This window comes from Pseudarthrobacter sp. rb, assembly GCF_056389225.1.
Genome location: NZ_JBWJAR010000022.1, coordinates 1 through 55,799 on the forward strand (window position 1 = coordinate 1; position 55,799 = coordinate 55,799).

General features: G+C 67.5%; 51 protein-coding genes. 33 read left to right on the forward strand and 18 right to left on the reverse strand.

What is annotated here, in order from left to right:
• Positions 1–295: phage holin family protein (locus tag ACWRN3_RS20260; RefSeq protein WP_476741339.1), on the reverse strand; the 295-nt coding region annotated here is incomplete at its 3' end.
• The gene (locus ACWRN3_RS20265; protein ID WP_476741702.1) at positions 295–1,263 is read right to left on the reverse strand and encodes a hypothetical protein; all 969 of its coding nucleotides are present in this window, start codon (positions 1,261–1,263) and stop codon (positions 295–297) included. The genes ACWRN3_RS20260 and ACWRN3_RS20265, both read right to left, overlap by 1 nt.
• Before the next feature lie 185 nt (positions 1,264–1,448).
• Here ACWRN3_RS20265 and ccmD point away from each other — a divergent pair, with 185 nt between their 5' ends.
• Positions 1,449–2,246, forward strand: a complete 798-nt coding sequence (gene ccmD, locus ACWRN3_RS20270; RefSeq protein ID WP_476741703.1) for a heme exporter protein CcmD — start codon at positions 1,449–1,451, stop codon at positions 2,244–2,246.
• Positions 2,247–2,308: 62 nt separating this feature from the next.
• Here ccmD and ACWRN3_RS20275 read toward each other — a convergent pair whose 3' ends face one another.
• Positions 2,309–3,349 carry an NAD-dependent epimerase/dehydratase family protein gene (locus ACWRN3_RS20275; RefSeq protein ID WP_476741704.1) on the reverse strand — a complete coding sequence of 347 codons (1,041 nt, stop codon included), beginning with the start codon at positions 3,347–3,349 and terminating at the stop codon, positions 2,309–2,311.
• A 146-nt stretch (positions 3,350–3,495) separates the two neighbouring features.
• Between ACWRN3_RS20275 and ACWRN3_RS20280 the strand changes: the two genes are divergently transcribed.
• From ACWRN3_RS20280 to ACWRN3_RS20330, 11 genes are all read left to right on the forward strand, one after another.
• Positions 3,496–4,455 (forward strand): sigma-70 family RNA polymerase sigma factor, encoded by a 960-nt coding sequence (locus ACWRN3_RS20280; protein ID WP_476741705.1) that lies wholly within the window; start codon positions 3,496–3,498, stop codon positions 4,453–4,455.
• Positions 4,456–4,583: 128 nt separating this feature from the next.
• Entirely contained in the window at positions 4,584–5,120 is a 537-nt protein-coding gene (locus ACWRN3_RS20285) for a D-glycero-alpha-D-manno-heptose-1,7-bisphosphate 7-phosphatase (RefSeq protein WP_255174230.1), read from the forward strand.
• Positions 5,120–6,208, forward strand: a complete 1,089-nt coding sequence (locus ACWRN3_RS20290; RefSeq protein WP_476741706.1) for a glycosyltransferase family 9 protein — start codon at positions 5,120–5,122, stop codon at positions 6,206–6,208. The genes ACWRN3_RS20285 and ACWRN3_RS20290 overlap by 1 nt, the downstream gene beginning before the upstream one ends.
• On the forward strand, positions 6,205–7,239 hold the full coding sequence (locus ACWRN3_RS20295) for a glycosyltransferase (protein WP_476741707.1): 1,035 nt from the start codon (positions 6,205–6,207) through the stop codon (positions 7,237–7,239). Before ACWRN3_RS20290 ends, ACWRN3_RS20295 begins: the two co-directional genes overlap by 4 nt.
• On the forward strand, positions 7,236–8,501 hold the full coding sequence (locus tag ACWRN3_RS20300) for a glycosyltransferase (protein ID WP_476741708.1): 1,266 nt from the start codon (positions 7,236–7,238) through the stop codon (positions 8,499–8,501). Before ACWRN3_RS20295 ends, ACWRN3_RS20300 begins: the two co-directional genes overlap by 4 nt.
• A gap of 86 nt (positions 8,502–8,587) precedes the next feature.
• Complete coding sequence (locus ACWRN3_RS20305) at positions 8,588–9,238, forward strand: D-sedoheptulose-7-phosphate isomerase (protein ID WP_420716264.1); 651 nt, start codon at positions 8,588–8,590, stop codon at positions 9,236–9,238.
• The gene (locus ACWRN3_RS20310) at positions 9,235–10,629 is read left to right on the forward strand and encodes a PfkB family carbohydrate kinase (protein WP_476741709.1); all 1,395 of its coding nucleotides are present in this window, start codon (positions 9,235–9,237) and stop codon (positions 10,627–10,629) included. Before ACWRN3_RS20305 ends, ACWRN3_RS20310 begins: the two co-directional genes overlap by 4 nt.
• A gap of 43 nt (positions 10,630–10,672) precedes the next feature.
• Positions 10,673–11,389, forward strand: coding sequence for an SDR family oxidoreductase (locus ACWRN3_RS20315; RefSeq protein ID WP_324643955.1), 717 nt, complete (start codon positions 10,673–10,675; stop codon positions 11,387–11,389).
• A gap of 81 nt (positions 11,390–11,470) precedes the next feature.
• The gene (locus tag ACWRN3_RS20320) at positions 11,471–12,922 is read left to right on the forward strand and encodes an aldehyde dehydrogenase family protein (protein WP_476741710.1); all 1,452 of its coding nucleotides are present in this window, start codon (positions 11,471–11,473) and stop codon (positions 12,920–12,922) included.
• Positions 12,919–14,454, forward strand: a complete 1,536-nt coding sequence (rfaE2, locus tag ACWRN3_RS20325; RefSeq protein WP_476741711.1) for a D-glycero-beta-D-manno-heptose 1-phosphate adenylyltransferase — start codon at positions 12,919–12,921, stop codon at positions 14,452–14,454. The genes ACWRN3_RS20320 and rfaE2 overlap by 4 nt, the downstream gene beginning before the upstream one ends.
• Positions 14,455–14,528: 74 nt before the next feature.
• Positions 14,529–15,431 (forward strand): spermidine synthase, encoded by a 903-nt coding sequence (locus ACWRN3_RS20330; protein WP_476741712.1) that lies wholly within the window; start codon positions 14,529–14,531, stop codon positions 15,429–15,431.
• Between the two features lie 47 nt (positions 15,432–15,478).
• Here the strand turns inward: ACWRN3_RS20330 and ACWRN3_RS20335 are convergent, their stop codons facing one another.
• A complete protein-coding gene (locus tag ACWRN3_RS20335) occupies positions 15,479–16,375 on the reverse strand; it encodes a LysR family transcriptional regulator (protein WP_476741713.1) in 897 nt (298 codons plus the stop codon).
• A gap of 127 nt (positions 16,376–16,502) precedes the next feature.
• On the opposite strand from ACWRN3_RS20335, the gene ACWRN3_RS20340 reads away from it, so the two are divergent.
• Together ACWRN3_RS20340 and ACWRN3_RS20345 are read left to right on the forward strand one after the other, a co-directional pair.
• On the forward strand, positions 16,503–17,882 hold the full coding sequence (locus tag ACWRN3_RS20340; protein ID WP_476741714.1) for an MFS transporter: 1,380 nt from the start codon (positions 16,503–16,505) through the stop codon (positions 17,880–17,882).
• Between the two features lie 80 nt (positions 17,883–17,962).
• Entirely contained in the window at positions 17,963–18,712 is a 750-nt protein-coding gene (locus ACWRN3_RS20345; protein WP_324643961.1) for a 3-hydroxybutyrate dehydrogenase, read from the forward strand.
• A gap of 4 nt (positions 18,713–18,716) precedes the next feature.
• Here the strand turns inward: ACWRN3_RS20345 and ACWRN3_RS20350 are convergent, their stop codons facing one another.
• Positions 18,717–18,980: a hypothetical protein gene (locus ACWRN3_RS20350; RefSeq protein ID WP_476741715.1), complete on the reverse strand. Its 264-nt coding sequence runs from the start codon at positions 18,978–18,980 to the stop codon at positions 18,717–18,719.
• Between the two features lie 167 nt (positions 18,981–19,147).
• Positions 19,148–19,522: a winged helix-turn-helix transcriptional regulator gene (locus ACWRN3_RS20355; protein WP_255174243.1), complete on the reverse strand. Its 375-nt coding sequence runs from the start codon at positions 19,520–19,522 to the stop codon at positions 19,148–19,150.
• Between the two features lie 121 nt (positions 19,523–19,643).
• Between ACWRN3_RS20355 and ACWRN3_RS20360 the strand changes: the two genes are divergently transcribed.
• Positions 19,644–20,507 carry an SDR family oxidoreductase gene (locus tag ACWRN3_RS20360; protein WP_476741716.1) on the forward strand — a complete coding sequence of 288 codons (864 nt, stop codon included), beginning with the start codon at positions 19,644–19,646 and terminating at the stop codon, positions 20,505–20,507.
• 122 nt (positions 20,508–20,629) lie between these two features.
• Here ACWRN3_RS20360 and ACWRN3_RS20365 read toward each other — a convergent pair whose 3' ends face one another.
• The 3 genes from ACWRN3_RS20365 to ACWRN3_RS20375 form a co-directional block, all read right to left on the reverse strand.
• Positions 20,630–21,706, reverse strand: a complete 1,077-nt coding sequence (locus tag ACWRN3_RS20365; protein ID WP_255174245.1) for an ABC transporter substrate-binding protein — start codon at positions 21,704–21,706, stop codon at positions 20,630–20,632.
• A gap of 65 nt (positions 21,707–21,771) precedes the next feature.
• Positions 21,772–22,638: an ABC transporter permease gene (locus ACWRN3_RS20370; RefSeq protein ID WP_255174246.1), complete on the reverse strand. Its 867-nt coding sequence runs from the start codon at positions 22,636–22,638 to the stop codon at positions 21,772–21,774.
• Complete coding sequence (locus tag ACWRN3_RS20375) at positions 22,635–23,474, reverse strand: ABC transporter ATP-binding protein (protein WP_255174247.1); 840 nt, start codon at positions 23,472–23,474, stop codon at positions 22,635–22,637. The genes ACWRN3_RS20370 and ACWRN3_RS20375 overlap by 4 nt, the downstream gene beginning before the upstream one ends.
• 231 nt (positions 23,475–23,705) lie before the next feature.
• On the opposite strand from ACWRN3_RS20375, the gene ACWRN3_RS20380 reads away from it, so the two are divergent.
• The 3 genes from ACWRN3_RS20380 to ACWRN3_RS20390 all read left to right on the forward strand — a co-directional run bounded on the left by ACWRN3_RS20380 (position 23,706) and on the right by ACWRN3_RS20390 (position 26,875).
• Complete coding sequence (locus ACWRN3_RS20380) at positions 23,706–24,479, forward strand: IclR family transcriptional regulator (RefSeq protein WP_224024622.1); 774 nt, start codon at positions 23,706–23,708, stop codon at positions 24,477–24,479.
• Between the two features lie 141 nt (positions 24,480–24,620).
• Positions 24,621–25,946, forward strand: a complete 1,326-nt coding sequence (locus ACWRN3_RS20385; protein WP_255174248.1) for a CaiB/BaiF CoA transferase family protein — start codon at positions 24,621–24,623, stop codon at positions 25,944–25,946.
• Positions 25,946–26,875: a hydroxymethylglutaryl-CoA lyase gene (locus ACWRN3_RS20390; RefSeq protein WP_255174249.1), complete on the forward strand. Its 930-nt coding sequence runs from the start codon at positions 25,946–25,948 to the stop codon at positions 26,873–26,875. The genes ACWRN3_RS20385 and ACWRN3_RS20390 overlap by 1 nt, the downstream gene beginning before the upstream one ends.
• A 55-nt stretch (positions 26,876–26,930) precedes the next feature.
• Here the strand turns inward: ACWRN3_RS20390 and ACWRN3_RS20395 are convergent, their stop codons facing one another.
• Positions 26,931–28,439, reverse strand: a complete 1,509-nt coding sequence (locus tag ACWRN3_RS20395; RefSeq protein ID WP_324643965.1) for an amino acid permease — start codon at positions 28,437–28,439, stop codon at positions 26,931–26,933.
• Between the two features lie 229 nt (positions 28,440–28,668).
• Between ACWRN3_RS20395 and ACWRN3_RS20400 the strand changes: the two genes are divergently transcribed.
• The 5 genes from ACWRN3_RS20400 (at position 28,669) to ACWRN3_RS20420 (ending at position 35,256) form a co-directional block, all read left to right on the forward strand.
• A complete protein-coding gene (locus ACWRN3_RS20400; RefSeq protein ID WP_255174251.1) occupies positions 28,669–30,312 on the forward strand; it encodes an HNH endonuclease signature motif containing protein in 1,644 nt (547 codons plus the stop codon).
• Between the two features lie 136 nt (positions 30,313–30,448).
• Complete coding sequence (locus ACWRN3_RS20405; RefSeq protein WP_324643967.1) at positions 30,449–31,291, forward strand: IclR family transcriptional regulator; 843 nt, start codon at positions 30,449–30,451, stop codon at positions 31,289–31,291.
• A 156-nt stretch (positions 31,292–31,447) separates the two neighbouring features.
• The gene (gene hutU, locus ACWRN3_RS20410) at positions 31,448–33,157 is read left to right on the forward strand and encodes a urocanate hydratase (RefSeq protein WP_476741717.1); all 1,710 of its coding nucleotides are present in this window, start codon (positions 31,448–31,450) and stop codon (positions 33,155–33,157) included.
• Between the two features lie 98 nt (positions 33,158–33,255).
• Positions 33,256–34,848, forward strand: a complete 1,593-nt coding sequence (gene hutH / locus ACWRN3_RS20415) for a histidine ammonia-lyase (protein WP_476741718.1) — start codon at positions 33,256–33,258, stop codon at positions 34,846–34,848.
• Between the two features lie 162 nt (positions 34,849–35,010).
• Positions 35,011–35,256: a hypothetical protein gene (locus tag ACWRN3_RS20420; protein ID WP_255174255.1), complete on the forward strand. Its 246-nt coding sequence runs from the start codon at positions 35,011–35,013 to the stop codon at positions 35,254–35,256.
• 74 nt (positions 35,257–35,330) lie between these two features.
• Here the strand turns inward: ACWRN3_RS20420 and ACWRN3_RS20425 are convergent, their stop codons facing one another.
• Positions 35,331–35,588 (reverse strand): hypothetical protein, encoded by a 258-nt coding sequence (locus tag ACWRN3_RS20425; protein ID WP_255174256.1) that lies wholly within the window; start codon positions 35,586–35,588, stop codon positions 35,331–35,333.
• Positions 35,589–35,792: 204 nt separating this feature from the next.
• Between ACWRN3_RS20425 and ACWRN3_RS20430 the strand changes: the two genes are divergently transcribed.
• Positions 35,793–36,674 (forward strand): fumarylacetoacetate hydrolase family protein, encoded by an 882-nt coding sequence (locus ACWRN3_RS20430; RefSeq protein ID WP_324643969.1) that lies wholly within the window; start codon positions 35,793–35,795, stop codon positions 36,672–36,674.
• Here the strand turns inward: ACWRN3_RS20430 and ACWRN3_RS20435 are convergent.
• Genes ACWRN3_RS20435 through ACWRN3_RS20450 form a run of 4 tightly spaced genes read right to left on the reverse strand, consistent with a single transcriptional unit; the run spans position 36,671 to position 40,164 of the window.
• Positions 36,671–37,063: a universal stress protein gene (locus ACWRN3_RS20435; RefSeq protein ID WP_324643970.1), complete on the reverse strand. Its 393-nt coding sequence runs from the start codon at positions 37,061–37,063 to the stop codon at positions 36,671–36,673. The genes ACWRN3_RS20430 and ACWRN3_RS20435 overlap by 4 nt on opposite strands.
• Before the next feature lie 51 nt (positions 37,064–37,114).
• A complete protein-coding gene (locus tag ACWRN3_RS20440; RefSeq protein ID WP_324643971.1) occupies positions 37,115–38,653 on the reverse strand; it encodes a tripartite tricarboxylate transporter permease in 1,539 nt (512 codons plus the stop codon).
• Entirely contained in the window at positions 38,654–39,157 is a 504-nt protein-coding gene (locus ACWRN3_RS20445; RefSeq protein ID WP_324643972.1) for a tripartite tricarboxylate transporter TctB family protein, read from the reverse strand.
• Positions 39,154–40,164, reverse strand: a complete 1,011-nt coding sequence (locus tag ACWRN3_RS20450; protein ID WP_255174261.1) for a Bug family tripartite tricarboxylate transporter substrate binding protein — start codon at positions 40,162–40,164, stop codon at positions 39,154–39,156. Before ACWRN3_RS20450 ends, ACWRN3_RS20445 begins: the two co-directional genes overlap by 4 nt.
• Positions 40,165–40,472: 308 nt before the next feature.
• On the opposite strand from ACWRN3_RS20450, the gene ACWRN3_RS20455 reads away from it, so the two are divergent.
• Both ACWRN3_RS20455 and ACWRN3_RS20460 read left to right on the forward strand, forming a co-directional pair.
• Positions 40,473–42,053, forward strand: a complete 1,581-nt coding sequence (locus ACWRN3_RS20455) for a sensor histidine kinase (RefSeq protein ID WP_324645206.1) — start codon at positions 40,473–40,475, stop codon at positions 42,051–42,053.
• Positions 42,050–42,715, forward strand: a complete 666-nt coding sequence (locus tag ACWRN3_RS20460) for a response regulator (RefSeq protein WP_255174262.1) — start codon at positions 42,050–42,052, stop codon at positions 42,713–42,715. Before ACWRN3_RS20455 ends, ACWRN3_RS20460 begins: the two co-directional genes overlap by 4 nt.
• Positions 42,716–42,760: 45 nt before the next feature.
• Here ACWRN3_RS20460 and hutG read toward each other — a convergent pair whose 3' ends face one another.
• Positions 42,761–43,714, reverse strand: coding sequence for a formimidoylglutamase (gene hutG, locus ACWRN3_RS20465; RefSeq protein ID WP_255174263.1), 954 nt, complete (start codon positions 43,712–43,714; stop codon positions 42,761–42,763).
• 196 nt (positions 43,715–43,910) lie between these two features.
• Here hutG and ACWRN3_RS20470 point away from each other — a divergent pair, with 196 nt between their 5' ends.
• The gene (locus ACWRN3_RS20470) at positions 43,911–45,215 is read left to right on the forward strand and encodes a cation:proton antiporter (RefSeq protein ID WP_255174264.1); all 1,305 of its coding nucleotides are present in this window, start codon (positions 43,911–43,913) and stop codon (positions 45,213–45,215) included.
• Positions 45,216–45,295: 80 nt separating this feature from the next.
• On the opposite strand, the gene ACWRN3_RS20475 is transcribed toward ACWRN3_RS20470, so the two are convergent.
• Positions 45,296–46,738 carry an NCS2 family permease gene (locus ACWRN3_RS20475; protein WP_159633691.1) on the reverse strand — a complete coding sequence of 481 codons (1,443 nt, stop codon included), beginning with the start codon at positions 46,736–46,738 and terminating at the stop codon, positions 45,296–45,298.
• Between the two features lie 111 nt (positions 46,739–46,849).
• Between ACWRN3_RS20475 and ACWRN3_RS20480 the strand changes: the two genes are divergently transcribed.
• Positions 46,850–47,503, forward strand: coding sequence for a copper resistance CopC family protein (locus tag ACWRN3_RS20480; RefSeq protein ID WP_324643975.1), 654 nt, complete (start codon positions 46,850–46,852; stop codon positions 47,501–47,503).
• 55 nt (positions 47,504–47,558) lie between these two features.
• Here ACWRN3_RS20480 and ACWRN3_RS20485 read toward each other — a convergent pair whose 3' ends face one another.
• Entirely contained in the window at positions 47,559–48,194 is a 636-nt protein-coding gene (locus ACWRN3_RS20485; RefSeq protein ID WP_255175520.1) for an NAD(P)-binding protein, read from the reverse strand.
• 425 nt (positions 48,195–48,619) lie between these two features.
• Between ACWRN3_RS20485 and ACWRN3_RS20490 the strand changes: the two genes are divergently transcribed.
• The 5 genes from ACWRN3_RS20490 (at position 48,620) to ACWRN3_RS20510 (ending at position 55,781) form a co-directional block, all read left to right on the forward strand.
• Positions 48,620–49,660 carry a universal stress protein gene (locus ACWRN3_RS20490; protein ID WP_255174266.1) on the forward strand — a complete coding sequence of 347 codons (1,041 nt, stop codon included), beginning with the start codon at positions 48,620–48,622 and terminating at the stop codon, positions 49,658–49,660.
• Positions 49,661–49,699: 39 nt separating this feature from the next.
• The gene (locus ACWRN3_RS20495; protein ID WP_476741719.1) at positions 49,700–52,549 is read left to right on the forward strand and encodes a PEP/pyruvate-binding domain-containing protein; all 2,850 of its coding nucleotides are present in this window, start codon (positions 49,700–49,702) and stop codon (positions 52,547–52,549) included.
• 84 nt (positions 52,550–52,633) lie between these two features.
• The gene (locus ACWRN3_RS20500; RefSeq protein WP_476741720.1) at positions 52,634–53,815 is read left to right on the forward strand and encodes a LolA family protein; all 1,182 of its coding nucleotides are present in this window, start codon (positions 52,634–52,636) and stop codon (positions 53,813–53,815) included.
• Between the two features lie 45 nt (positions 53,816–53,860).
• Positions 53,861–54,907, forward strand: a complete 1,047-nt coding sequence (locus ACWRN3_RS20505) for an ABC transporter ATP-binding protein (protein ID WP_476741721.1) — start codon at positions 53,861–53,863, stop codon at positions 54,905–54,907.
• Positions 54,897–55,781, forward strand: coding sequence for an ABC transporter permease (locus tag ACWRN3_RS20510; protein ID WP_255174270.1), 885 nt, complete (start codon positions 54,897–54,899; stop codon positions 55,779–55,781). The genes ACWRN3_RS20505 and ACWRN3_RS20510 overlap by 11 nt, the downstream gene beginning before the upstream one ends.
• The last annotated feature ends 18 nt before the right edge of the window (positions 55,782–55,799 follow it).

Below are 55,799 nucleotides of genomic sequence, written 5' to 3' on the forward strand. Positions count from 1 at the left end.
CGGCGACGATCAGCGCGGACCAGCCCAGGGGCATGATGGCGCCCAGGGCCCACATCAGGGCCAGGGAGAGGAAGAGCAGGACGAAGTGTCCGCCGATCCCGGCGCCGGCGAGCATGCCGGCGCCTTTGCCTGCGCGGGAGGTGGATTGTTTGAGTTCGGCTTTGGCCAGTTCCACTTCCTGGCGCATCAGGGTGGACAGGTCACGGGTTACGTCCCCGAGCAGGTCACCGAGTGAGGCGTTGTCCGCTTTCACATGCGCCGCGCTGGGCGGCGGCTCCGGAATCTGACTACTCATCACAGCCCACCCGTCTGGCCGCCCCGGGTGCGGTCCTGGGTGAGGGGGTCGTTTGCCATGGGATCGTCGGCGAGGGCGCGGTCACGGAGCGGGTCGTCCGAGAGTTGGTTTCCTGACCAGGGCTCTTCCACGAGCTGAGGGCTGTCCAGGCCGCTGGCCGGACCTGCCGCCTCCGGATAGCTGCTGCCCGGTGCGCCCCCGTCGTATCCGGCCGTTGTGGTGGCCGGGGCGGGCAGCTGGACCGGCGGGGGCGGAACCGTCCCGCCCGCAACGGGGTATGACTGGTTGTACTGGTCGCCGTAGGCGGCGCCGGAGTACTGGCCGGACAGGCCCGCTGCACCGGTGCCGGCAGTGGATGTTTCGGGAGGACCTGCGGTGAGGCCGCGGGTGAGGCGTCCGGCGAGGACGCCGGCGCCGGCGGCGAGGAGCAGGAAGGTTCCGGGCCGGTTGCGGGCGAACCGCTGGACCTCGTTCAGGAGGTCACCCGGCTCCCGGTTTTCCAGCCAGGTGGCCATCGAGGAAGTGCGCTCTGCCGCCTGGCGGACCAGGTCGCCGGCCATGCCCTGCTGGTCCGGGGCGCTGGCCATGCTGTGCAGCTGGGTGGAGATGTTGCGGATGCCTTCCGCGGCCTTCTGCTGCTGGGTGCCTGCCTGGCTGGTGAGGCCGGACTTTGCCTGGTGCAGCAGGTCCTGCGCATTGGCCTTCGCCTCATGCGCCACGTTCGCGGCTTCTTCCTTCGCCGTCTGGGCCACATTCTGCGCCGACCCCGCTGCGGTACGGGCAACATCGGCTGCTTCTTCCTTGGCTGCATCCTTGCGGGACGTGCCATAGGAGTCACCAGCCTGGCTGCCGCCGCCAAGGGGAGCGGCGGTTGACGGGAAGGTGGCGGGCTCCCGCTCGCCAGGGATTCCTGTATTGGCCGGCGGAGCCGTGTAGGCGGGATCCTCGGGCCATTGGTTCTCTGTCATCTTCGCTCTCTTTCCAAGAAGGCCGGTTGTTGATCAAGAACCAGCAATACTGGCCGTAAAATGATAAGCATGATTACTAATGAAAGGTAAGTACCCTTGCTAAGCGAGTTATAACCGTTCCAAAAATGTCAGCCGGAATGGCGAGGGCCTGCCCGGTCACAACGAAGTGGAAAGTGGTGGGAAACGTGGATACAGCTCCATGGGTATGGGTGGTAGTTGCCGTTGTTGTGGTGGTACTGATCGTGCTGCTGCTCCTTGCCGGAGGAAGGCGCCGGAAAGCCATGCAGGAGAAGCGGGACCAGGAGCACCGGGAGAAGGCCGCCGAGATCCGGCGTGAAGCCGAGAATATGGAAATTGATGCCCGCGAGCGGGAGGCCAAGGCCATCCGGGCGCGAGCCGACGCCGAGCAGGCGCAGGTTGACGCTGCCCGGCTGCGCCAGGAAGCAGAAAAGCGCAGCCAGGAAGCCCAGTCCCTGCGGGGGGACGTTGCCAGCCGCGCGCGGAAGGCGGACGAACTCGATCCCGACGTGGGAACCGATGGCAGGCGGCAGGAACGCCCCGTAGTGCACGACGCGCGGGACGAGCGCCGCGACGGGTACGACGCCGGGCAGGAACGCCCCGTAGTGCACGATGCCCGGGACGAGCGCCGCGACGGGTACGACGCCCAGCGCATTCAGGACGGCGAGGTCAGCCGTGATGGAAGGGGCCCGGCCCACGCAGGTCCAGCCCGGGACATGGGCGCGGGCATGGGCAGGGATGCAGGGTATGCCGGCGGTGGACACGCGGACACCGGCCACGGCGGCCACTACGACACTCCTGACGCCGGCGGCGGCCTTGCCGGGCCCCATGACGCTCCTGCCGCCAATTCCGGAACCGGAATCCCTGAGGCAGGGCGGAGGCGCCAGGCCGGCGCCAGCGATACTGCCGCCGGGCATGGCCTGCGGGACGGGCGCGGCGAAGACGAGCCGCGAACCGGAATCTGAACGCACGGGCATCTGAAAATGCCGGACGCCGCCCCTTCTGGCGGCGGCGTCCAGCGCTTCCCCTAGTGGCGGCGCGGCTTCAGGACGGGGGAAGGACTGGCTCCTTCCCCCGTTCCCATGCCGGCAAGCACTTCCTTGACGGCATCGATCGATGACACTTTGGGTTCCCAAGCCAAAATGCGTTCCGCGCGGCTGGTGTCCATGATGGGGGCGCCGGCTGCCATCTCCACCCATCCCGAATCGGTGGGCTGCACCCGCGCGCGCCACGTCAGGTCCACGACTGCGTGGAGCAGTCGCATGGGGATGGGGAGGATTCTCCTGGCACCGAGGATGCGTCCCAGTTCCTGCGGCGTGAGGACCGGCTCGGCGGCGATGTTGAAGGCTCCACTGGCACGCTGGTCCACCACCCGCCAATAGGCTTCCGCGACATCGTCCGCATGGACTGCCTGGAAGACCAGGTTGTCCGGGGCCGGCAGTATCGGCAGCCATGGTTGGGGCGGTACCAGGCGGGACAGGACACGGCCCACGAAGTACCTGCCGATTTCAGCCCCTGCTTGTTTTTGGAAGATGAGCGCCGGCCGCAGCCGTGCGACGGCGATGCCCGGGTTTTCGGCCATGAAGCCGTCCAGGAGCTTTTCCTGCTCGGCCTTGTGCCGGCTGTAGTGCGAACCGGCCATTCCTTCTGCCGGCCATGACTCGTCCCTGCGCTGGTCCTTGCCGGACTTGCTGTAGGCGCCCACTGAAGAGGCGCAAACAACCTGTTTGACTCCCGCTTGGGCGGCGGCCTCCAGGACGTTCCCTGTTCCCGTGACGTTGGTCCGGTGCAGCAGGTCCAGATCGCGGTTCGGCTGGATCTGCCACGCCAGGTGGACCACTGCGTCAACTCCGGCGAGCGCTTCTTTCAGCAGTGGCTTGTCCCGCTCCAGGCCCACATCCAGGGTGTGCCACTGCATGCCGGCGTAGGGTTCCCGGGACGTATCGGGAAGCCTGCGGCTGATTCCCACCAGCTCCAGGCTTCCGGGCTTTCTCTTGAGCTGGCCCTGCAGATTGCGCAGCAGTGCTGTTCCCGCATTTCCGCTGGCTCCGGTGATGGCAATGCGCATGACGAGACTCCTTGGCGGGTTGGTCCGGTTGCCGTTTACATTCCGAGCTTATAGCGGAGAAGGATTGTTTTATAAGCAAGCTTATGATTTCCTACTTCTAAGTCTTGCCGCAGGCTTTCGGAACCAGACCGAGGGAAACCACACTCATGCCCGAATCCTTTGCCGCACTAGCCGTGGACGCTGCGCCCGTCCACCATCCACAGCCGGTATCCGTATCCCCGCAAACCCCTCCCGCCGCCTCAGGGCGGCTCCGGGAGACGTTCGAAAACGACCTGGTCCTAAGGTACCTGGACCTCGCAGAAGCTCTCGCTGCGCGCTTTGAAGCCCGTGGCAGGGAGAGGGCTGACCTGAACCAGGTGGCCTATTTGGGCCTGGTGAAGGCAGCGCGTGGTTTCGACCAGGCCAAAGGGGAGAGTTTCCCCGCCTACGCCGCGCCCACCATCACCGGCGAACTCAAGAGGTACCTTCGGGACCGGACGTGGGTTGTCCGTCCGCCGCGCCATATCCAGGACCTGAGGACCCGTCTGTTCCGGGCGGAGCCGGAGTTGACCCAGTCGCTGGGCCGCAACCCCAGCGTTGAGGAACTGGCCGGCGAGCTCGGCAGTGACCCGGCAGAGGTTCAGGAAGCCATCTCGGCGTCCAGCAGCATGCACCCGGATTCCCTCGACGCCGTGAACCCAAACTCGGATGCACCTTCCATTGGCGAGGTGCTGGCGTGCCCGGACACTCCGCTGGAACGGCTTGAAGAACTTGCCTGCCTCCGGGAGGCAATGCAGGACCTGGATGATTCCGACCGCGAGCTTCTGTACCGGCGCTACTTCTGCGAGGAAACCCAGGTGCAGTTGGGAAAGCGGTTGGGAATGTCCCAGATGCAGGTCTCCCGCCGCCTGGCCAAAGTGCTGGTGGAGCTGCAGCGCAGGCTGGAGGAAAGCGCGCAGTTCGGGAGCCCGGATGGAGAAGCCGGCAACGGAACGCCAGGACGCGCTGTGCGGCCAGGCCACGCGGCCGGCCCCGTCGCACCGTTCCACCGGACCGGTAGGGCTGGGCATCCCGGCACTGCCGGCGCTCGGATGGACCGGCGCCACGGCGGTACCGGGACCAGGTAGCAGTCCTGCTGCCCGGCACCGCATCGACCCATATCTTGCCTGTTCAACCGGGTCTTTGTGCGCCGCTGCCGCAAACGGAAAGCCCGCGGCCTTGTTTAGGAGCAACAGCAGGAGGGAACAGGTTGGTTATGGGAAGCTCTGAAATGTCCAAGCTCCGGGCTGTCCTGTTCGACCGGGACGGGACCCTGGTGATCGATGTGCCCTACAACGGGGACCCCGGCAAGGTAAGGCCCGTGGCAGGCGCCAAAGCAGTGCTTGACGGCCTGCGGGCGGATGGAATTGCCACCGGCGTGATCAGCAATCAATCGGGTATTGCCCGCGGCTTGATTACGGCCGACGACGTGGAAAAGGTCAATGCCCGGGTGGAAGAACTCCTGGGCCCGTTTGATGTGTGGGAGGTCTGCCCCCACGCGGAGCAGGACGGCTGCTCCTGCCGCAAGCCCGCTCCCGGCATGGTCCACAGTGCCTGCCGCAAGCTGGGAATCCACGAATCGGAGGCCGCCCTCATCGGGGACATCGGTGCCGACGTCGGCGCCGCAGAGGCTGCCGGCGCCACCGGGGTCCTCGTCCCCACGCCCGTGACCCGTGCCGAGGAGGTGGCCGCGGCGCGGCTGGTCGCCTCCGATTTGGCGTCCGCCGTAAGCCTGCTGCAGGAGACACCCTGATGGGGCGCGTCCTGGTGGCCCGGCTGGACAGCATGGGCGATGTCCTTCTGGCCGGCCCCGCGGTCCGCGCGGTGGCCAACGGCCGCGCCCAGCGCGGCGGCAGTACCAACCATGTGGTGATGCTGTGCGGCCGGCAGGGTGAAGCGGCCGCTGCCATGCTTCCCGGCGTCGCCGAGGTCTACAGCTGGGACAGCCCCTGGATCATGAATCCGGCACCCCGGATGACCGGCCCGCACGCGGACCGGCTGATCGAATACGTCCGCAATTCCCGCATCACCGAAGCCGTTATCCTCACCTCCTTCCACCAATCCCCCCTGCCGCTGGCACTGTTGCTGCGCCTGGCCGGCGTGGAGCGCATCACCGGCGCCTCCACCGATTACGCTGGCTCGCTGCTTGACGTGCGCCTGAAACCGGGGGAGGACTTTCCCGAAGACCAGCCCGAAGCGGAACGGGCGCTGGGCATCGCCGAGGCCGCAGGCTTCCGGCTCCCTCCGGGCGATGACGGAAAGCTGCGCGTTAACTCCGTGGCCGAAGTGGCAGCCCTTGTGGGGACCGAGCCCTACGTCGTGGTCCACCCCGGAGCAGCAGTTCCCGCCAGGGCGTGGCCTCCTCTGCACCATGCGGCCGCCGTCGAACTCCTCCAGGGTGCAGGGTACCGGGTGGTGGTGACCGGCGGTCCCGGCGAGACGTCGCTGACGGCCACGGTGGCGGGCCCCTCCGCCCTGGACCTCGGCGGACGAACCGACCTTGCCACCATGGCAGGCGTCATGGCCGGCGCCGATGCCGTCATCAGTGGCAACACCGGCCCGGCCCACCTGGCAGCCGCGGTGGGAACACCCGTGGCATGCCTGTTTTCGCCCGTGGTCCCGGCCATCCGCTGGGCGCCCTACGGCGTGCCCCTGGAACTCCTCGGGGACCAGAACGCACCCTGCCGCATGTCCCGCGCCCGGGTATGCCCGGTTCCCGGCCATCCGTGCCTCGACTCGGTCTCACCCGAGGAAGTCGTAGCGGCCGTGGAACGCCTGATCAGCGGAGTGAGCTCCTTCAGCACCCACGTCAGCACCCGTAGAAAGGCCCGCAACAGATGAGAATCCTGCTCTGGCATGTCCACGGTTCCTGGACGGACGCTTTTGTCCGCGGCCGTCACGAATACCTGCTTCCCGTCCTGCCCGAAGGCGGGGCCTGGGGACTGGGCCGCGCCGGCAGGGACTGGCCGGAATCAGTGCGGGAGGTGGACCTGGCGGCCCTCGACGGCGACGACGTGGACGCCGTCGTCCTCCAACGGCCCGAAGAAATCGACGAAGTGGCGCGGTCCCTGGGCCGGATCCCCGGCGTCGACCTGCCGGCCGTGTTCGTGGAACACAACACGCCCAAAGGCAACTTCCCGAACATCAGCCATCCGCTCGCGGACCAGACCGTGATCCCGGTTGTCCACGTGACCCATTTCAACCGGCTGGCCTGGGACAACGGTTCTGCCCCCACCACGGTCATCGAGCACGGAATCCCGGACCCGGGACAGCTGTACACGGGCGAGCTCCCCGAGCTGGGCGTCGTGGTCAATGAGCCCGTGCGGCGTGGCCGGGTCACAGGGACGGACCTCCTGCCCGCCTTCGCCTCCGTGGCGCCCCTGCAGGTGTTCGGCATGAAGACCGACGGGCTCGCGGCAGCCACCGGAATCGGGGAGGCGCGGCTGACGTCCCGCGGCGACCTCAAAACGCGGGACCTGCACCGGGAGCTTGCGCGCTGCCGGGTCTACGTCCACCCGATGCGCTGGACCTCGCTGGGGCTGTCCCTGCTGGAAGCCATGCACCTGGGAATGCCCGTGGTGGTGCTTGCCGCCACCGAAGCCCCCAGGGCCGTGCCGCAGGAAGCCGGCGTGGTCTCGGCAGATATGGATGAGCTGCTCCGTTGCGCGGAGCGCCTGGTTGCCAATCCGGAGGAAGCCCGACGGCGGGGACTCGCCGCCCGGGAGGCGGCGCTGGAGCGTTATGGCCTGGGCAAGTTCCAGGACCGCTGGGATGGGCTCCTGACGGACCTGCGCAGCCGGCCCCGGCACTCCGTCAACGAGCGGCCGGACGAGCGGATCCTTGTTCCGGCGCGGGAGAGGAAGACCCCATGAAAATCGCGATGATCTCCGAACACGCCAGTCCCTTGGCGGCACTTGGCGGGGTGGACGCCGGCGGCCAGAACGTTCACGTTGCCGCGCTGTCCGAGGCCCTTGCCAAGCGGGGCCACCACGTCACCGTCTATACCCGCAGGGATGCAACGGAGCTCCCCGAACGCGTCCAGGTGGGGCGCGGCCTCGAGGTGGTCCACGTGGACGCCGGGCCCGCCCGCCACGTGCCCAAGGACGACTTGCTGCCCTACATGGGGGAACTCGCGGACGGGGTGGCCAGGGACTGGGGGCAGCGGCCGCCGGACGTGGTTCACGGCCACTTCTGGATGTCCGGCCTGGCGGCACTGGACGCTGCGAGGCGGCCCGAAACCGGGTACCGCGTCCCCATGCTCCAGACCTTCCACGCCTTGGGTACCGTCAAACGGAGGCACCAGGGCGCCGAGGACACCAGCCCGGAGGAACGCCGCTGGCTGGAACCGGGAGTGGGACGTTCTGCGGACCGGATCATCGCCACCTGTTCCGACGAAGTCTTCGAGCTCAAGGCCATGGGCATCGCCACCGGAAAGATCTCGATCGCGCCCTGCGGCGTGGACCTGAACTTCTTTTCGCCGGAGGGGCCGGTGGCCGCAAGGAAGCGCCGCTACCGCATCCTGTCGGTAGGGCGGCTGGTGCCGCGCAAGGGCGTCGACCTGGTGATCCGCTCGCTCCCGTACCTCAAAGCGGCGGGATTCGAGGACGTCGAACTCCTGATCGTGGGCGGTGGCGGTGACTCGAACGTCATGCACAAAGACCCGGAAATCCGCCGCCTGCTTGACCTTGCCGCCGAGCTTGGTGTGTCCGGACACGTGACGCTGCAGGGACAGGTGTCGCGGGCTGAAATGCCGGGCATCTTCCGCAGCGCCGACGCCGTGGTCTGTGCGCCCTGGTACGAGCCCTTCGGCATCGTGCCGCTGGAGGCCATGGCGTGCGGCGTTCCGGTGGTGGCTGCGGCAGTGGGCGGCCTGCGGGACACCGTGGTGGACCACGCCACCGGCCTGCACGTGCCACCCCGGGATCCCGAAGCCATTGCATCGGCCCTGTCGCTGCTCCTGGAAAACCCCGCCCTCAGGGCAAAGCTCGGCCAGGCCGGAGAGCGGCGTGCCCGCACCCGCTACTCCTGGGACCGGGTGGCCGCGGAAACGGAAAAGGCCTACCAGCTTGCCGTGGCCGGGGCGCCGGCCAGCGCTTCAGCCGGAATCGTACCGATGGAAGGAGCCGCACTGTGACCGCCGAATCGTCCCTGCGTGAATCAACCCTGCGCGAACCAAACCTGCGTGAAGCAGACTTGCGCACCCTGACCGCAGCCCCGGCACTGCCGGCGGTGCTCCCCGGCGCCACGTTCGTTGATCCCGCCAGTGCCGACGCGGTCCGCCTGCACCTGGACAACGTGCTTCCGGCCCTGGACTCGCTGCGCAGCCAGTCCGGCCGGCTCGCCGCCTGGGGCGTGGAGCTGGCACAGCGGCTGCTGCGGGGCCAGCGGCTCCTGGCTGCCGGCAACGGCGGATCTGCCGCCGAGGCGCAGCACCTGACCGCGGAACTGGTGGGCCGGTTCGACAGCGAACGCGTCCCCTTCTCCGCCATCTCCCTGCACGCCGAGTCGTCAGCCGTGACGGCCATCGCCAATGACTACGGCTACGACGACGTCTTTGCCCGGCAGGTGCGTGCGCACGGCCGCTCCGGCGACGTGCTGATACTGCTGTCCACCAGTGGGAAGAGCCCCAACCTGCTGCGGGCCGCGGACGTTGCCGCCCGGCTCAATATGACCACCTGGGCGCTGACCGGCGCCGGTCCCAACCCGTTGGCGGATGCCTGCGATGAGGCAGTCATGATTGACGCCCTGAACGCCAATGCCCAGGAAGGGCACCTGATCGCCCTGCATGCCATCTGCCGCGCCTTCGACCTCGAGGTTGCCCGGCACACGCCGCCCCCCTTCCCCGGGATGGCGAACGGGGGCCGGCCATGAGGATCGTCGTCGTGGGTGACGTCATGCTCGACGTCGACCTCACCGGTGAAGCCACCAGGCTGAGCCCGGACGCCCCCGTCCCCGTCGTGGACATTTCCGGCGTCCGCCGCCGTGCCGGCGGCGCAGGCCTGGTGGCGCGCATGCTGGCCCAGGACGGCTGGCCCGTCACCCTGGTGACAGTGCTGGGGGATGACGACGCCGGCAGCCAGTTGCGCACGCACCTCGCCGGAGTGCAGCTCGTGGCGGGGACCAGCGGCTACCCGTCGCCGGTCAAGACCCGCGTGCGGGCAGGCTCCCATCCGGTGGTCCGCTTTGACCAGGGCTGCGAACGCACTCCAATCCCGGACGTCACCCCGGCCATGCTGCGCGCAGTGGAAAAAGCCGGTGTGGTCATTGTGGCCGACTATGGCAGGGGACTGGCAGCCAACCCGCAGCTGCGCGGGCTGCTGGGCCGCCTGGCCGGTTCAGTGCCCATCGTGTGGGACCCGCACCCCTCAGGCCCGGAGCCGGTGCCGGGGGTTGCCGTGGTGACACCGAACATTTCCGAAGCGACCAAGGCGGTCCAGGCCGCCGGGAACGTCCCCACCTCTGTGGACGGTGTTGCGCAGGTCCTGCTGGAGCGGTGGCGCAGCCAGGCCGTCCTGGTGACCAAAGGCGAGGAAGGGGCGGTCCTGCTGCAGCAGGGGGATGCTTCTTCCCGCGCCGTTCCCGCCCCAAAGGTGGAAGCCGGGGACCCCTGCGGAGCCGGCGACCGCCTGGCGGCCGGCCTGGCAGTGCACCTCCTGGCCGGCCGCGGGCTTCCCGAAGCTGCGGCCCTCGCCGTCCACGACGCCGCCGATTTCCTGGCGGCCGGAGGCGTGTCGGCGCTGCCGGATACCCAGGGGCAGGATGCGGCCCCGGACCACCACGGGGGTGCACCGGCCCGGGGCCGGCGCACCACCGAACCGCTGCTGCTGGCCCGTTCCGTACGCGAAAGCGGCGGGAAGGTAGTGGCCACCGGCGGCTGCTTCGACCTGATCCACGCCGGCCACATCAGGTCCCTCGCCGCCGCCAGGGAACTGGGGGACTGCCTCATCGTGTGCCTGAACTCGGATGAATCGGTGCGGCGGCTCAAGGGCCCCCAGCGGCCCATCATCGGCCAGCACGACAGGGCCGAACTGCTCCTCGCGATGGAATGCGTGGACGCGGTGATGGTCTTCGATGAGGACACCCCCGAGGCCGCCCTGGACCGGCTCCGCCCCGATATCTGGGTCAAGGGCGGCGATTACAAGGGAGCCCGCCTTCCCGAGGCTGACCTGGTGGAAAGGTGGGGCGGCCGCTGCCTTACCGTTCCCTTCCACCCGGCCCGCTCCACCACAGGCCTGGCGGACGCGCTCGCCAAGGTGAGTTGAACTTCTTCCCACTTGTCTTGTTTTCCCCATTGAAAGGAACACCATGACCGCAGAATCAACTGCAACTGCCGCCACCACGCCCGGACGCGTCCTTGTCACCGGAGGTGCCTCCGGACTGGGGGCCGCCGTCGTCGACGCCGTCCTTCGCTCCGGCGGGACGCCGGTGGTCCTGGACCGCGACATCAGCACCGTCTCCGGGGTGAAGGCGTTCGAAGTGGACGTCGCGGACCGCGCGGCCGTGGAGCACGCCGTCCGGGAAGCCGCCGAAACCCTGGGCGGCCTGGACGCGGTGGTCACTGCTGCCGGGATTGACCGCTGCGGCAAGCTTGCCGACGTCGAAGCCACCGAGTGGGAAAAGGTCATCGGGGTCAACCTGATGGGCACCGTTTCGGTGGTGCGCGCGGCCCTGCCCTACCTCAAGGAAACCCACGGCCGCGTGGTCACCGTGGCGTCCACCCTGGGCAAGCGCGCCGTAGCCGATGCCACCGCGTACTGCGCCTCCAAGTTCGGCGTGGTGGGGTTCAGCCATGCACTGGCCGCGGAAACCGGCGGTGAAATCGGCGTGACCACCATGATTCCGGGCGGCATGAAGACCCGGTTCTTTGATGACCGCACCGAGCAGTACAAGCCGCAGGACGATTCCCGGCTCAACGACCCCGCCAATACGGCGCAGGCCATCCTGTTCGCCTTGAACCAGCCCACCGGCTGCGAGGTCAGGGAAATGCTGATCTGCCATGAGGAAGAGGGCTCCTGGCCCTAAGCCGGGTACCGGCCGCCGCCCTGGCGGCACAGCAGGACCACCAGCACCGACATACCAGCACTGAAAGGCGGGAGGAACACCATGCCCACCACGGCCACTGAAACAACCGCAGGCAACGAAACAGTCGAGGGCGCCGGCATCACTATCCAGGACCCGCGGACCGGTGAAGTGCTCTGGACGGTGCCCCAAGCGGGCCCGGACGCAGTGATTGATGCCGTGGACGTGGCCCGCAGGGCTGCGCCCGGCTGGGCGGCGACAGCTCCGGCCGAGCGCGGTGCCGCGCTCCGCGCCGCCGCCAAGGCGCTGGACGCTGCCGCCCAGGAGCTCGCGGGGCTGAATGCCAGCGAAACCGGGCGCCCGGAGGCGGAGGCGCTCGCGGGCATCGCCGCCGCCGTGTCCACCCTGGAACAATATGCCGAACTGGGCCCGGTGCACCGCGGCCACAGCCTCCGCGGCAGCAGGCTCGCCTCCGACTACACGGTCGCCGAGCCGCGCGGCGTGGCCGTCCTGCTGACTCCGTGGAATGATCCGGTGGCAGTAGCCTGCGGCTTGATCGGGGCCGCGTTGGTGACGGGCAACGCGGTCATCCACAAGCCCAGCGAGCGCTGCCCCCGGCTGGGCGAGGCGCTGGGCGAAGTCCTGGCACCGGCTTTCCCTGCCGGCGTCTTCCTGACCATCTCCGGCGGCGCGGACGTGGGGGCAGCCCTGTCACAGGCGGAGGTGGACGTGATCGCCCACGTGGGTTCCAGCGCCTCCGGTGCCCGGATCGCGGAGGCGGGGGCCCGTACCGGCGCACATGTCATACGGGAAAACGGCGGCAATGATCCCCTGCTGGTGGACCGCGACGTGGACCCGGCGTGGGCTGCGGAGCAGGCAGCGATCGGCGCCTTCAGCAACAGCGGGCAGATCTGCACCGCCGTGGAACGCATCTACGTCCATAAAGACATCGCTGCCGCGTTCTGCAGCGCGCTGGAGGCCGAGGCCGCACTCCGGAACAGCAACGGATCCGTGGCGCCGCTGGTGGACCTCCGGATGCGGGACGCCGTCCACGGGCACGTCGCCGAGGCCCTGGGCCAGGGGGCCCGCGCCGTGGAGGGCGGGGCCCTGCCGGACGGGCCCGGCTCGTTCTACCCGGCCACCGTGCTCCTTGGCTGCACCGAAGGGATGCAGGTCATGACTGAGGAAACCTTCGGACCGGTGGCTCCGGTCCAGGTGGTGGACACGTTCGACGACGGCCTGCGCCTGGCGTGCAGCGGCAAGTATGGCCTGGCCGCCACCGTCCTGAGCAGCAACATTGCGCACATCCAGCAGGCGGTGGCGGCGCTGCCGGTGGGAACGGTCAAGGTCAACGCGGTCTTTGGCGGCGCTCCGGGCGGGGCAGCCCAGCCCCGCGGGGAGAGCGGCGCCGGGTTCGGCTACGGGCCCGAGCTGCTGGACGAGTTCTCGCAGGTCAAGGTGGTCCACATCGCCGCGCCACCGGCGCCGGCGGACCCCGGCACGGGATCCGTCATCGATGAACAGGACCTGCCATGAGCACGTCCCCGGACTCCATTGACCTCTCCACCCAGCGGGCATTGTCCGACTGGCTGCCGGGCAGGCTGGCAGCGGAACAGCCATCGATCCTGGTGATCGGCGACGTCATGCTCGATGGCTGGTGGAGCGGCAGCATCGAACGGCTGTGCCGCGAAGCCCCCGCACCCGTGGTGGACATCCAAACCCGCGAATCGGTTCCCGGCGGGGCGGCCAACACCGCCATGAACCTGGCGGCCCTGGGGGCGAAGGTGGCGGTGGCCGGCATCATAGGCACGGACGACGCCGGTGAGGACCTGCGCGGGCAGCTTGCCGCGGCGGGCATCGACGTCCAGCACCTGCAGTCCCATCCGGACATGGTTACCACCACCAAGATCCGCATCAGCAGCGGTGGCCAGGTGATGCTGCGCCTCGACGACTCGGCCAAGGCTGTCCCGGCCGACGCCCTGGACGCGCTCGCCGCCTCGGTGCGTGCCGCCGTCGAACACCGGGACGCTGTCCTGGTGTGCGACTACGGGACCGGGGTGGTGGCGGACCCCGTCCGCACGGCCATGGCCGATGTCCTGGGGAGCGGCGCTGCTGGAAAGGACCGGCCGCTGGTGGTGGTCGATGCCCACGACCCCCGGGCATGGGCTGCGCTGCAGCCTGACCTGGTGACTCCGAACGCGCAGGAAACGGCGCGGCTGCTGGACCGGAAGCTCCCGGAGGGACAGGCGCGGGTGGAAGCCGTGGCCGCCGAGGCCGAGGCGCTGCTCCAGGGCACCGGCTCACGCGCCGTAGTGGTCACTTTGGACCGGGACGGAACCGTCCTGCTGACTCCCGACGGCGTCCGGCACCGGACGTGGGCGCGGCCGGCTGCGGAGAAACAGGCATCCGGGGCGGGCGATACGTTTGTCGCTGCCCTGACGCTGGCCCGCGCGGCCGGCCTGCCGCTGACCGCGAGCCTGGACCTGGCCCAGTCGGCTGCCGACGTGGTGGTCCACCAGCCCGGCACTTCAGTGTGCAGCACCGCCCAGCTCAGCCGGTACCTGGAAGCCTTCGCCGATACTGCCCTGAGTGCGGACGAACTGGAGCGGCAGATGGAGCTCCACCGCGCCCAGGGCCAGCGGATCGTGCTGACCAACGGGTGCTTCGACGTCCTGCACAGCGGCCATACCCGGTACCTCAACCAGGCCAAGCAGCTGGGCGACATCCTGGTGGTGGCGCTGAACAGCGACGATTCCGTTCGCCGGCTCAAGGGGGACGGCCGGCCCATCAACAACATGGCAGACCGGGCAGCGGTGGTGGCGGCGTTGAGCTGCGTGGACTACGTCACGGTGTTCGATACCCCCACGGCGGCGCCGTTGATCCGCAGGCTCCGGCCCGAGGTGTACGCCAAGGGCGGGGACTACACCCCCGAAATGCTGGCGGAAACCCCCGCGGTGGAGGAGTACGGCGGCCGCGTGGCCATCCTGGACTACGTGGCGGAACGGTCCACCACCGCCGTGGTGAACAGGATCCGGGACGGCCAGGGGGCAGCCAGCCCTGCCACATAGGGCCCGCCAACCAGGGCCCGTCAACCAGGGCCTGTCACATAGGGTTGAAGCATGACTGAAGCGGAGCACGGGTAATGGGCAAACGCGGAAAGTCAGGAGGCAGGGCCGGCCGCCCGGCAGCCGGCGTGGTCGAGGTGCCCAGGGGATCCGTGGTGAACGGACCGGTGGAGGGCGTCTACTACATCGATACCGGCGACTGCGAGCTGATTGCCGACCAGGACAACTCCACCGGCTGGCTCCTGAAGATCAACGGCGTCATGAGCTCGCACATCGACCTCGCGGACCCCCTGTTCCTGGACTTCGAGTACATGCGGTGGATGGCGGCGCTCATCGAGTCCCGCTGGCCGCCGTCGGCCGCGCATAAACTGCGCGGGCTGCACCTGGGCGGCGGCGCCTGCTCCATGGCCCGCTACTTCTCCGCCGCCTACCCGGACGCACGCCAGGTGGTGGTGGAGCTGGACGGGAAGCTCGCCGAGTACGTGCGCGGCTGGTTCGACCTTCCCAAGGCGCCCCTGCTGCGGATCCGTGTGGGGGAGGCCCGCGCCGTTACGGAAACCCTCACCGCCCAGACCCGGGACTTCATCATCCGCGACGTCTTTGCCGGCGCGTTTACCCCCCGCCCGCTGACCACCGCCGAATTCACCGCGCATGTCAAGCGGGTCCTGGCCCCCGGCGGCCTCTATGTCGCCAATTCCGGGGACGCACCGGACCTGAAAAACGCCCGGGAGGACGCCGCCACCATCGCGGCGGCCTTCAAGCACACCGTGATCATTGCCGATCCCGCCATGCTGAAGGGCCGGCGGTACGGAAACATGGTGATGGCCGGAAGCGACGTGCCCTTCGGCGATGATCCGCAGCTGCGCCGCCGGCTCCTCGGCGGGGCCGTCCCGGCACACCTGTGGGATGACGCGCAGGTGCGGGCATTCGCGGCCGGAGCGCCGGTCCGCCACGATTCACCCCCATCGATTGCTGAGTAATCGTCGTTTTCAGCGGTCAAAACGGCATTTACTCAGCAATCGACGGGCTAACCCTTGCCCAAAAGCGCGCCGCGGTGCTCGGCCATCCGTTCCCGGAGTGCCTGCACGACGGCGGCCACCGCGGGACGGCGCAGTGAGTCGGGGCGCAGGACCATCCAGTAGGGGAGCAGTTCGCCGATCTTGTCAGGCAGCAGGCGGACCAGGTCATCGTGGAGGTCGGCCATGAAGCACGGCAGGAACCCGACGCCCGCGCCGGCCCGGGTGGCCTCCACATGGACGAACACGTTGGTGGAGGTCAGCCCGTCCTTCATGGCGGGAACCAGCCGCCGCGGCGCGTCCAGGTCGTCCACCTGGAGCATCGAGTCCACGAAGTAGACCAGCGGGTGCCCATTCAGTTCTGCCACGGAGGCCGGCATCCCGTGCTCCGCAAGGTAGGCGCGGGAGGCGTACATGCCCAGGCGGTATTCGCCGAGCCGGATGGCCTCCGCGCGGTGCACCTGCGGCTCGCCCACCACCACCTCGATGTCCAACCCGGACCGCTGCTGCAGCGCCCGGCGGGTCATGGTGACTACCTCCACGCTCAGGCCGGGGTGGTTCCGGCGCAGCCGCGCCACCGCCGGAGCGGCAATGTAGGCGCTGAAGCCATCCGTTGCGGTCATGCGCACGACGCCGGCGACCGGGTCGGGCGCCTGGCCGGCCGGTCCCAGCGTGCCCAGCACCGCCTCCACCTGTTCCGCAGCCCGCACGGCCCGCTCGCCCAGCTCCGTCAGCTCCCAGCCACCCGCGGCGCGGGACAGCACCCGGCCGCCCAGCGACTTCTCAAGCGCGGCGATCCTGCGTGAGACCGTGGTGTGGTTCAAGCCCAGGGCCTGGGCCGCCGTCGTGAATCTGGCAGAGCGGGACACTGCCAGAAGGACCAGCAGGTCATCAGGATTCGCATTCATATCTGCAATTGTGCACACGTTGACTGCCTCTTTGGCCATTGAAGTGCATCCTTTGTGCAGCAATACTCATCTGAGTCACTTGTGCTGGAGATCACGGCGCGTGTCAATGTGGACACTAGGAGAAACAATGAGCGTAGAGCAGCGCCCGGCCAACAACGCCGGGCATGCACCCGAAGGATCAGGACTGAAGAGGATTGTTGCCGCCTCCATGGTGGGCACTGTTGTGGAATGGTACGAGTTCTTCCTCTACGCCACCGCTGCCACCCTGGTCTTCGGCAAGTACTTCTTTCCGTCAACGGGCAATGACCTGGACGGAATCATCCAGGCCTTCCTCACCTACGCCGTGGGCTTCATCGCCCGTCCCCTGGGCGGCATCGTGTTCGGCCAGATCGGTGACAAACTGGGCCGCAAGCCCACCCTGCAGCTCACCATCGTGATCATCGGCATCTCCACGTTCCTGATGGGCTGCCTGCCCGGCTTCGCCGACATCGGATACCTGGCCCCCGCGCTGCTGGTGGCCCTGCGCTTCATCCAGGGCTTCGCGCTCGGCGGCGAATGGGGCGGCGCCGTGCTCCTCGTGGCCGAACACAGCCCCAACAAGACCCGCGCCTTCTGGTCCAGCTGGCCCCAGGCCGCCGTCCCGGTGGGCAACCTCCTGGCCACCCTGGTGCTGTACATCATGTCCACCACCCTCAGCAGCGAGGCGTTCCTCGGCTGGGGCTGGCGGGTGGCGTTCTGGCTCTCCGCCGTAATCGTCTTCGTGGGCTACTACATCCGCACCAACGTCAGCGAGTCGCCCATCTTCCTCGAAGCCAAGGAACTGGTGGAGAAGGAACAGGCCGTCAGCTACGGCGTCTTCGAGGTCCTGCGCAAGTACCCCAAAGGCATCTTCCAGGCCATGGGCCTGCGGTTCGCGGAAAACATCATGTACTACCTGGTGGTCAGCTTCGCGATTGTGTACCTCAAGAGCGTGCACAAGTACGACACTTCATCGCTCCTGCTGGCGCTGCTGATCGCCCACGTGATCCACTTCGCCATCATTCCGCAGTACGGCCGCCTGGCGGACCGGATCGGCCGCAAGCCCGTCTACCTCGCGGGCGCCATCCTCGGTGCCACCTGGCCCTTCTTCGCCTTCCCGATGTTCGATACCCGGAACGCAGTGGTCATCGTCCTGGCAGTGACCATCGGCCTGTGCCTGCACGGCCTGATGTACGCGGGACAGCCGGCCATCATGGCCGAGATGTTCCCCACCCGCATGCGGTACTCGGGCGCATCCCTCGGCTCGCAGGTCACGTCCATCTTCGCCGGGTCCCTGGCTCCGTTGCTGGCCACCCAGTGGCTGAAGGACACCGGTTCGTGGGTGCCCACCGCCATTTACCTGGTAGTGGCCTGTGCCATCACCACCGTGGCCGTGCTAAGCCTGATGGAAACCAAGGGCGTCGCCCTGGAGGATGTGGACAAGGAAGACGCAGCCCGCGAAGGCCTGCTGACCGCTGCACGGCGTTGAGCTGGCTGCCACTGGACTGATGGAGCCACTGGACCGTTTGGCCGCACAAGAGCGTTTGGCTGCACAAAAGGAGAACTGCAATGGATAACACGTTGAACGGACGCAAGGCGCTGGTCACCGGCGGCGCGAGCGGAATCGGCGCCGCGACCGTACGGGCACTTGCCGCGCGGGGTGCGAAAGTGGTGGTGGCCGACGTCGATTCCTCCGCCGCGGAGAGCCTTGCCGCAGAGGTGGGCGGCACGGCCTGGGCCGTGGACCTGCTGGACGTCGACGCCCTGGCCGGGCTGAGCCTGGACTGCGACATCCTGGTGAACAATGCAGGAATCCAGCGCATCAGCCCCATCGAGGAGTTCGATCCTGCGGACTTCCGCCGGCTCATCAGCCTGATGCTGGAGGCGCCGTTCCTGCTCATCCGGGCCGCCCTGCCGCACATGTACGCCAACAAGTTCGGCCGCATCATCAACCTGTCCTCCGTGCACGGCCTCCGCGCATCTCCCTTCAAAAGCGCGTATGTCTCCGCCAAGCACGGTCTCGAAGGACTCAGCAAGGTGACCGCACTTGAAGGCGGCCCGCACGGTGTCACGTCGAACTGCGTCAACCCCGGATACGTGCGCACGCCCCTGGTGGAGAAGCAGCTCGCGGACCAGGCCAAGATGCACGGAATCCCGGAGTCCGAGGTCCTGGCCAAGGTGATGCTGACGGAAGCCGCCATCAAGCGCCTGGTGGAACCGGACGAGGTAGCCTCCCTGGTGGCCTGGCTGGCCTCCCCGGATGCCGGCATGGTCACCGGTGCCAGCTACACCATGGACGGCGGCTGGTCCGCCCGCTAGGACATCAGTCCAGGGGTCTGACCAGCCGGTGGTCGAAAAAGAAGACGCCGTACGGGGTCTTCACTCCCACTGACCGCCGGTCCTGCCACACGACGACCCCTTCGCGCCTGCCGCTGAAGGGGTCGTCGCCTATGACCGTGTCCCCTACCCGGTAAGGGCAGCGGGGGCTGAAGGCAGTCAGCGTCCGGCCCCACGCCCCTGAAAGGGCAGCCCCGAGACTGACGGGCCGGCCCATGCCGGCAAGATCCTGTACGTAGTCCTTGGCCATGCGACCAACTCCTCCGGGCGGCGGCCCGCCGCCTGCTAACGGTGCTGGTTGGCGGAACGCTCCCAGCAGAGGATGGTCCTCCCATTCCGGCCGCCACCGTACGCCCACGCTATGCGCTATTCACACCAGCCACACCAGTAACAGGTACTCGAGTTTGGGTGCCGGTACTACTTGGCCTTTCCGGTCCCGTTGATGATCTCGTCGGCGTTGTCGAACGCCCAGGCCACCAGCGGCACCAGCAGCGCGCTCAACTCGTAGCCCCGCTCGGTAAGGCTGTAGTCCACCCGTGGAGGGATGACCGGCTGCGCGTTCCTGCTGACCAAACCGTCGCGTTCCAGCGTCCTCAGCGTCTGTGCCAGCATTTTCTCGCTGATGCCCTCAGCCCGCCGTCGTAAGTCACTCCACCGCTGCTCACCCTCGGACAGGGCCACCAGGATCAGGACGCCCCATTTGCTGGTGACGTGGTCCAGCACGGTCCGGCTGGGGCAGCCGGCCGCGAACACGCCGTCGGCAAATGCGGGAGGCAGGGGAGCTGCTTTCATGGCCCCAGCTTACCTGGAGGTCAGTACCTTACTTCAAAGTGCGTACTCTCTTTCGGGAAGTTATCTGCCGCCGGGCCGGTTGTGCCCACTGACAGAGTAAAAGTTCCCGAAAGGAATCATTGTGAGCATCGTTGTTACAGGCGCCACCGGACAGCTTGGCCGCCACGTTCTTGAAGCCCTCCTGGAACGCGGCGTGCCGGCCGAAGATATCGTCGCGGCCGGCCGGTCCGTTGAAAAGCTCGCTGACTTCGCCGGGCGCGGGGTCCAGGTGAAGGCGATGGATTACGCCGACGCCGGTTCAGTTGCTGCTGCCCTGAAGGGTGCCAAGCGCGTGCTGCTGATCTCCGGCAGCGAAGTGGGACAGCGGGTTGAGCAGCACCGCACCGTCATCGAAGCCGCCAGGGCCGAGGGCGTGGAGCTGCTTGCCTATACCAGCATCGCCAACGCTGACACCACCGCCATGTTGCTGGCCGACGAGCACAAGGCCACCGAAGCCCTGCTGCGTGAATCGGGTGTCCCCTTCGTGCTGCTGCGCAACGGCTGGTACCTGGAAAACTACACCGAACAGCTTCCCGGGACCCTCGCGCAGGGAGCCGTCGCAGGAAGCGCCGGTGACGGCAAGGTCAGCGGTGCCTCACGGGCCGACTACGCCCACGCAGCCGCCGCGGTCCTGGTGGCCGACGACCAGGCCGGCAAAGTCTACGAACTGGGCGGCGACGACGCGTTCAGCATGGCCGACCTCGCATCGGAGATCAGCGCTGCCACCGGAAAGTCCATCAGCTACAACAACCTGCCCGCGGGGGAGTACGCAGGCCTGCTCGCATCCGTGGGCGTGCCGGAGGCTTTCGCTGAAATCCTTGCGGACTCCGACCTTGGCATTGCGCGCGGCGATCTCCTGGTCAGCACCGGCGACCTCCGCCGGCTGATCGGGCGCCCGACGACGTCCCTTGGCCAGGCGGTCAGGGCCGCCGCTGCTGCCGCTTAGGACGGCGGAACGCCAAAGGTGCCCGGCCCCATGAGGGGCCGGGCACCTTTTTTGTTGTGCTTGCCGGGGCGCGGCGTTATTCGCTGGTTAGGCGCCGCCCGCGGTCAGGACATAGCGTGGCATCACTTCACGAGGTCGTTGGTGTACGTATCGGCCAGCTTGATCTCCTTGTTTCCGACGTCCGGGTTGGCTACCTGCTGGGTCTTCAGGACTGCCTGGACGCCGTCGTCGGTGAATGTGCCGTCCTTGCTCAGGGTCTTCTTGAGGTCCTCGATCACCTTGGCATAGAGGTCCTTGTCTCCGCCGGCGAAGCTTTCCGGCATCTTGGCCGCGATTTCGGCGCCCGAATGCCCGTTGATGTACTCCAGGGTCCGCTTGATGGCCTTGGCCAGCTTGGCGGCGGTGTCCTTGTTCTGGTTCAGCCACTCGGTCTTGGCGTAAAGGCAGGCGGAAGGCCAGGAATCGGTGGCGAATACTTCCTTCAGGCCCTCCGACGTGCGGACGTCCTCCAGCACTACGGGATTGTGGCCGATGCGCTTGGTGAGTACTGACACGTCCGGTTCGAGCATCACGGCTGCATCCACCTGGCCCTGCTCGACAGCGGCGACGGCGGAAGACCCGGCGCCGATGGCGGACACGGCTGCATCAGTCTGTTGCATGTTGTTCTTCGCCAGCAGGAACTTCACGAACATGTCCGTGGAGGAGCCCGGAGCCGTGACGCCGACGTTTTTGCCCTTTAGGTCGGCAATGGATTTGATCTGGCCTTCATTCTTCGGGGCCACCAGCAGCGCAAGGCCCGAGGACTGGCCCATGTCCACGAACGCCTTGATCTGCTGGTTCTTGGCCTGCATCTGGATGGTGTGCTCGTAATACCCGCTGGTTACGTTGGTGCTGCCGCCAATCATGGCGGTCAGGGCCTTGGAGCCGCCTTGGAGGTCCTGAAGCTCAACGTCCACGCCCTCATCCTTGTAGTACCCAAGTTGCTGGGCCAGGGTGGTCGGCAGGTAGGTCAGGAGGGTCTGTCCGCCGACGCCGATGACCACCTTGCCGCCCCCGCCGCCGGCAGCGGCGGATCCGCTTTGTCCGGGAGGGGCGGCCGCGGGGGCGCCACAGGCGGAGAGCGCCAGGGCAACCGACGCAATCAGGGCCAGTGGCCGGAGGAGGACCCGGCCACGGCGCCGGGTTGCTTTCTGTGTCATGAGTGTCCCTTTCAGGCGGGTTGTTGAGTTTCTGCGCCGGTAAAGCAGCTGTTGGCCGGTCGGGGTCAGGAAGACCGGACCGGGCGCCACCTGAGCAGGTGCCGTTCCAGGCGGTTGACGAGGAGGTCGATGATCAGCACGACGATCATGAGGATGAACATCCCCGCGAACACGCCCCTGGTATCGAATACGCCCTGCGCCTGTGCGATGGCGTATCCCACACCGCCCGAAGCGCCCAGGTACTCACCCACCACTGCGCCGGTAATGGCGAAGCCGACGCTGATATGCAGGCTGGAGAAGATCCAGGTCAGTGCACTCGGAATGAAGACGTGGCGCAGGAGCTGCTTTTCGCTGGCCCCCAGCATCCTGGCGTTGTCCACCAGGACCCGGTCCACGCTCTTGACGCCTTCCAGGGTGTTGAAGAAGACGATGAAAAACACCAGGGTGAAGCCGAATGCGACCTTGGACCAGATGCCAAGGCCGAACCACAGCAGGAAGATCGGAGCCAGGACCACGCGGGGGAGCGCGTTGAACATCTGGAGGAAGGGGTCCAGCAACCGTTCAAGGAAGCGGACGCGGGCGAGGATGAAGCCCAGGAGGAGTCCGACGGCGGCCCCGACCAGGAAGGCGAGGATGGCTTCCTGCATGGTCACCCAGAGATGGGGGAACACGAACCCTGAGGAGACCCAGAGCCACACGGTCTGGAAGATGTCCGAGGGAAGGGGGAAGAAGAATTCGTCAATCACCCCGGCCCGGCCCAGGACCTCCCACGCTCCCAGGACGAGAACCGTGAGGAGGAGTTGGATGCTCCGCATGGCCAGGGGCGACATTTCGCCCCGGCGGGCGGGGCGGCTGACCGGGCTGCGGTCATGGGTGCTGCCGGGTGAGCCGTTCCCGCGGGAACCCGGCCTCCGTGAACCGAGGATGGTCATGCTGCCTCACCTTCCTCCGCCATGGCGCTTTCGTAGGTCTTTGAGACTTCGATTTTCAGGCGGCCCCAGATCTCCCGGTGGAGGGCAACGAAGCGCGGGTCATCTCGGATGTCCAGCAGGTCGCGGGGGCGGGGAATGTCGATCTGGTAGCTTCCCACCACGGTGCTCCCGGGGCCTGCGCCCAGGATGAGCACTTCGTCGGACAAGGCAATCGCTTCGTCGAGGTCGTGGGTAATGAAGACCACCGCCTTGCCGGATTCCTGCCAAAGCTGCAGGAGTTCGTTTTCCATGATTTGGCGGGTCTGGACGTCGAGGGCAGAAAACGGCTCGTCCATGAGGAGGATGTCCGGGTTTACGATCCAGGCCTGGGCGATGGCGGTGCGCTTGCGCATCCCGCCGCTGAGCTGGTGCGGATAGCGGTCCGCAAAGTTCTTGAGGCCCACCTTTTCGAGCCAGCGCCGGGATTCCGAGTGGGCCTCGGCCTTGGAGACGCCGGCCATGGTCAGGCCCAGGCTGACGTTGTCGATGACGGTTTTCCACGGCAGCAGGGCGTCCTGCTGGAACATGTAGGACGCCCGGCGGTTCACTCCCGACACCGGTTCGCCGAAGCTCTTGACCTCGCCGAAGCTGGGTGTCAGAAGGCCTGCAGCCATGTTCAGGATGGTGGACTTTCCTGATCCGGTCGGGCCAACGATCGAGACGAAGCGGCCGGGTTCAACCTTTAGGTCGATGTCGCGGACTGCGAAGTAGGTCTCGCCTCCGGAGGTTGGAAATTGTTTGGTGCACCCGGTGAGCTCCACGGCATATCCGGACGTGGCTGGCTGTGCAGCTGGCATCTTTGCCTCTTCCCGGCCAACTCCGGCCGCTTGTTTCCCTCTGCTGGTTCACGCTCTCGGAACGATGATGGTGCATCGGTCCGCGTCCGGAGTCCCGTGTACGGACTCCGTTTGTACTACTCATCAGCAGAACTGGCCTGCCACATCGTGGGTTCTCCATCATGATGTGGACCTGATGCTAACAGTTACTTCGGTCACACTCAACGCCCCCACGGCTCATACACTTTCCCCATGAGCTCCAGCGAAACGTCGGCCACGCCCCTGTTGGTCCTGCGAAAGATCACTGCCATCCTCGATGCCTTTTCCCTCGTCCGGCCCGAGTTGTCGCTGGCTGAGATCCGTTCCAGCACGGGGGTGCCGCACTCCACGGTGCAGCGCCTGGTGGCGAACATGGTGCAGGAAGGGATCCTGGACCGGCACGGGGACCGTTACCGGGTGGGGGTGCGGATGGCCCACTGGGCGGCGCCGGCAACCCAGGGCCTGGATTTCCTGGAACTGCTGACCCCCGTGCTGCGGAGGCTTCGTGACGAACTGGGTGAGACGGCCTGCATCTTCCGCGAATCCCAGGGAAAGCGCGTCTGCATTGCCTTGGCCGAGACCCGCCGCATGCTCCGGCGGGCGGTGAGCGTGGGTGAAATCATGCCGCTGCACGTGGGTGCGGCGGGCCGGGTCCTGCTGGCCTGGAACCCGGAAGTTGCGGATGAGGTGTACCGGTCGGGCCTGGCGTCCCTGACCGACCAGACCATTACCGATGCCGCGAGCCTGGAGGAATCCGTTGCGAAAGTCCGGGCAGATGGTTTCGCCATCACTACCGGTGAGCGCGTGTCCGGCGCCAGCGGAATCTCAGCTCCGATTTTCGGGCCGCAGGGTGAACTCTTCGGGGCCCTGACGGTGATGGGTCCTGCGCTGAGGATGCCCTTCGATGTCTGTGCCTCCTGGGTGGAACAGGTGCTGGCGGCCGCCGAGGAGGGCACCCGGATGATCGGCGGCACCATCCCCCAGTAGAACCGGTTCTCGGATCCCTCTATCCACATTGTGAATTTGGGTCCACAATATGAGTTGTCGTGCCAACGATGCTTCGCGATCCACGGCAGGCCGGGCAACGCGGCCCGGGCACCGGCTGCCGGCAGAACAGGAGTCCCAAAGATGGTGGAAACTTCACAGAGCGCGCCCACTGGCGGCGTGCGCCGTGGTCAGCACACAGACTTCGGACCTGGCGCCCGAGAGTGGGCCGGCCCCGGCGCTGCACCTGCCCTCGGTGCCGTGGGAACGGCCGGCGGGCCGCTCGCCGGCGTGCGGGTCCTGGAGCTCGGCTCACTGATCGCGGGCCCGTTTGCAGGACGGCAGCTCGCAGACTTCGGTGCGGAGGTTATCAAGATCGAGTCCCCTGACCGTCCCGACCCCATGCGTGAATGGGGCCGGGCCCGGATCCACGGCCACACCCTGTGGTGGTCGGTGCAGTCCAGGGGGAAGAAATGCGTGACTCTGGACCTCAAGTCGGCCCGCGGACGTGATCTGTTCCTGGAACTCTGCAGGGAAGCCGACGTCATCCTGGAGAACTTCCGCCCTGGAACACTCGAGAAACTCGGGCTCGCCCCCGAGGTGCTGTGGCAAAGCAACCCGGGCCTGGTCATCGCCAGGGTTTCCGGCTACGGCCAGACCGGACCGGATGCGAATAAGCCGGGCTACGCTTCCGTGGCCGAGGCCCGCGGCGGCCTGCGCCACCTCAATGGATATCCGGACCAGGCACCGCCACGGACGGGCATCTCGCTGGGGGACAGCCTGGCGTCGCTCTACGCGCTGCAGGGAATCCTGCTTGCCCTGTACTGGCGGGACGCCAAGGGAGGGACGGGGCAGGTTGTGGACGTGTCCCTCGTAGAGGCCTGCTTCTCCCTTTTGGAAAGTGCCGTTCCCGACTACGCGGCTGCGGGCGTTGTGCCGGGTCCCAGCGGTTCCGGTCTGAAGGGGATAGCGCCGTCGAATATCTTCCGCTCCAGCGACGGAAAGTGGGTGGTGATCGCTGCCAACCAGGACTCGGTGTTCGTGCGGCTGGCTGCCGCAATGGGCAGCCCGGAGCTGGCTTCCGACCCCCTCTACAGCAACCACGCATCCCGGGGTGTCAACCAGGAGGCGTTGGAACAACTGATCGCCGAATGGGCCGCCGGCTTCGACCACTCGGAACTGGTGGCGTGCCTTGATCGGCACGCTGTTCCCAACAGCACTGTGAGTACCATCGAGGACATCTTCGAAGACCCCCAGCTTCGGGCGCGCGGGATGCTGGTGGAAGTTGCCGACGAACAGTTGGGAACGGTGGTCCAGCCAGGCGTCATCCCCAAGCTGTCCCGGACCAGCGGGGGCATTGCATGGAACGGGCCGCTGGCGCCCGGCTCCCACAACAGCGACGTCTACGGGGGTCTGCTCAACATGGATGTCGAAGAACTGCAGCATGCCAAGGACGAGGGTGCCATCTGATGAACGGAATGACGGGAACCGGTACTCCCGGGGGAGCAGTCTCAATCGTGGACGTCAGTCCCCGGGACGGGCTGCAGAATGAAAAAGTTCCGGTCAGCACCCGCGACAAGCTGCGCCTTATCAACGATCTGATTGCCCTGGGCGCCAGGCGGATTGAGGCGGTGAGCTTCGTAAACCCCAAAAAGGTTCCGCAAATGGCCGATGCCGATGCCGTCATGGCGGGGGTGCCGCGGGACGCCGGTGCCAGCTACATCGGTCTGGTGCTGAACACCCGGGGCGCCTACCGGGCGGTGGATGCGGGGGTGGACGAGATCAACTATGTCCTGCCGGTGACCGATGCCTTTGCAGCGGCCAACCAGAACACGACGGTCGCCGCCGCCCTTGATGCCCTGGAGGAAGTATCCGGAATCGCTGCCTCGGCGGCCATCCCGCTCACCGTCACAGCCGCCGTCGCCTTTGGCTGCCCGTACCAGGGCGACGTGCCCGGGGAACAGGCTCTTTCGGTCGTCCGGAGCGCCCTGCAACGAGGCCAGCTGGCCGAGGTTGCCTTGGCGGACACCATCGGCTGCGCCGTCCCCTGGCAGGTCAACGGGGTCTTTGCCGCCCTGGCGTCTGAAACGGATATGCCGCTGCGGGCCCACCTGCACGAGACGCGCCACACTGCGTTGGCGAATACCTATGCCGCCATGGCGGCCGGGGTCAAGGTCTTCGACAGTGCCGTGGGCGGCCTGGGCGGTTGCCCCTTCGCCCCCGGCGCGGCCGGCAATGTTTCCACGGAGGACCTGGCATGGATGCTGGAGCGGGCAGGGTTTTCCACCTCGATTGATCCGCTGGCTGCGACCGAGCTGGGCCGCTGGATCTGCGCCAAGGTGGAGACCGCGCCGCGCTCGGGGCTGGCCGGCGCGGGAGTGTTCCCCAAGGCCGCGTAGGCGCCGGGGAACACTCCGCACCGAACTCCCGAACGGCGGCTATCGGCGTCTTTTCCTAGCCCCGGCTGCTCCGGGCGGCAGCCTCCATCCCGCCGTCCCTGGCGACCACCGGCAGCGGCGAGGTTTCGTCCTCAAGGTGGGCCCGCCGTCGTCCGTCACCCTTGATCCACAGCCGGTACGCCAGGACCAGCAGCCCCAGCCACACGGCGCCCACGTACAGTGCGATCCGGGTGTCCTCGAACGCGCCCAGCACGGCGATCACCAGCGCCATGAAAGCGATGGTGAGGACAGAGGCGGCAGGCCACCACGGGGAGGGGAATTCCGACGCCGGCAGACCCTTCCGCGCGATTTCCCGCTTCATGGCCACGTGGGACGCCAGGATCATCACCCACACCCAGACGGTGGCGAAGGTGGCGATGGAGGCAATAACGAGGAACACGTCTTCCGGGGTGACGGCGTTGAGGACCACGCCCACCAGCAGGATCCCGGCCATCATGACCACGGTCATCCAGGGGACGCCGTGCCGCGAGACCTTCCCGAAGGCTGCGGGCGCGTGGCCCTGGTTGGAGAGTCCGAAGAGGATGCGGCCGGCACCGAAGATGTCGCTGTTGATGGCCGACAGCGCCGCCGTGATGACCACCGCGTTGAGGATGTGCGGTGCGGCCGGGATGCCCAGGCTGCTGAAGATCTGGACGAACGGGCTGCCGCTGGTGCCCACCTGGTCCCACGGGAAGAGACTCATCAGGACGCCCAGGGTGAGGACATAGAACAGCAGCACCCGCACCGGCACCGTGTTGACGGCCTTGGGGATGACCTTCTTGGGATCTGCTGCCTCGCCGGCCGTGATCCCCAGCGTCTCGATCCCGCCGAAGGCGAACATCACTACCGCGAAGGATGCCAGCAGGCCTTCGAAGCCGTTGGGGAACAGCCCTCCGTGCCCAACAAGGTTGCCCAGTCCGGGCACCACGGTGGAGTCCGCGGCCTGGAAGCCGAAAACAATGATGGCGGCGCCGCCGGCGATCATGGCGATAATGGCTGCCACCTTGATCAGCGAGAACCAGAACTCCAGCTCGCCGAAGACCTTGACGCTGAGCAGGTTAAGCGCGGCCAGGAAGCAGATGACGGCCAGGATCCAGATCCAGCGGTCCACCTGCGGGAACCAGAAGCCCATATAGATGCTGAATGCGGTGACATCGGCGATGGCTACGATCGCCATCTCGAACACGTACGTCCAGCCGGTCACGAAGCCGGCCAGGGGTCCAAGGTAGCGGCTCGCGTACTGGCTGAAGGACCCGGATACCGGGTGCCGCACCGCCATCTCGCCGAGGGCCCGCATCACCATGAACACTGCGGCGCCGCCGATGATGTATGCCAGCAGGACGGCCGGTCCTGCTTTCTGGATCGCCGAAGCGGAACCGTAGAAGAGGCCCGTACCGATGGCCGAGCCCAGGGCCATGAAGCGGATGTGCCGGACATTGAGGCCCCTGTTAAGGACTTGTCCGACGACGGCTGCCGGTTTTTGCGTTTCCACCGGACTTTGGGTCCGGGTTGGGGTGGGTTGCATAGAGTTACCTTCTCGTCTTTGGGAGGGGAGCCGCTAACCAGCAGACCATTTCCGGCCCGTTCGTGATGAGGCTCACGGAGGCTTGGTGTCTTCGGTTCCAGACTGTGGGCAGTGAGATGCGTTCGACGGCGGCACGCGGATTGACGCGCTGAGGCACCATCCGCTGCAGAGGGCCTGGCGGCCGGCAGCCCCCGGCGTGAATGTCAGTGGGTCGATGGATGATGTGGTTATGGGAATCAGCGGTGGTCTTGGGGCGGTGTTGGAGGGTGTCCGCGCCTCTGTTGCTGCCCTTGATGCGCTGGAGAAAGAGGACGCTTTCCTGGCTTCCGGGGCTCATGGTGGTGCCGGTGTGGATATTGGTGCGGGTACGGATGTGTTGCAGCGGCGGTATGGGATCCGGTTGGAGCGGCTGGAGCTTATGGCTCGGCTGGAAGCGCAACTGGCTGCGGTGAAAGCGGAGACCGCTGCTGAGGCAGTGGAGTTCCAGCAAGCGATGACGCCGCCGGACGCATCGATCCAGGACCGCACTTACGCGGACATGTCGGTGGTGGAGGAGATCGCCGGGGTGCTGACTATCAGCTCCGCGGCCGCGGGCGCGTTGGTGGAGCAGTCACGGCGCATCTGTTCCCTGCCGCTGGTGTTCGATGCACTGTCCGCCGGGGACATGTCGTGGCAGCACGCCCGCATCATTGCGGACGAGACCGAAGGCCTCACCCCGGAGGGCGCGCTGGCGTTGGTGGCGCATTTCTTCGACCCGGCTGCACCCCAGCCCGCCCGCGGCGCCGCCCCGGGTGAGCTCATTCCGTGCCGGTTTCGGGCCAAGGTTCGTGGGTGGCGGGAGCGCCATCATCCGGAATCGATCGAGAAGCGCCATGTAAAGGGTGTGGCGGACCGGCGGATGGAATACATCCCCGACCGGGACGGCATGGCCTGGGTCTCGCTCTACCTGCCAGGGGATACCGCGTGCGCGATCTGGAACCGGACCACCGCCACGGCCCGCGGACTCCAGGGCCCCGACGAAGAGCGCACCCTCACCCAGCTGCGCCCCGATATCGCCGCCATCCTCCTCCTCGGAGCCGGGCAGATGGCGGGCGAGGGGTCCACCGGCACCGCCCCGGGCACGCAGGGTGTCACCGGGATCGGGAAGCTCCCTGCGCCGCGGGCTGATGTCCTAGTGATGGTGCCGGTATTCGCCCTCCTCGGAGCGACCGACGAACCCGCCGTACTGGATGGCTTCGGCCCGATCCCGGCCTCCATGGCACGGAAACTGGTCGCCGACGGGGCGGAATCGTTCTACCGGGTCCTGGTCGACCCCAGGGACGGGGCACCGCTGGAGATCGGCCGGAAATACTACCGGCTCACGGAGGCCATCAAACGGTGGGTCAGGCTGCGCGATGCCAAGTGCACCTTCCCCGGCTGCACCAACCGCACCCCCGACAACGAAACCGACCACCTACAAGCGTGGCAACACGGCGGCACCACCAACGTCAGCAACCTGGCCCAACTCTGCCCCAAACATCACCGGCTCAAACATCACAGCCAATGGACACCGGACCCGGCCAACAAGAATGAACCACCCGGCTGGACCTCACCAACAGGCAGGCACTACAACCCAGAACACCCCGACCCCGAACCAACCCACTGGCCACAACGGCTCCTGGCGTTGTTCGGCGACGCCTCGGAACGGGAGACTTCAACCGGGGCACTGGAGTGGCCGGACGGGTACGTGCCCGAACACTTTGGCATGCTCCAGGAATTGGATGTGCCTGATGATCCTGGTCCCTCCGAAACTGAACTGGCGGCTGACCCTTTCCCTGAATGGTCTCTGTTCCTGGACTTTGAGGACCTGGAAGCGCCGGTTCTCTCGGGCTGAGCGTGCCGAGTCCCGGGAGCGTTTGTCTGGTATTTCAGACGATAAGGTTCAAAATGAGTCGCTCAAGGCTCCCGGAAGGACGCAAGCTTAAGTACGGGATACCGGACAGAGCTAGCCAGAAAGACACTTCCACTTCATGAGCACTGCACTAAGCGCCGCAACACCAAACGCCGAAGCCCAGGCTCCCCGGGTGTCCGCAAAGGCGTCGTCCAAGGTTCCCGCCGCAGAAAACACCTTGCGCATCCTCAAGTTGCTGGCTTCCAGACGGGGGCCGATGGCGGCGTCGCAGATTGCCTCCAGCCTGGACCTGCCCCGCTCCAGCGTGTACCACCTGCTGGGGGTGATGGAGGCGAATGGCTTCGTCCTTCATCTCCACGAGGAGCAGCGCTACGGCCTTGGCATCAGCGCCTTCGAACTCAGCTCCGCCTACTCCCGGCAGGAACCGCTGTCCAGGCTGGGCCGCCCCCTGCTCGCCAGCCTGGTGGACGCCATCGGCGAAAGCGCGCATCTCGCGGTGCTGCACGGCAGGGACGTGCTGTACATCGTCGAGGAACGGGCCAAGAACCGCCCGTCCCTGGTGACCGACGTCGGCGTCCGCCTTCCCAGTCACCTCACGGCCAGCGGCCGCGCCATCCTTGCCGCCCTGCCCAAGTCCCAGGTTCGTGCGCTCTACCCCAACGCCGCCGCCTTCAGCGCGCGGCACGAGGTGGCGGGTGCCATCATGAAGTACTCGGCGCTTTCCTCGCACCTGGACCAGGTCAGGCAACGCGGGTATGCCACCGAGCACGGCGAAGTGACCCCGGGCTTCGGTTCCATCGCCGCCGCCGTCACCGACCACCTGGGCTGGCCCACTGCCGCTGTCGCGGTCACCTTCCTGGAAGACAGGTTGGCCCCGGAGGAATGGCCGGCGCTGGCAGCCCGGGTCCAGAAGGTGGCTGATGAGCTCTCGGTCCGGATCCACGGACGCCCCACCAAGTAAAAGCTGTCAACCATGAACCCTGGCAGCAGGCCTCGGGCGCGTCTGGCATCCCGGACAGCACCCACGCAAAAGCCCTGTGAAGCCCTTCCCCGAGGGGCTTTAGTGGATACAGAACTTCTTTCCTCCACCAGATAAATCACCCAGAAGGAGCCCACCATGGCACCCGCCGATTTCACCACCGGTGCCCGCCCGGTCAAAGCAGCCCGCGGCACCGAGCTCACCGCCAAGTCCTGGCAGACCGAAGCGCCCCTGCGCATGCTGATGAACAACCTGGACCCTGAAGTGGCAGAACGCCCCGATGACCTGGTGGTCTACGGCGGCACCGGACGCGCCGTCCGCTCCTGGGCCGCCTTCGATGCCATCACCCGCACCCTGCAGACCATGGAAAAGGACGAAACCCTCCTGGTCCAGTCCGGCAAGCCCGTGGGCGTGTTCCGCACCAACGAGTGGGCGCCCCGCGTGCTGCTGGCCAACTCCAACCTCGTCGGCGACTGGGCCACCTGGCCCGAATTCCGCCGGCTCGAGGCCGAAGGCCTCATGATGTACGGCCAGATGACCGCCGGCTCCTGGATCTACATCGGCACCCAGGGCATCCTGCAGGGAACCTTTGAAACCTTCGCCGCGATTGCCCGGAAGCTCACCGGCGACGAAAACGGCACCCTCGCCGGCACCCTGACCCTGACCGGCGGCTGCGGCGGCATGGGCGGCGCCCAGCCGCTGGCCGTCACCCTGAACGAGGGCGCCTGCCTGATCGTCGATGTCGACGAATCCCGCCTGCGCCGCCGTGCCGGCAAGCGCTACCTGGATGAGGTGGAAACCGACCTCGACGCCGCCATCACCAAGGTGCTCAAGGCCAAGGAGGAGCGCCGCGGCTGGTCCGTGGGCTACGTGGGCAACGCGGCCGAGGTCTTCCCCGAAATCCTGCGCCGCCACAATGCGGGCGAGCTCACCGTGGACATCGTCACGGACCAGACCTCGGCACACGATCCGCTGTCCTACCTGCCCGAGGGCATCACGGTGGACGAGTGGCACCGCGAGGCTGCAGCGGATCCGGAAGGCTTCACCAAGAAGGCCCAGGCCTCCATGGCCCGCCACGTGCAGGCCATGGTGGAATTCCAGGACGCCGGTGCCGAGGTCTTCGACTACGGCAACTCCATCCGCGACGAGGCCCGCAAGGGCGGGTACGAGCGAGCCTTCGAGTTCCCCGGCTTCGTCCCCGCCTACATCCGGCCGCTCTTCTGTGAAGGCCTGGGCCCGTTCCGCTGGGTGGCCCTCTCCGGCGACCCCGAGGACATCCGCGTCACGGACGAGGCCATCAAGGAGCTGTTCCCCGAGAACAAGCACCTGCACCGCTGGATCGACGCAGCCCAGGAACGGGTGGAATTCGAAGGCCTGCCGGCCCGCATCTGCTGGCTTGGCTTCGGCGAACGCGCCAAGGCCGGGCTCCTGTTCAACCAACTCGTGAAGGAAGGCAAGGTCAAGGCGCCCATCGTGATCGGCCGCGACCACCTGGACTCCGGCTCCGTGGCCTCCCCGTACCGCGAAACCGAGGCCATGGCCGACGGCTCCGACGCCATTGCCGACTGGCCCATGCTGAACGCCCTACTGAACACGGCCTCCGGCGCCACTTGGGTCTCCCTGCACCACGGCGGCGGCGTGGGCATCGGCCGCTCCATCCACGCCGGCCAGGTCTCCGTCGCCGACGGCACCGACCTCGCCGCCGAAAAGCTCGAACGCCTCCTGACGAACGACCCCGGCATGGGCGTGATCCGCCACGCCGACGCCGGCTACGAGCGCGCACTCGACGTTGCCAAGGAACGCGGCGTCAGGATCCCCATGCAGGAAACCGGAACCGAAAACAGCTGACCCGGCCAAACCCCGCATCGATTGCTCCGTAACTGCCGTTTTGAGCCTCCAAAAGGACCGTTACGGAGCAGTCGATGAAACAACCCAAGGAACTTAAATTGACCACGATTACGCACGAACCGCTCACTGTCACCCTCGGGTCCGCCGGCGTCACGCCCCAGGACGTTCTCGCCGTCGCGCGCCACGAGGCAAAGGTCACCATCGCACCCGAAGCCCTGGAAACCGTGGCCAAGGTCCGCGCCCACATCGACAGCCTGGCCTCCAGCGACACCCCTGCCTACGGCATCTCCACCGGCTTCGGCGCCCTGGCCAACCGCCACATCCCCAACGAGCTGCGCACCCAGCTGCAGAAGTCGCTGATCCGCAGCCATGCGGCAGGCATGGGCCCGGCAGTGGAGCGGGAAGTGGTGCGCGGCATCATGTTCCTGCGCGCCAAGACCCTGGCGTCCGGACGCACCGGCGTCCGCCCCGTGGTCCTGCAGACCATGGTGGACGTCCTCAACGCCGGGATCACCCCGGTGGTCCGCGAGTTCGGTTCGCTGGGCTGCTCCGGCGACCTCGCGCCGCTGTCGCACTGCGCCCTGGTCCTGATGGGCGAGGGGGAAGCGGAAGGGCCCGACGGCGTCACGTACGGCGGGCGCGGCGAGCGGCCCGTCGCCGAGCTGCTTGCAGAGCATGGCATCGAACCCGTCACCCTCGCTGAAAAGGAAGGGCTGGCGCTGGTGAACGGCACCGAGGGCATGCTGGGCATGCTCCTCATGGCCATCGCGGACCTGCGCCAGCTGCTGGCGACGGCGGACATCACCGCCGCGATGAGCGTCGAGGCGCTGCTGGGCACCGACCGGGTGTTCCTGCCCGAGCTGCACGCCGCGCTGCGGCCGCACCCGGGCCAGGCGGCCAGCGCGGACAACATGCTGCGCGTGCTCTCGGATTCGCCCATTGTGGCCTCCCACAAGGTGGGCGACTCCAGGGTCCAGGACGCCTACTCCCTGCGCTGCGCCCCGCAAGTGGCCGGTGCCGTCCGCGATACCGTCGACCACGCCGAACTGGTGGCAACCCGGGAACTGGCGGCAGCCATCGACAACCCCGTGGTACTTCCCGACGGCCGCGTCAGCTCCAACGGCAACTTCCACGGCGCACCCGTGGCGTACGTCCTGGACTACCTCGCCATCGCCGTCGCCGACCTCAGCTCCATCGCCGAACGCCGCACCGACCGGATGCTCGATCCTGCCCGTTCGCACGGCCTCCCGGCGTTCCTCGCTGCCGACCCGGGGGTGGACTCCGGCCTGATGATCGCCCAGTACACCCAGGCCGGCCTGGTCTCCGACAACAAGCGGCTGGCCGTTCCGGCATCCGTGGACTCGATCCCGAGCTCCGCCATGCAGGAGGACCACGTGTCCATGGGCTGGCACGCGGCGCGGAAGCTGCGCAAAGCCGTGGAGAACCTCCGCCGCGTCCTGGCCATCGAACTGGTGACCTCGGCCCGGGCCCTGGACATCCGCACGCAGCTTTCAGGTGGCGTGCTGACGCCGGGGCCTGCAGGCTCCGCTGTTGTGGCTGCCCTGCGGGCAGTGGTGGACGGTCCCGGAACGGACCGTTTCCTGTCCCCGGAACTGGAGGCGGCTGACCGGCTGGTCGCTTCAGGTGAGGTGCTTCGCGCGGCGGAATCCGCCGTCGGGCCGCTCGCCTGACACCGAAGAATCTTCAGCGCCTGCACGGCTTCTGTCCGAAGGGCGGAATTTCCGGCGCCGCGGCCCACCGCGGCGCCGGGAGTGTAGTAGAACTGAAGGTGTAGTGAAAGTCACATCAAAGAGGCTGTGGCGGCAGAACGATACAAAGGGGTAGAAGTTCAAATGAAAGCACGTGGGGCAGTCCTGTCGAGGCGCAACGCCCATTCCGCCGCGGTGTCCAACTGGAAGACCCTCCAGGCCGGGGACCGCGTCGAGATCATCAAGCATGCACATGTGGTGGCAGCCGGGGAGGTGGAAGAGGTGTCGCAGAGCGGCAACGTCCTCTGGCTGGTGCCGGCGGGACCTTCAGGTCCTGCGGAGAAAGAGCTTTTCCTGAAGTCCGACGGCGTTGAGGTCCGCCGCGGCTAGCAGTCCGGCCGGCAGACCAGCAACAAAAAATCCCCGCACGCCATGACGGTGTGCGGGGATTTTTGCGGTTGTGGTCAGGCGGCGATGGACTCGTAGGTCTCGCCGAAGGGCACTGATTCGTCCAGGGCCACGGTGTAGCGTCCCGGGTGCAGCCTGGTAACCAGGATGCCACAGGCGGCGTCATGTGCTGCTACTTCAATCAGTTCGGCTACCGCCTCTTCCAGTCCGGCGTGGACCTCGCTGGCGCTGGAGAACTCCAGGCTGATGGACCGCGGCGCGGGTCCTTCGGGGGTCTGGGAGGCGGGGATGCGCTCCAAGGTAGCTGTAGTCATGTACTGAACTTTCTGTGTTTCGTGCCAGGATGGCTCCAACATTCTACCTTCTGCTCCCTTTATATGTCAGATGACTGTCCTTTGGAACCCCCGATCAAGCGGTCACAAAGCGTTTCGTTCCCGGCCGCGCGGCGAAATCAAGGACCATGGAGGCGGGGCCCAGAGGGCCCGAAACCTGTCGATACAGCTTGAGGAGAATTCGGTATGAAGATCATGCGCCTGGGCGAAAGTGGCAGCGAGCAGCCTGCCGTCCTGGTTCCCTCCGCGGACGGCGTCGACCGGTACTTCAGCCTGCTGCCCCTCACCAACGACGTAAACGGCGCGTTCCTTGCCGCCGGCGGCCTGGACAAAACCCGGAAGGCCCTGGAGGCGGGGGAACTGCCGGTCCTGGAAGGTGCCGCTGCACTCCGCGTTGGTTCCCCCGTGGCCCGGCCCGGCTGCGTGGTGGGCATCGGGATGAATTACGCCGCCCACGCCGCGGAATCGGGGGCAGAGCCGCCCACCATTCCCGTGGTCTTCCTCAAACCCAGCAACACGGTCACCGGCCCGTTCGACCCCGCCCCGCTTCCACCCCGTTCCACTCAGTACGACTGGGAGGTGGAACTGGGCATTGTCATCGGCAGGGAAGCCAGCTACCTCGGTTCCACGGAGGAAGCCGCCGCCTGCATTGCCGGTTACGTCACCGCCAATGACTTTTCTGAACGGGAGTACCAGCTCCCGGGAGCTGCCGGCCAGTGGACCAAGGGCAAATCGCTTCCCGGGTCAACGCCCCTGGGTCCATGGCTGGTCCCTGCAGAGGAGACCGACGGCGGAAACCTGCGGCTGCGCAGCTGGGTGAACGGTGAGCCCCGGCAGGATTCGACGTCGGCGGAGCTCATTTTCGATGCGCCCACCCTGGTCCACCACTGCAGCCAGTACATGCGCCTGGAACCGGGCGACGTGATCCTCACCGGAACACCGCAGGGGGTGGCCTTAAGCGGCCGTTTCCCCTACCTCCAGCCCGGCGACGTGGTGGAAGTAGAGGTGGACGGCCTGGGCCGCCAGCGCCAGGAGCTGTACCGGACGCCGGCGGCCACAGCGGTTTAGCCCGCCTTTACCGCCAGGACCGGGCAGTCAGCTTCAAGCAGGATCCGCTGTGACGTGCTGCCCATGATCAGCTTGCCCACCGGGGTACGGCGGCGCAGGCCGATCACGATCAGGTCGGCGTTGTGTTCCTCAGCGGCATCCAGCACCTCGGCGGCGGCGTCATGGCCGCGGACGGGCCGCTTGACCAGGTACTGGATACCCTGGCTGGCCAGCCGCTGCTCGATGTCGTGGATGTCGCCTTCCTGGGCGAAGCGGTTGTCCACAGTTGCCTCGCCCTTGGAGGAGTTGATCAGCACCAGCGTGGTGTTGCTCTTCCGGGCTTCGGCGATGGCCTGCGTCAGGGCGGCTTCGCCCTCGGGTGTCGGGACGTATCCCACAACGACGGTCATGGTGTCTCCTTGCTTCTGCTCGATGTGCGTGGATGGCTTTGGTGCGGCTGCTTAGTCACTGTAATCCGCTGCACCCGAGTTGGCCGGGATCAGCGGCCTGCGCTCGGGACGGTTGCGGCGGATCAGCTTGTAGGCAAAGGGCCAGACCAGGATGAGGGCAATGATGACATAGATGCCGACGGCGATCGGCTCACCCAGGAGCCCTGCCGGATCGCCCGCGCTCAGCTGAAGGGTCTTGCGGAGCTGCCCTTCGATCCGCGGACCCAGGATCACGCCGAGGATCAGCGGCAGCACGGGAAGGCCGAAGCGCCGCATCATGAACCCGAGTGCGCCCAGGATCAGCAGGATCACCAGGTCGAACGCCTGCAGGTTCACCGAGTAGGCGCCCAGGGTGGCGAAGAACAGGATGCCGGCGTACAGATACGGGCGGGGCAGCTGCAGCAGCTTGGCCCACAGCGGTGCCAGCGGCAGGTTGATGATCAGGAGCAGCAGGTTGCCGATGAACAGGCTGGCGATCAGGGCCCACACCAGGGGCCCCTGGCTTTCGAAGAGCTGGGGACCCGGCTGGATCCCGTAGCTGGTGAAGGCGGCGAGCATCACGGCTGCGGTGGCGTTCGTGGGCAGGCCCAGCGCCAGCATGGGGGTCAGGGTGCCGGCGGCCGCAGCGTTGTTGGCTGCTTCCGGACCGGCCACGCCTTCGATGGCACCCTTGCCGAACTCTTCCGGGTGCTTGCTGAGGCGTTTTTCCGTCACGTAGGACAGGAACGTGGGGATCTCGGCCCCGCCGGCCGGCAGGGCACCGAACGGGAAACCGAAGGCGGTACCGCGCAGCCACGGCTTCCAGGACCGCTTCCAGTCCGATTTGCCCATCCAGGGCTGGCCCACGGGGATGGCATGCAGGGGAGTGCGGCGCAGGTGTGCCGCCACCCAGAGGGCCTCGCCCACGGCGAAGATGGCGACGGCCACCACCACGATGTCCAGGCCGTCCGCCAGGAGCGGCTGGCCGAACGTCAGGCGGCGCTGGCCGGTGACGGAGTCCATGCCCACCAGGCCGATGGCCAGGCCGAGGCCCAGCGAGGCGAAACCGCGCAGCCGGGAAGAACCCAGTACGGCGGTGACGGCCAGCAGTGCCAGGACCATGATGGCGAAGTAGCTGGGTGCGCCCAGGCTGACGGCGAACTTCACCACGATCGGTGCGCAGACGGCCAACAGCGCCGTGCCAATGGTGCCGGCAACGAACGAGCCGATTGCCGCCGTCGCAAGCGCCTGCGCCGCCCGGCCCGCCTTGGCCATCTTGTTGCCTTCGATTGCGGTGACCACGGAGGACGATTCGCCGGGGGTGTTGAGCAGGATCGAGGTGGTGGAGCCGCCGTACATGCCGCCGTAGTAGATGCCGGCGAACATGATGAAGGCGCTGGTGGGTTCCAGCGCGTAAGTGACGGGAAGCAGCAGGGCGACGGTCATGGCCGGGCCCAGGCCGGGGAGGACGCCGACGGCGGTGCCCAGGATGACGCCGATCACGGCGTACAGGAAATTCATGGGGGTGAGGGCGGTGGCGAAACCGTCCATCAGGGAGGACCAGACGTCCATTTAGAGGATTCCTTCCAGGAGGCCGGCCGGCAGTGCGATGCCCAGGCCGAGGTAGAAGCCGTAGAAGGTCAACAGGGACAGGGCCACGGAGATCAACCCGTCCCGGACAAAGTGCCGGCTGCCCAGGGCCAGGACGCTCCCCCAGAACAGGACCGTTCCGGAGATCACCCAGCCGGCCCAGTCGATGAGCAGGATGTTCAGGATGAAGGCACCCGCCAGCGGCAGGACGGTCTTCCAGTCGGCGGGGTGCGTCAGGTCGACATCCTCGCCGCCTTCGGCTTCACCCTTGCCGCCGCGCAGGACGTTGATGGCCAGCAGGACGGCGCAGACCACCAGCATCCCGGCCACGATGAACGGGACGGTTTTGGGCCCGACCGGATCAGACTTCGAATACGGGGTGACCAGGCCGTTGGCGTCAAGGAAGACCAGGACGCCGGCCGCTCCGAGCAGGAGTGCAACTCCCAGCTCGGAGCGGCCTTTAAGGCCTGTGGTCAGGGATGTCACGCCAACCCAAGCTTGGTGAGGACGTCCGCCACCCGCTTGTCCTGCTCGGTCAGGAAGGTCTTGAACTGGTCGCCGGTGATGAAGGCATCGGTCCAGCTGTGGGTCTTCAGCGCTTCCTTCCAGCCCTCAGTGCCGTGCATCTTCTCCAGGGCCGCGATCAGGGCCGCCTTGTCCTTGTCGCTGATTCCCGGAGGGGCCACCACGCCACGCCAGTTGGTGAAGACGAGGTCGATGTTGGATTCCTTCAGCGTGGGTGCGTCCACACCGTCAAGGCGCTTATCGCCACTGGTGGCCAGCACCCGGACTTCGCCGGACTCGATCTGCTTCAGGTACTCACCGGCGCCGGAGGCGGCGAAGCCCAGCTTGTTGCCGAGGATCGCGGGCAGCAGGTCGCCGCCGCCGTCGTAGGCAACGTAGTTGACCTTGGTGGCGTCAATGCCCACGGCACCGGCGAGCTGCATGGGCAGCAGGTGGTCCGGGCCGCCGGGGGAGGAGCCGCCGCCAACGGCAATGGAGCCGGGATCGGCCTTCCAGGCCTTTACCAGGTCATCGATGGTCTTGTAGGGCGAATCCTTGCCGACCATGATGGCGCCGGGTTCCTCGATGAGGCGGGCCAGCGGGGTGGTCTCGGTCAGTTTGGATTCAGACTTGTTGGTGTAGCTGGCGCCCACTACACCCAGTCCCATGAGCATGGCCAGGTCGCCGTTGCCCTTTTCATTGACAATGCGGGCCAGGCCCACAGTGCCGCCCGCGCCTGCAAGGTTAAAGACTTCGGTGTTGGTGGAGATCTTCGCGTCGTCCAGCACCTTCGCAGCGGCGCGCGCGGTGGTGTCATAGCCGCCGCCCGGGGAGTTGGGGACCATGATCTGCAGGCCGGTAATGGGTCCGGCGGCAGCGCCGGAGCTTTCCGAACCGGTGGAGCTCTTGCCGGTGGCACCGCAACCGGTGGCCATCAGGGCGATGCCGGCAGCAACGGCGGCAACGCGCAATGCGCGGATCTGGCGCATGTGTTCCTCTTCTCTCAAAAACAAATCAGACCAGCACCGGCTGACTAGTGGTTCCGGTGCCTTGTGGTTCCGATGCTAGGGGCGGCCGTGACGGCGATCACTCTTGTGTACGCAGAGAAAGTTGTGTTCATTGCGTTCACGTTTCCGAATCCCCACAGCGGCCCTGCTGCGGGCTTTGGGATATAGTTCCCGGTACCACCCCAGGCCCTGCGCCCATATCCTGCGCGCACCGCGGCCTGCCACCCCTGCCGGACAACCCTTGCCCTGCCCGCAACACCAGGAAGACCATTGTGACTCGACGACGAGGAATGTCCCTCGCGGGACAGTACCTTCTGCTGCAGTTGCTCATTGTCCTGGCCGTCCTGGTGGGTGTTGTAGCCATCTCGCTGGCCCAGTCTGCTGCGGCCTTCGAACGCATCGAAGGCCGGCGCGCCCTGTCGGCTGCGGAAGCCCTGGGCGGAAACCCCGTGGTCCGCGAACTCCTCCCCGAGTCCCAGGCCCGCGGCGGCGCCGTGCTGCCGGCAGTGGCAGAGTCCGTGCGGATCGTCTCCGGCTCATCCAGGGTGGCGCTGGCAAAAATCGACCGGACTGTGGTGGCGTCCTCGGATCCCAGCCTGCTCGGTGAACCGCTGGAACTCGGCGCCAGCAGGGTGATGGAAGGCAGGGCCTGGACCGGAGTGGTGGGCGGAACTCCGGCCCCGCTGCTGTCCGCGCACGTCCCGGTCCTGGATGACACCGGGCGCATGATCGGTATCGCCTCCATCAGCCGCAGCTATCCCACAGTGCTGGAACGGCTGGGCGATGCCGTTCCCAACCTCCTTACCTACCTGGGCGTGGCAAGTGTGCTGGGCATTGCCGGGTCCTTCCTGCTGTCGCGCCGCGTCAAGCGGCAGACCCTGGGCATGGAACCCAGCGAGATCACCAGCCTGGTGGAAAACCGCGAGGCCATGCTGCACGGCCTCAAGGAAGGCGTTGTGGCACTGGACCTGCACGACCGGATCACAGTGGCCAACCACAGCGCCCGTGCCCTGCTCGGCCTCCCACCCGACTGTGTTGGCAAGCGCGTGGCGGGACTCGCCGTCGAACCCGCCCTTAAGGACGTCCTCACCCGCGAGCAGCCCGGCCCGGACCAGTTGGTGCTGGTGGGAGACCGGCTGGTGGTGATGAACCGGGTGCCGTTCGAATCCCGCGGCAGGGTCATCGGCTCGGTGACCACCCTGCGCGACCGCACGGAACTCTCTGAGCTGGAGCACGAGCTCGGTACCACCCGCACCGCCACGGACACCCTCCGCGCCCAGGCCCACGAGTTCGCCAACCAGCTCCACGTCATCTCCGGCCTGATCCAGATCGGCGAGTACGATTCCGTGGTCCAGTTCGTCAACGGTGCCACCGTGGACCGTACCCGGCTCAATGACGAAGTGACCGCCCGCATCAAGGACCCCGCACTCGCCGCCCTGCTGATCGCCAAGTCAAGCCTTGCCACCGAACGGGGCGCTGCACTGCAGCTGGACCCGGATTCCGTGCTGGACGCCGTCGATGATGGGTTGTCCCGGGACCTCACCACCGTGGTGGGGAACCTGGTGGACAACGCGTTCGACGCCGTCACAGGGCTCCCGCAGGCAGCCGTCCGGGTCCGGGTGGACGGCAAAGCTGGGGGAGACGTGGTGGTCACCGTTCGGGATAACGGTCCCGGCGTCCCCAGCGGCTCCACCGACCACATCTTCCGCCAGGGCTTCACCACCAAGGAACCCGGCCCGGCCGGCAGCCGCGGTTTCGGCCTGGCGCTGTCCCGGGTGGTGTGCCGCCGGACTGGCGGAAACCTGGTGGTGGCCAACGATAATGGGGCTGTCTTTACCGCTGTGCTGAAACGAGGGAGTACCCAGCCATGATCAAGGTCCTGATCGTCGATGACGACTTCATGGTGGCCAAGGTGCATGCCGGCTTCATCCAGCGCACGCCGGGCTTCACTGTGGTGGGCGCGGCGCATACCGGCGCCCAGGCGGTTGCCGAGACCGAACGCCTCCAGCCGGACCTGGTGCTGCTGGACATCCACCTGCCGGACATCAACGGCCTCGACCTGATGCAACGCCTGCGCGCTGTCGCCCCCGAACTGGACGTGCTGGTCATCAGCGCCGCGCGGGAGGTTGAAACAGTCCGTAAGGCCCTGCGCGGCGGCATTGTCCATTACCTGATCAAGCCCTTTTCCCAGACAGACCTCCAGGAGCGGCTGGAGCACTACCGCCACGCCTACCAAAGCCTGGATGCGTCCAAGGACGTGGCCGAACAGTCGGACGTCAACCGGGTGTTCGGCCTGGACCGCGCCGAACGGCCCCTGCCCAAAGGCTGCAGTATCGAAACGCTGAAGCTGGTGGAGGCGGCACTGAACGCTTCAGCCGGTGACGTCTCGGCAGCCGAGATGGCCGAGGAGCTGGGCACCTCCAGGGTCAGTGCCCGCCGCTACCTTGAATACCTGCACGACGAAGGAACGCTGGACGTGCGGCTCAAGTACGGGGTGGGACGGCCCGAACGGCGGTACGTGCTCAAGGCGTGACGGGACCCGCCGGCCCGCCCGTGTCCCCCTCCCGCGGACCAGCCCTCAGCGCAGCAGCGTGTCAATCAGCCGGGCAGCTGTCCGGGCGGTCCGGCCGTCAATGTCGAACGCCGGATTCAGTTCCGCCACGTCCAGGTGCAACAGCTTCCCGCTTCGGGCCACCTGCCGGCACACCGCCGAAATGACCGGAAGCGGCACGCCGTAGGCTGCCGGCGCGCTGACGCCGGGGGCCACCGCGGCGGGCAGCACGTCCAGGTCGATGGTCAGGTACAGGACGTCGATCTCCGCCAGGAACTCCGCCACGAAGTCCCGGATCCGTTCCGGTTCGCAGTCCTCATCCAGCAGGTAGCGGACCCCCAGTTTGTCCGCGGTGTCGAACAGGACCCGGGTGTTGTTCGGCTCCGAGATCCCGGCGACGGCGTAGCGGAATTCGCGTCCGGCGTCCGCTTCCGCGCGGGCCATCTGCAGGAACGGTGTGCCGGAGCTGGCCACCGGCTCGTCGCGGAGGTCGAAGTGGGCGTCGAGGTTCAAGACGCCCAGGCGCTGCCCGGTTTGAACCGCGGCTGAGGCGCTGACGCCAAGGTAGCTGGCGTAAGCGGTTTCGTGCCCGCCGCCCAGCACTACAGTCTGGTGGCCGGCGTCGAGCAGGGCAGCCAGCACCCGGCCAAGCCGTTCCTGGCCGGCCTCCAGGTCTTCCCCGGACACCACCACGTCACCAGCGTCGGCCACCGTCCGGTCCAGGTGGAAGGCCAGCGGGCCCAGCGCTTTTCGCAGCGCCGCCGGGGCGGCGGCTGCCCCGGTCCGGCCCTGGTTGCGGCGGACCCCCTCGTCGCTGGAAAATCCCAGCACGGCGGCGGGCCTGCGTCCGGGCGCGGCAGGCTGAAACTCATCGGAGGCGGTGACCGCCTGCCACCAGCGGCGGTGGCCGGGACCATCGCCGTCGAACCTGCCGGTCCAGGGCCGGGGCGGGACGTCGACGGCGGGAAGCTTGGGGAACATGCCTCAAGCTCACCGCATGCCGGGCACGAAAACCAGCGCCGGCGCCGTCGTCCTGTCCGGAATCCAAGAACCCGCGCAACGGCCGGGCCGGACATCGGTGCCTGATGCAGGGGTTAAGGTGAGATCAGCCCACCGGTCCAGGGATGACCTGGCCGCTCCGGATCCACGCACCACTCCCAGGCTGGAGAGCCGCTCCATGTTTGAAGCCCCAGATATCCTCTTTGCCGCGGCCGGACTGGCCGTGTTCGTCGCTGCGGTCCTGCCCAAGCTGCTGCGTGACATGCCGCTGTCCATGCCCATGGTCTTCCTGGGCGCAGGGATGGCAGCCTTCGCGTTGATTCCATCGCTGCCCAACCCGAACCCGGTGGAACACAGCGACTTTGTCATGCACCTCGCGGAGGTCTGCGTGATCATTTCCCTGATGGGCGCGGGGCTTGCCCTGGACCGGCCCGTGGGACGCAGGCGCTGGTCCACCACGTGGCGGCTCCTGGGCATCGCCATGCCGCTCTGCATCGTAGGGCTGACCCTGCTGGGCATGTGGTTCCTGGGCCTGGGGCTCGGCGCGGCGCTGCTGGTGGCGGCCAGCCTGGCGCCCACGGACCCCGTCCTGGCCTCGGAAGTGCAGGTGGGCGAGCCGGCCGACCAGGATGAATCCACGGACAAGGAGGACGAGGTCCGTTTCGGCCTTACGTCGGAAGCCGGGCTCAACGACGGGCTGGCGTTCCCGTTCGTCTACCTTGCCATTGCCATCAGCGTTGCCGGAGCGGACCCCTCCGCCTGGTTCGGTGAGTGGTTCGGCCTGGACGTGGTGTGGCGGCTGGCTGTCGGGCTTGTGGTGGGGTTCCTCACCGGAAAGCTGCTCGCCAGGCTGTTCTTCTCGGCCCGTGCCGACAGCCTTCGGCTCTCCAACCACTCGGAGGGCTTTGTTGCCCTGGCGGCGACGTTCCTGGCGTACGGGCTCACGCAGATGGTGGAGGGCTACGGGTTCATAGCGGTGTTCGTCTGTGCCGTGACCATCCGGGCCGCTGAACGGACGCACGGCTACCACCGGGTGCTGCACTCCTACGTGGAACAGCTGGAACGGCTCCTGACGGTGGTGATCCTGGTCCTGCTCGGCGGTGCCATCGCCCGCGGGCTGCTGGCCGGGATCGGGCTTCCTGAACTGCTGGTGGCGCTTGCATTCCTGCTGGTGGTGCGGCCGCTGGCGGGCTGGCTGGGCCTGCTGGGCGGCAAGACCGGTCCCCGGGAACGCGTGGCACTGTCCTTCTTTGGCATCCGCGGCATCGGTTCCCTGTATTACCTGGCCTTTGCGCTAGGCGAAGGCCACTTCACGGACCAGGGGCACTGGCTCTGGTCCTTCATCGGGCTGGTGGTGGCACTGTCCATCGTGATCCACGGCGCCACCACTTCGCCCCTGATGAACCGGCTGGACCGGCTGCGCCAGAAGAAGGCCCTGGCAGTCTCCGGCGACGAGGGACTCGCCCCCAACACCCCGGTCTAGGCCGCCGGTCATGGAAACCCCGCGGTAAGCAAAAAGGGCTGGTACGGCAGACGCCGCACCAGCCCTTTCCGTGTTAGGGGTTACTTCATCCCCAGGGCCGCCTCGATGGGGCCGATGGCGAAGAACAGCGCGAACGCCGCGGCCACAGCCCACATCAGCGGGTGGATGTCCTTGACCCTGCCCTGGACCGTGCGGATCAGGACGTAGGCGATGAAGCCGGCACCCAGGCCGTTGGCGATGGAGTAGGTGAAGGGCATCAGGGTGAAGGTGAGGAACGCGGGGATCGCGATGCCCCAGTCCTGCCAGTCGATCTTGCCCACCTGGGAGACCATCATGAAGCCCACCACCACCAGCGCCGGGGCCACGGCCTCGAAGGGCACCAGGTTGATCAGCGGGGTGAAGAACATGGCCACCAGGAACAGCACCCCGGTGACGATGGAGGCCACGCCCGTGCGGGCGCCTTCGCCGATGCCTGCACCGGCTTCGACGTAGATCTGGTTGGAGGAGACGGAGGCGCCGCCGCCGATAATGGCACCGAGTGCGTCCACCTGGAGCACGCGGTCGACGTCGGGAATGTTGCCGTGTTCATCCACCGTGCCGGCTTCGTTGGCCAGGCCCACCATGGTGCCCATGGCGTCGAAGAAGATGCTGAGCAGGATGACGAAGGCCAGCAGCGTGGCGGCCACGAAGCCGAGGTGCTCGAAGGCACCGAACGGGTTGGCCTTGCCGATCAGGGAGAGGTCCGGGGCCGCCCAGCCGGAAAACGCCGGGGCCACCAGGGACCAGCCCTGCGGGTTGAAGTTCTTGCCGTCGAAGCTGGGGCCGATGTGCAGGGTTGTCTCAAGGATGACGGACAGCACCGTGGAGGTGATGATGCCAATCAGGATGGCGCCCTTGACCTTGCGCACCACCAGGGCGATGGTCAGGATCAGGCCGAACACGAACACGGCGGTGGGCCAGCCAAGGAGCTTGCCTTCGAAGCCCAGGCCAACGGGCACGGTGGTGCCTGCGACGTCCGGGATGCGGCGCACGAACCCGGCGTTGACCAGGCCGATCAGGGCAATGAACAGGCCGATGCCCACCACGATGGCGGTCTTGAGTCCGTCCGGCACGGCCTTGAACACGGCCGTACGGAAACCGGTGAGGACCAGGATCAGCATGGTGACGCCGGAGAGGACCACCAGGCCCATCATGTCCGGCCAGGTGAGCCCGGGATTGGTGGCCACGGTGACGGCCACGAAGGCGTTGACGCCCAGGCCGGTGGCCAGGGCGAAGGGGTGCCGGCCCCACGCCCCCATGAGGATGGTGAGGATGCCTGCCACCAGCGCGGTCACGGCAGCCACCGCGGGGAAGCCCAGCGTGGTGCCGTTGGAGTCGGGCCCGGACAGGATCAGGGGGTTCAGCACCACGATGTAGCTCATGGCGAAGAACGTGGCGAACCCGCCGCGGATCTCGCGGGAAAGGTTGGAACCGCGCTCGGTGACCCTGAAATACCGGTCCAGGGCAGAGCCTTGCTTAAGCATTAGTCCTCCGGGGAAGTGTGTGGGGATACCTGCATCCTAAGGGAGCGGCAGGGAGTGGGCCGGCAAATTCGCCTAGTCTGTAAGGAAGCCAACACGAGGAGCAGCCCAACCATGCGCCAGGTCCGCCGCCAGTTGCTGAGCCTTGTGCTCGGCTTGTTTGTCTTTGCCGCCGCCGCGCTGGGCTTGGCGGGCCCCGCCTCCGCGCATGATGCTGCCGAGTCCACCAGCCCGGCGCAGGGGGCTGCGCTGGCTGCCCCGCCCGCCGAGGTTTCGGTGACCTTCAGCAACAAGCCCCTGGGCATCGGTTCGTCCTTCTCCATCAAGGACGCCGGCGGCACCGAATGGGCTGATGGCTCCGTGCAGATCGTGGACAACGTGGCCACCCAGAAGCTCCGCCCGGGCGGTCCGGCGGGCATGTACACGGTGGCGTGGCGCGTGGTCAGCTCGGACTCACATCCCATTGAGGGGACGTTCACCTTCTCCGCGGCCTCCGGTGCTCCCGGTGCCGTTTCGTCGGGGACACCCACGGCTGGAAGTTCGACGGCGGCGGGTGCGGTCCCTGGCATGGGCACCGCCCAGCCCGGGGTCACGGAAGAGCCGTCGGAGCCGGCCGGCGCGGGCGAGCCGTTCCAGTGGAGCATTGTTATTTTTGCGGTGGTGGCCGTGGGGCTGCTGGTGGCGCTGGGCGTCCTTGCCCGCCGCCGGCTCACCGGCGACGGGGACACCGAAGATGACGGGGAGGTCGGGAACAGGGCCGGGGAGTAGCGCCCGCCGGCAGGCCCGGTTCCTTCCAGCCCTGCAGCGCGTACCGGGGCCGCAGTCAGCAGCCCAGGGCAGCAAAGCTTCCCGTTGCCGGGAAGACGCCGGTGGACGGGAGGGCGCCGTCCGGGTTGACCTTGGCAGAGATTGCCTGGCCCACGGTCTTGGCCTGGCGCAGCACCTCTTTGGGCGATGGCGTGATGAGTTCGCCCACTCCCACCAGGTAGATGCCGATGGCCCGCATGGCTGCCGCCACGTTCCGGCCCACGGCGATGCCGAAGTCGTTGAGCATGCGCCGCAACTGGCTGTGGGCGCAACGGGTGAGGACGATGTGGTCCGCCACCAGGATGCCCGTGGGGGTGTGCACCTGCCACTGCGGGGCGGCCTGGTCAGGTGCTTCGATCATGCTCAGCTGCACCGCCCGGGTGGTGTTCCGCACGTCCACGCTGTGGCTTGCGGCGTAATTGCGCAGGTGGCGCAGGATCTCGTTCCGCTCGCGCAGGGTGCCGCTGTCCGCCGCATCGCAGCGCTGCAGTGACGTAGTGTTCGCGGGCTGGGCCTGGCCCAGGATGTCGAGGCCGTCCACCACGATGGAGTCCACCCCATGGCGGCGCAGCTCAGCAGCCACGGCCAGTCCGGACAGGCCCGTGCCAATGACGATGGTGGTGGTCTGTTCGGTCCCGGCAATCCCAGGCATGCTTGACACTACAGTTTCCCTCCTATGGAGCTTCGGCAGGTGCCGGCATCCTCGCCGGCTCGCGTCCCGTTACCCCCAAGCACGGCCGCAGCGCATGGCCGGGACCGTCCTGACAGGAAGAAGCAGTTGGCGTCCCGGACCAACAATGTCCTGAAGACTACAGAACAAAAGCGGCCGTGGATAGCCCGTGAACGAAATCATTTTCGTGGCGAGAAGGCGCTTTCCGGAACCCGGCAAATTGCCTGTGGATAACTTGGCCCATCAGCCCCTGAGCAGGCTTGCTAAGGCTTGGGGGACAGAGAATAGTGGGAATCGGGAGCGGTCCTTTTCCTGCCGGTGCCACCGCTGGGCCGGGTGCGCGGGGAGCGGCCCGTTTTCTGGCAGAATAGCCGCAACATCAGGCGTATCGCGAGGAGGCGGCCCCCATGGGCTCACGAGAGTTGCATCCGGACCCGGCCCGGGACGGTGGGGGTGGCGCGGCCGCTCCCCACGGCATCGTGGTGGGCGTTGACGGTTCGGACCATGGCCAGTGCGCCCTGGTGTGGGCCGCGCGGGAAGCCCAGCGCCGTCGTCGCCCGCTTCACATCGTCACCGCCTACTCCGTGCCGATCTTCGCCGCGTCCGGCCTGGACGGCGGCTACGCCACCGTGGATGATTCCGTCATCCGCGAAGGCGCCGAAGCCATTGCCAGGCAGGCCCTGGAAAAGATTGCCGCCTACGACGTGGACGTCAGCTCCGCCGTGGAGAACGGCGACGCCGCCGGAGTCCTGCTGGACATTTCCGAAACCGCGGAACTCCTGGTGGTCGGCACCCGCGGCCGCGGCGGCTTTGTGGGCCGGCTCCTGGGATCAGTCAGCAGTGCCCTGCCCGCCCACGCGAAATGCCCCACGGTGACGGTCCCATTGTTCTGCTCGGACCGGCTCGGCGAGTCCACGGAGGACCGTCGCGTCAAGGCCGAGCAGGCCAGGTCCGGGCACCGGCCGGTGGAGAACGTGGTGGTGGTTGGCGTGGATGGCTCCGAGCAGGCCCGCGTTGCCGTCCTTGAAGCAGCCGACCAGGCCGAACGCCTTGGCGCATCCCTCCGCGTGGTCTGCGCCGTTCCCCAGTACAGCGGCTCGCTGGCCTGGGTTCCGGCGCCCATGGACCGGAAGGCCCTGTTCGATGACATCCGGGTCACCCTGGAAGCCGGCATGGCCTGGCTCCGCAGCCATTACCCCAACCTCCAGGCCGGCTACGAGCTGAAGGACGGCTCGCCGGTGGACGTGCTCGTCGAGGAAAGCCGGCACGTTGAACTGGTGGTGGTGGGCACCCGCGGCCGCGGCGGCTTCACCGGAATGCTCCTGGGCTCAACATCAGACGGCGTGCTCCACCATGCCAAGGGCCCGGTCATGGTGGTCCCGGACCGGGAGGACCCCCGCCTGGCCGACCGCGGGCGGTTCGGCCCCATCCTGGGCGACGCCGCCTAGACCGCGCCTTTCCCGGGGAGCCGGCGGGGGACCGCGGACATGACGCAGCAGATGACAGCCGGTGAGGGGTCCGAGGGGCTGGTGCTCGGCCTGGGCAGCCTCGACTCAGGGATGCTGGCGCTGGTGGGCGGCAAGGCAGCCAACCTTGGGGAGTTGTTCTCTGCCGGGTTGCCGGTTCCGGACGGCTTTTGCCTGACCACGGCCGCATACCGGCAGGCAATAGGTGCCCCCGACGCCCTGCTTCCCGCGTTGGCAGGGGTTTACGCCACCATGGTGGAGACGGCAGGGGCCGCAGGGGACCTTCCCGACGCAGCCGGCTTGGCCGCAACGGCGCGGGCAGCAATCCTGGACGCTCCGGTTCCGGCAGCCGTAGCCCATGCCGTGGAGCAGGCCTATACGGCACTGGGGCCGGACGTTGCGGTGGCAGTGAGGTCCTCGGCCACCGCTGAAGACCTGCCCTTCGCCAGCTTCGCCGGCCAGCAGGACACCTTCCTGAACGTCGTGGGGGTGCCCGCGGTGCTGGACGCCGTCCGGAGGTGCTGGGCGTCTTTGTGGACGGACCGGGCAACCGCGTACCGGGCAAGCCTCGGAATCGACCCGGCAGCCGTTTCGCTCGCGGTGGTGGTCCAGCGGATGGTGGACGCCCAGACCGCCGGCGTGATGTTCACGGCGAATCCCCTCACCGGCAGCCGCCGGCAGGTAGTCATCGATGCCAGCCCCGGCCTCGGCGAGGCCGTGGTCTCCGGTGCCGTCAATCCGGACCACTTCGTGGTGGACGCACTGACCGGCAGGGTGCTGGAACGGAAACCCGGCGATAAGGGCGTGGAGATACGGCCGGTTGCCGGCGGCGGGACCGAAATCCGCCAGGTGCAGGGCGCCCAGGGCACCGCGTGCCTTCCAGACAGCCAGGTGGTTGGCCTGATGCGGCTGGGGCTGCAAACCCAAGGGCATTTCGGTTCCCCGCAGGACATCGAGTGGGCCGTCGACGGCGCCGATGGGCTGTGGCTCACGCAGTCCAGGCCCATCACCACCCTCTACCCGGTCCCGAAAAGCAACGGTGCTGCCGGCAGGGTTCCGCAGGCAGCGTCCGCCGTTGGCGGGACCAGGGCCTACCTCTGTTTCAGCCTCGCGCAGGGACTGACACGGCCGCTGACACCCATGGGCCTGGCTGCTGTCCGCCTCATCGCCTCCTCCGTCGCCACCGCCGCCGGCTTCCCTGTTTCCGATCCCCGGGAAGGGCCATCCCCCTACGCCGAGGCGGGGCAGCGGATATACGTCGACTTCACCACTCCCATCCGCAGCACCGTTGGCCGCCGGCTCGTGCCGCGGGTCTTCGACATCATGGAGGCACGGACGGCAACGGTCATGCGGCAGCTGTTCGCGGACCCCGCCTTTTCGGTGACCACCAGGACGCCCCTCGGGCTGCTGCGCCACGTCGGACCCGCGGCAATCCGTGCAGAGGTTCCCGCCACCTTCCTCCGTGCGCTGGTCCGGCCCGGGGCGGCCCTCCGCCGGCTTGACCGCTTCACCCGGACCTTCGAGGCGTCCCTGGCTCCCGGCGGCGCAGCAAGCGCCCTGGCCCGCCTGGACCATGCCCAGTCCCTCACGGGATCGCGCCTGTTCCCCATTGTTCCTGCCATCCTTCCCCTTCCCGCCTTGGGCTTCGCGATGCTGGGCCTTGCCGGAAAGCTCGTGGGCGGCAATGCGTGGGACGGGCTGCAACCGGTGATCCGCGGCCTGCCCAACAACGTCACCACGGAAATGGACCTGGAGTTGTGGCACCTGGCGCAGGCAATCCAGGAAGACGCCGAATCGCGCACCGCACTGGTGGCCCGCGATGCATCCGCCCTCGCAGCCGCTTTCCAGGCCGGCCAGCTGCCGGCGCGCCTGGACGCCGGCCTTGCCAGGTTCCTGGACAGATATGGCCACCGGGCGGTGGGCGAGATCGACGTCGGACTGCCCCGGTGGTCGGAGGAACCGGAACACATCCTGGGCATCCTCGCCAACTACCTCCGGCTGGACGACGCCGCCCTGGCGCCGGATGCCCAGTTCAGCAAAGCCGCCGAGGACGCAGAAGCGCAGGTTGACCGGCTCGTTGCCCGGGCCGCTGCCCGCAGCAGGATCCGGGGACGGCTGGTGCGTGCCGCACTCCGGCGGGCGCGCATGTTCGCAGGCCTGCGGGAGCTGCCGAAGTACCAGCTGGTGCTTGGCCTTGGGGAAGTCCGGCGGCAGCTGCTCCTGGTGGGTACCGAACTGGAGCAGGCGGGCACGGTGGAACAGACGGACGACGTGTTCTTCCTCGATTTCGCGGAGGTCCGCCAGGCATTGACCCGAACAACCGCGGGCAGCCCGGCGCCTGCCCCGGACCTGAAGGCACTCGTGGCGGCCCGGCGCCAGGACTACGCCCTGGAGCTCAGGCGCCGGCACATCCCACGGGTGCTGCTTTCGGACGGCACCGAACCCGAGGCAGTGCGGGCCGCCGCCGGAACCGCCGCGAACGGAGGTCCGGCCAACGGGACCCTGGCCGGCAGCCCGGCCTCGGCCGGGACGGTGACCGCTGCGGCGCGGGTCATCCTGGATCCCGTCGGAGCCCGCCTGGAACCGGGAGAGATCCTGGTTGCACCGTCCACGGACCCGGGCTGGACTCCGCTGTTCCTGACGGCAGGAGGACTGGTGATGGAGATGGGCGGACCCAACTCCCACGGCGCCGTGGTGGCCAGGGAATACGGCATCCCCGCAGTTGTTGGCGTGGCGGACGCCACCGGCCTGATCAGCACGGGCCAAAAGATAACGGTCGACGGCGGTGCGGGAACCGTTGTGCCGGAACGCCCCGGTACGCCGCAGAACGGGAAAGTTCCCCGGGGCACGGACCCCCCTGCACGGGCGTAGTCTGTATCTATGGGCTCCGACAGGCTGGATTCCAGCGGACCGTTCCAACACGTACAGGTGCAAAGAAACACCACAAGGCGCAGGATGTGGCTGCGGTGGCTGCCCGCCGTCGCGGCTCCGGTGGCCATTGCCTCCGGTGCCCTGATCGGGTCCCTCCCGGCCGGCGCCAGCAACCCGCTGCCGGCCAAGACGCCTGCCGAGGTCCTGGAACTGGCGGCCAGCCACCAGGTGCGCACGTTCTCGGGGACGGTGGAGCAGTCCGCTGAACTGGGACTGCCGGAACTTCCGGTTGCCGGGAAGCCGTCCGGTGCTGCGTCCGGACCTGCGTCCGCCGGCAGCGTGGCGTCGGTGATCGAGCTGTTGTCAGGCAAGCACACCGCGCGCATCTACGTGGACGGCAAGGATAATGCCCGTGTGCAGGTAATGGACCAACTGGCCGAACGGGACGTGGTCCGCCACGGCAGCGACGTCTGGCTCTACTCCTCAAAGGACAACACGGCAGCGCACCTGTCCCTGCCGGCGCACACCCAGGACCCGGCGAACGGCACTGACCCTGCACATGCCAAAGACCCTGCGCATGCCAACGACCCACGGCTTCCGGGTGAAACGCAGGGCGGCATGCACACTCCGGCTGAGCTGGCCCGGCAGTTCCTGGCCAAGGTGGACCCCAGCACCGCCGTATCCGTGGGCCCGGACGTTTCCTTTGCAGGGCGCGCCGCCTACAACCTGCTGATCGAGCCCCGCACGGACGCAACGTTGGTAGGCAAGGTGGCCATCGCCGTCGACGGTGCCAGCGGGATGCCGTTGTCAGTCCAGGTGACCGCGCGCGGCGCGGACAAGCCTGCCTTCGCGTCCGGGTTCACCAGCCTTTCCCTGGACGCCCCGGACCCGTCAGTATTCGCCTTCACCCCGCCGCCCGGCAGCACCGTCAAGGAACTCCCCGTACCGGACAAGTCCCCTGACCCCGCCAAATCCCATGACCCCGCCGATGCCCATAACCCGGCTGCCATGCACGGCGGCGCCACGGGAGATATCTCCGTAACCGGTGCCGGCTGGGAGACAGTGGCAGGCACAGCACGTGGATCCGCCGCCGCCGCCGAATCAATACTGCAGGACCCGCTGCTGTCCCAGGCCGCCGTCGCCGTACCCGGTGGCCGGCTGCTGTCCACGGCACTGCTCAACATCCTGATTACCGACGACGGCCGGATCTTCGCGGGAATGGTGCCGCCGGAGAGGCTGCAGGCCGCAGCAGCAGCGGCCCGGTAGGCCTTGGACGGGCGGGGGAGTGGCAACCGGAGCGGCCCTGGCGCGGTGACTTCCGGCCTGGCGATTGAGACCCGGGGCCTCACCAAGCACTTTGGCCAGCAGGCCGCCGTCGACAACGTGCACTTGGCCGTCCCGCACGGGACGGTCTTCGGTTTCCTGGGCCCCAACGGCTCCGGCAAGACCACCACCATCCGCATGCTGCTGGGGTTGGCAGCCGCGTCCGCAGGGACAGTGAACCTGCTGGGCCAGGAGATGCCGCACAAGCTTCACGAGGTGTTGCCGCGCGTGGGCGCGTTGGTGGAAGGCCCGGCCTTCTACCCTTTTCTGTCCGGCGCCGCAAACCTCCACCGGCTGGACTCCGCCAGCCCGCATTCGGTGCCCGCCACGCGCAAAGCCCGCGTGCAACAGGCACTGGAGCGCGTGGGCCTGGAGCACGCGGCAGGGAAACGCGTGCACGCCTACTCCCTGGGAATGAAGCAGCGGCTGGGCATAGCCAATGCCCTGCTCTCACCCCGGGACCTGCTGGTACTGGACGAACCCACCAACGGGCTGGATCCACAGGGCACCCGCGAAGTGCGCAACCTGGTGCGGTCCCTGGCACACCAGGGCACCACCGTTTTCGTCTCGAGCCACCTGCTGGCCGAGGTGGACCAGATGTGCACCCACGCCGCCGTCATGAGCGCGGGAAAGCTCGTGGCACAGGGTCCCCTGGCCGAGCTGCGGCAGGCCGGAAGCACCCGCCTGCGGTTGGTAACGCCCGACGGCGGCGCGGCGCGGCAGGTCCTGGCGGGGCTGGGGTTGGCACCCGGGCCGGCAGACCCGGAGGCACAGGCTGAACGTCGCGCCCTACCCGGACATCCCGCCTTTCCCGGCCTTCCGGGGCCGCAGGAACCCCAGCGCCCACAGCTGGATGGGGAGACCATCGTTGCGGCGATGGGTGCCGCGGCCGGGCAGACTGCGGTGCTCCCGGAGGATGTTGTGGCGCACCTGGTGAAGGCCGGCGTCCGCGTCCGGGGCTTCGCCGTCGAGCGTGAAAGCCTTGAAGACCGCTTCGTTGCCCTGACCGGGGAAGGATTCGACGTTGCCCAGTAGCGTTCCCGCCGAGATACCGGAAACCGCCAAAGCCACCCGGACGGCCGCCGTCCCGCGCAGCCCGGGACTATCCCTTCTGGGGTCGGAGCTCAAGGTGCTGTTCGGGCGCCGGCGGACCTGGGCGCTGCTCCTGGCGCTCGCCGCCATTCCGGTCCTCATTGCCGTGGCCGTGAAGGTTTCCTCTGCGGTCCCACCGGGGCGTGGTCCTGCGTTCCTCGACCGGATCACCCAGAACGGGCTGTTTGTGGCCTTCACGGCCATGCTGGTCTCCGTCCCGTTATTCATGCCGCTCGCCGTGGGGGTGGTGGCGGGGGACACGATCGCCGGGGAGGCCAACCTGGGGACCCTCCGGTACCTCCTGGTGGCGCCGGCAGGGCGGGTGCGGCTCCTCCTGGTCAAGTATGCCGGGGCGCTGGCCTTCTGCATCGTGGCTCCACTCACCGTTGGATTGGCGGGCGCGGCGATTGGTGCGGCGCTGTTCCCGGTAGGCCCGGTGACACTGCTCTCCGGCGGGGTGGTCCAGCCCGCCGACGCTGCCCTGCGGATAGTGCTGATCGCCGCCTACCTGGCAGTGTCGCTGGCCGGGCTGTCAGCGATCGGGCTGTTCCTGTCCACCATGACAGTGGTTCCCGTTGGGGCGATGGCCGCAACCGTGGTGGTCTCGGTGGTTTCCCAGGTCCTGGACCAGCTTCCGCAGCTGGACTGGCTGCACCCATGGCTCTTCAGCCACTACTGGCTTGGTTTCGGCGACATGCTCCGCCAGCCCCTGGTGTGGGATTCCTTCGTGGACAACGCCCTGCTCCAGGCCGGCTATGTGGCAGTGTTCGGCGCGCTCGCCTATGGCCGCTTCGTCACCAAGGACATCCTGAGCTGACGACGGCGGCAGGATCCT

Excerpts from the sequence above, each read along its gene's own strand:
- ACWRN3_RS20265 (WP_476741702.1), bottom strand. The coding sequence starts at position 1,263 with ATGACAGAGAACCAATGGCCCGAGGATCCCGCCTACACGGCTCCGCCG.
- ACWRN3_RS20275 (WP_476741704.1), bottom strand. The coding sequence starts at position 3,349 with ATGCGCATTGCCATCACCGGAGCCAGCGGAAATGCGGGAACAGCACTG.
- ACWRN3_RS20280 (WP_476741705.1), top strand. The coding sequence starts at position 3,496 with ATGCCCGAATCCTTTGCCGCACTAGCCGTGGACGCTGCGCCCGTCCAC.
- ACWRN3_RS20285 (WP_255174230.1), top strand. The coding sequence starts at position 4,584 with ATGGGAAGCTCTGAAATGTCCAAGCTCCGGGCTGTCCTGTTCGACCGG.
- ACWRN3_RS20290 (WP_476741706.1), top strand. The coding sequence starts at position 5,120 with ATGGGGCGCGTCCTGGTGGCCCGGCTGGACAGCATGGGCGATGTCCTT.
- ACWRN3_RS20295 (WP_476741707.1), top strand. The coding sequence starts at position 6,205 with ATGAGAATCCTGCTCTGGCATGTCCACGGTTCCTGGACGGACGCTTTT.
- ACWRN3_RS20300 (WP_476741708.1), top strand. The coding sequence starts at position 7,236 with ATGAAAATCGCGATGATCTCCGAACACGCCAGTCCCTTGGCGGCACTT.
- ACWRN3_RS20310 (WP_476741709.1), top strand. The coding sequence starts at position 9,235 with ATGAGGATCGTCGTCGTGGGTGACGTCATGCTCGACGTCGACCTCACC.
- ACWRN3_RS20315 (WP_324643955.1), top strand. The coding sequence starts at position 10,673 with ATGACCGCAGAATCAACTGCAACTGCCGCCACCACGCCCGGACGCGTC.
- ACWRN3_RS20320 (WP_476741710.1), top strand. The coding sequence starts at position 11,471 with ATGCCCACCACGGCCACTGAAACAACCGCAGGCAACGAAACAGTCGAG.
- rfaE2 (WP_476741711.1), top strand. The coding sequence starts at position 12,919 with ATGAGCACGTCCCCGGACTCCATTGACCTCTCCACCCAGCGGGCATTG.
- ACWRN3_RS20330 (WP_476741712.1), top strand. The coding sequence starts at position 14,529 with ATGGGCAAACGCGGAAAGTCAGGAGGCAGGGCCGGCCGCCCGGCAGCC.
- ACWRN3_RS20335 (WP_476741713.1), bottom strand. The coding sequence starts at position 16,375 with ATGAATGCGAATCCTGATGACCTGCTGGTCCTTCTGGCAGTGTCCCGC.
- ACWRN3_RS20340 (WP_476741714.1), top strand. The coding sequence starts at position 16,503 with ATGAGCGTAGAGCAGCGCCCGGCCAACAACGCCGGGCATGCACCCGAA.
- ACWRN3_RS20345 (WP_324643961.1), top strand. The coding sequence starts at position 17,963 with ATGGATAACACGTTGAACGGACGCAAGGCGCTGGTCACCGGCGGCGCG.
- ACWRN3_RS20350 (WP_476741715.1), bottom strand. The coding sequence starts at position 18,980 with ATGGCCAAGGACTACGTACAGGATCTTGCCGGCATGGGCCGGCCCGTC.
- ACWRN3_RS20355 (WP_255174243.1), bottom strand. The coding sequence starts at position 19,522 with ATGAAAGCAGCTCCCCTGCCTCCCGCATTTGCCGACGGCGTGTTCGCG.
- ACWRN3_RS20365 (WP_255174245.1), bottom strand. The coding sequence starts at position 21,706 with ATGACACAGAAAGCAACCCGGCGCCGTGGCCGGGTCCTCCTCCGGCCA.
- ACWRN3_RS20370 (WP_255174246.1), bottom strand. The coding sequence starts at position 22,638 with ATGACCATCCTCGGTTCACGGAGGCCGGGTTCCCGCGGGAACGGCTCA.
- ACWRN3_RS20375 (WP_255174247.1), bottom strand. The coding sequence starts at position 23,474 with ATGCCAGCTGCACAGCCAGCCACGTCCGGATATGCCGTGGAGCTCACC.
- ACWRN3_RS20380 (WP_224024622.1), top strand. The coding sequence starts at position 23,706 with ATGAGCTCCAGCGAAACGTCGGCCACGCCCCTGTTGGTCCTGCGAAAG.
- ACWRN3_RS20385 (WP_255174248.1), top strand. The coding sequence starts at position 24,621 with ATGGTGGAAACTTCACAGAGCGCGCCCACTGGCGGCGTGCGCCGTGGT.
- ACWRN3_RS20390 (WP_255174249.1), top strand. The coding sequence starts at position 25,946 with ATGAACGGAATGACGGGAACCGGTACTCCCGGGGGAGCAGTCTCAATC.
- ACWRN3_RS20395 (WP_324643965.1), bottom strand. The coding sequence starts at position 28,439 with ATGCAACCCACCCCAACCCGGACCCAAAGTCCGGTGGAAACGCAAAAA.
- ACWRN3_RS20400 (WP_255174251.1), top strand. The coding sequence starts at position 28,669 with ATGGGAATCAGCGGTGGTCTTGGGGCGGTGTTGGAGGGTGTCCGCGCC.
- ACWRN3_RS20405 (WP_324643967.1), top strand. The coding sequence starts at position 30,449 with ATGAGCACTGCACTAAGCGCCGCAACACCAAACGCCGAAGCCCAGGCT.
- hutU (WP_476741717.1), top strand. The coding sequence starts at position 31,448 with ATGGCACCCGCCGATTTCACCACCGGTGCCCGCCCGGTCAAAGCAGCC.
- ACWRN3_RS20420 (WP_255174255.1), top strand. The coding sequence starts at position 35,011 with ATGAAAGCACGTGGGGCAGTCCTGTCGAGGCGCAACGCCCATTCCGCC.
- ACWRN3_RS20425 (WP_255174256.1), bottom strand. The coding sequence starts at position 35,588 with ATGACTACAGCTACCTTGGAGCGCATCCCCGCCTCCCAGACCCCCGAA.
- ACWRN3_RS20430 (WP_324643969.1), top strand. The coding sequence starts at position 35,793 with ATGAAGATCATGCGCCTGGGCGAAAGTGGCAGCGAGCAGCCTGCCGTC.
- ACWRN3_RS20435 (WP_324643970.1), bottom strand. The coding sequence starts at position 37,063 with ATGACCGTCGTTGTGGGATACGTCCCGACACCCGAGGGCGAAGCCGCC.
- ACWRN3_RS20440 (WP_324643971.1), bottom strand. The coding sequence starts at position 38,653 with ATGGACGTCTGGTCCTCCCTGATGGACGGTTTCGCCACCGCCCTCACC.
- ACWRN3_RS20450 (WP_255174261.1), bottom strand. The coding sequence starts at position 40,164 with ATGCGCCAGATCCGCGCATTGCGCGTTGCCGCCGTTGCTGCCGGCATC.
- ACWRN3_RS20455 (WP_324645206.1), top strand. The coding sequence starts at position 40,473 with ATGTCCCTCGCGGGACAGTACCTTCTGCTGCAGTTGCTCATTGTCCTG.
- ACWRN3_RS20460 (WP_255174262.1), top strand. The coding sequence starts at position 42,050 with ATGATCAAGGTCCTGATCGTCGATGACGACTTCATGGTGGCCAAGGTG.
- hutG (WP_255174263.1), bottom strand. The coding sequence starts at position 43,714 with ATGTTCCCCAAGCTTCCCGCCGTCGACGTCCCGCCCCGGCCCTGGACC.
- ACWRN3_RS20470 (WP_255174264.1), top strand. The coding sequence starts at position 43,911 with ATGTTTGAAGCCCCAGATATCCTCTTTGCCGCGGCCGGACTGGCCGTG.
- ACWRN3_RS20475 (WP_159633691.1), bottom strand. The coding sequence starts at position 46,738 with ATGCTTAAGCAAGGCTCTGCCCTGGACCGGTATTTCAGGGTCACCGAG.
- ACWRN3_RS20480 (WP_324643975.1), top strand. The coding sequence starts at position 46,850 with ATGCGCCAGGTCCGCCGCCAGTTGCTGAGCCTTGTGCTCGGCTTGTTT.
- ACWRN3_RS20485 (WP_255175520.1), bottom strand. The coding sequence starts at position 48,194 with ATGCCTGGGATTGCCGGGACCGAACAGACCACCACCATCGTCATTGGC.
- ACWRN3_RS20490 (WP_255174266.1), top strand. The coding sequence starts at position 48,620 with ATGGGCTCACGAGAGTTGCATCCGGACCCGGCCCGGGACGGTGGGGGT.
- ACWRN3_RS20495 (WP_476741719.1), top strand. The coding sequence starts at position 49,700 with ATGACGCAGCAGATGACAGCCGGTGAGGGGTCCGAGGGGCTGGTGCTC.
- ACWRN3_RS20500 (WP_476741720.1), top strand. The coding sequence starts at position 52,634 with ATGTGGCTGCGGTGGCTGCCCGCCGTCGCGGCTCCGGTGGCCATTGCC.